Annotated in this window: 45 protein-coding genes, 2 tRNA genes and 1 pseudogene; 30 read left to right on the forward strand and 18 right to left on the reverse strand. The window is 66.4% G+C overall.

What is annotated here, in order from left to right; genetic code table 11:
• From AX672_RS15310 to trxA, 7 genes are all read left to right on the forward strand, one after another.
• A partial coding sequence (locus tag AX672_RS15310) for a sensor histidine kinase (RefSeq protein ID WP_066652800.1) occupies positions 1-1,602 on the forward strand: 1,602 nt, incomplete at its 5' end.
• Entirely contained in the window at positions 1,599-2,042 is a 444-nt protein-coding gene (tsaE, locus tag AX672_RS15315) for a tRNA (adenosine(37)-N6)-threonylcarbamoyltransferase complex ATPase subunit type 1 TsaE (RefSeq protein WP_066652803.1), read from the forward strand. The genes AX672_RS15310 and tsaE, both read left to right, overlap by 4 nt.
• The gene (locus AX672_RS15320; protein ID WP_231731392.1) at positions 2,027-3,001 is read left to right on the forward strand and encodes an aminoglycoside phosphotransferase family protein; all 975 of its coding nucleotides are present in this window, start codon (positions 2,027-2,029) and stop codon (positions 2,999-3,001) included. The genes tsaE and AX672_RS15320 overlap by 16 nt, the downstream gene beginning before the upstream one ends.
• Complete coding sequence (locus AX672_RS15325; protein ID WP_066652805.1) at positions 2,998-3,759, forward strand: nucleotidyltransferase family protein; 762 nt, start codon at positions 2,998-3,000, stop codon at positions 3,757-3,759. The genes AX672_RS15320 and AX672_RS15325 overlap by 4 nt, the downstream gene beginning before the upstream one ends.
• Positions 3,760-3,780: 21 nt before the next feature.
• On the forward strand, positions 3,781-6,741 hold the full coding sequence (addB, locus tag AX672_RS15330) for a double-strand break repair protein AddB (RefSeq protein WP_066652807.1): 2,961 nt from the start codon (positions 3,781-3,783) through the stop codon (positions 6,739-6,741).
• Positions 6,728-10,141: a double-strand break repair helicase AddA gene (gene addA, locus AX672_RS15335; protein ID WP_066652809.1), complete on the forward strand. Its 3,414-nt coding sequence runs from the start codon at positions 6,728-6,730 to the stop codon at positions 10,139-10,141. Before addB ends, addA begins: the two co-directional genes overlap by 14 nt.
• Positions 10,142-10,227: 86 nt before the next feature.
• The gene (gene trxA / locus AX672_RS15340; RefSeq protein WP_066652811.1) at positions 10,228-10,548 is read left to right on the forward strand and encodes a thioredoxin; all 321 of its coding nucleotides are present in this window, start codon (positions 10,228-10,230) and stop codon (positions 10,546-10,548) included.
• Positions 10,549-10,557: 9 nt separating this feature from the next.
• On the opposite strand, the gene argJ is transcribed toward trxA, so the two are convergent.
• Positions 10,558-11,778: a bifunctional glutamate N-acetyltransferase/amino-acid acetyltransferase ArgJ gene (gene argJ, locus AX672_RS15345; protein ID WP_066652814.1), complete on the reverse strand. Its 1,221-nt coding sequence runs from the start codon at positions 11,776-11,778 to the stop codon at positions 10,558-10,560.
• A 56-nt stretch (positions 11,779-11,834) separates the two neighbouring features.
• On the opposite strand from argJ, the gene AX672_RS15350 reads away from it, so the two are divergent.
• The 3 genes from AX672_RS15350 to secA all read left to right on the forward strand — a co-directional run bounded on the left by AX672_RS15350 (position 11,835) and on the right by secA (position 15,540).
• Positions 11,835-12,353, forward strand: coding sequence for an energy transducer TonB (locus AX672_RS15350; protein WP_066652816.1), 519 nt, complete (start codon positions 11,835-11,837; stop codon positions 12,351-12,353).
• 97 nt (positions 12,354-12,450) lie between these two features.
• A complete protein-coding gene (locus AX672_RS15355; RefSeq protein WP_066652818.1) occupies positions 12,451-12,705 on the forward strand; it encodes a hypothetical protein in 255 nt (84 codons plus the stop codon).
• A gap of 96 nt (positions 12,706-12,801) precedes the next feature.
• The gene (secA, locus tag AX672_RS15360) at positions 12,802-15,540 is read left to right on the forward strand and encodes a preprotein translocase subunit SecA (RefSeq protein ID WP_066652820.1); all 2,739 of its coding nucleotides are present in this window, start codon (positions 12,802-12,804) and stop codon (positions 15,538-15,540) included.
• Between the two features lie 51 nt (positions 15,541-15,591).
• Here secA and AX672_RS15365 read toward each other — a convergent pair whose 3' ends face one another.
• Together AX672_RS15365 and AX672_RS15370 are read right to left on the reverse strand one after the other, a co-directional pair.
• A complete protein-coding gene (locus AX672_RS15365) occupies positions 15,592-16,494 on the reverse strand; it encodes a hypothetical protein (RefSeq protein WP_202189353.1) in 903 nt (300 codons plus the stop codon).
• Positions 16,400-17,038 (reverse strand): hypothetical protein, encoded by a 639-nt coding sequence (locus AX672_RS15370; RefSeq protein WP_066652825.1) that lies wholly within the window; start codon positions 17,036-17,038, stop codon positions 16,400-16,402. The genes AX672_RS15365 and AX672_RS15370 overlap by 95 nt, the downstream gene beginning before the upstream one ends.
• Before the next feature lie 180 nt (positions 17,039-17,218).
• On the opposite strand from AX672_RS15370, the gene AX672_RS15375 reads away from it, so the two are divergent.
• The 7 genes from AX672_RS15375 to AX672_RS15405 all read left to right on the forward strand — a co-directional run bounded on the left by AX672_RS15375 (position 17,219) and on the right by AX672_RS15405 (position 23,296).
• Positions 17,219-17,303 (forward strand) — tRNA-Leu (locus tag AX672_RS15375).
• Between the two features lie 286 nt (positions 17,304-17,589).
• Entirely contained in the window at positions 17,590-19,194 is a 1,605-nt protein-coding gene (gene tig / locus AX672_RS15380) for a trigger factor (protein ID WP_066652828.1), read from the forward strand.
• Between the two features lie 31 nt (positions 19,195-19,225).
• Positions 19,226-20,164, forward strand: coding sequence for a glycosyltransferase family 2 protein (locus AX672_RS15385; protein ID WP_066652831.1), 939 nt, complete (start codon positions 19,226-19,228; stop codon positions 20,162-20,164).
• A gap of 50 nt (positions 20,165-20,214) precedes the next feature.
• Positions 20,215-20,877, forward strand: coding sequence for an ATP-dependent Clp endopeptidase proteolytic subunit ClpP (clpP, locus tag AX672_RS15390; protein WP_066652902.1), 663 nt, complete (start codon positions 20,215-20,217; stop codon positions 20,875-20,877).
• Positions 20,878-20,984: 107 nt separating this feature from the next.
• Positions 20,985-22,250 (forward strand): ATP-dependent Clp protease ATP-binding subunit ClpX, encoded by a 1,266-nt coding sequence (gene clpX, locus AX672_RS15395; protein ID WP_066652833.1) that lies wholly within the window; start codon positions 20,985-20,987, stop codon positions 22,248-22,250.
• An 18-nt stretch (positions 22,251-22,268) separates the two neighbouring features.
• Complete coding sequence (locus AX672_RS15400; protein ID WP_066652835.1) at positions 22,269-22,718, forward strand: GNAT family N-acetyltransferase; 450 nt, start codon at positions 22,269-22,271, stop codon at positions 22,716-22,718.
• Positions 22,715-23,296 carry a GNAT family N-acetyltransferase gene (locus AX672_RS15405; protein WP_066652837.1) on the forward strand — a complete coding sequence of 194 codons (582 nt, stop codon included), beginning with the start codon at positions 22,715-22,717 and terminating at the stop codon, positions 23,294-23,296. Before AX672_RS15400 ends, AX672_RS15405 begins: the two co-directional genes overlap by 4 nt.
• 8 nt (positions 23,297-23,304) lie before the next feature.
• Here AX672_RS15405 and AX672_RS15410 read toward each other — a convergent pair whose 3' ends face one another.
• The 9 genes from AX672_RS15410 to AX672_RS15450 form a co-directional block, all read right to left on the reverse strand.
• Entirely contained in the window at positions 23,305-23,937 is a 633-nt protein-coding gene (locus AX672_RS15410) for a class I SAM-dependent methyltransferase (RefSeq protein WP_066652839.1), read from the reverse strand.
• A gap of 191 nt (positions 23,938-24,128) precedes the next feature.
• Positions 24,129-24,803: an orotidine-5'-phosphate decarboxylase gene (pyrF, locus tag AX672_RS15415; protein ID WP_066652841.1), complete on the reverse strand. Its 675-nt coding sequence runs from the start codon at positions 24,801-24,803 to the stop codon at positions 24,129-24,131.
• On the reverse strand, positions 24,800-25,144 hold the full coding sequence (locus AX672_RS15420; RefSeq protein WP_066652844.1) for a lipopolysaccharide assembly protein LapA domain-containing protein: 345 nt from the start codon (positions 25,142-25,144) through the stop codon (positions 24,800-24,802). The genes pyrF and AX672_RS15420 overlap by 4 nt, the downstream gene beginning before the upstream one ends.
• 63 nt (positions 25,145-25,207) lie before the next feature.
• The gene (locus AX672_RS15425; protein ID WP_066652847.1) at positions 25,208-27,496 is read right to left on the reverse strand and encodes a patatin-like protein; all 2,289 of its coding nucleotides are present in this window, start codon (positions 27,494-27,496) and stop codon (positions 25,208-25,210) included.
• Between the two features lie 85 nt (positions 27,497-27,581).
• A tRNA-Thr gene (locus tag AX672_RS15430) sits at positions 27,582-27,657 on the reverse strand.
• A gap of 18 nt (positions 27,658-27,675) precedes the next feature.
• On the reverse strand, positions 27,676-28,551 hold the full coding sequence (locus AX672_RS15435) for a hypothetical protein (RefSeq protein ID WP_066652850.1): 876 nt from the start codon (positions 28,549-28,551) through the stop codon (positions 27,676-27,678).
• Complete coding sequence (locus AX672_RS15440) at positions 28,548-28,892, reverse strand: hypothetical protein (protein ID WP_066652852.1); 345 nt, start codon at positions 28,890-28,892, stop codon at positions 28,548-28,550. Before AX672_RS15440 ends, AX672_RS15435 begins: the two co-directional genes overlap by 4 nt.
• Positions 28,889-30,232, reverse strand: a complete 1,344-nt coding sequence (locus AX672_RS15445) for a serine hydrolase domain-containing protein (RefSeq protein ID WP_231731393.1) — start codon at positions 30,230-30,232, stop codon at positions 28,889-28,891. Before AX672_RS15445 ends, AX672_RS15440 begins: the two co-directional genes overlap by 4 nt.
• Positions 30,233-30,236: 4 nt before the next feature.
• Positions 30,237-31,547, reverse strand: a complete 1,311-nt coding sequence (locus AX672_RS15450; RefSeq protein WP_066652856.1) for a replication-associated recombination protein A — start codon at positions 31,545-31,547, stop codon at positions 30,237-30,239.
• 101 nt (positions 31,548-31,648) lie between these two features.
• Here AX672_RS15450 and AX672_RS15455 point away from each other — a divergent pair, with 101 nt between their 5' ends.
• Positions 31,649-32,227 (forward strand): PadR family transcriptional regulator, encoded by a 579-nt coding sequence (locus AX672_RS15455; RefSeq protein ID WP_082730580.1) that lies wholly within the window; start codon positions 31,649-31,651, stop codon positions 32,225-32,227.
• Positions 32,228-32,314: 87 nt separating this feature from the next.
• Positions 32,315-32,647: a DUF2218 domain-containing protein gene (locus AX672_RS15460; RefSeq protein WP_066652859.1), complete on the forward strand. Its 333-nt coding sequence runs from the start codon at positions 32,315-32,317 to the stop codon at positions 32,645-32,647.
• A gap of 24 nt (positions 32,648-32,671) precedes the next feature.
• On the opposite strand, the gene AX672_RS15465 is transcribed toward AX672_RS15460, so the two are convergent.
• Positions 32,672-33,820, reverse strand: a complete 1,149-nt coding sequence (locus tag AX672_RS15465) for a glycosyltransferase family 4 protein (protein WP_066652907.1) — start codon at positions 33,818-33,820, stop codon at positions 32,672-32,674.
• Positions 33,821-33,968: 148 nt separating this feature from the next.
• Here AX672_RS15465 and AX672_RS15470 point away from each other — a divergent pair, with 148 nt between their 5' ends.
• The 6 genes from AX672_RS15470 (at position 33,969) to AX672_RS15495 (ending at position 39,270) form a co-directional block, all read left to right on the forward strand.
• Positions 33,969-34,670 (forward strand): glutathione S-transferase family protein, encoded by a 702-nt coding sequence (locus AX672_RS15470; RefSeq protein ID WP_066652909.1) that lies wholly within the window; start codon positions 33,969-33,971, stop codon positions 34,668-34,670.
• 98 nt (positions 34,671-34,768) lie between these two features.
• Positions 34,769-36,142, forward strand: a complete 1,374-nt coding sequence (gene radA / locus AX672_RS15475) for a DNA repair protein RadA (RefSeq protein ID WP_066652863.1) — start codon at positions 34,769-34,771, stop codon at positions 36,140-36,142.
• A gap of 38 nt (positions 36,143-36,180) precedes the next feature.
• On the forward strand, positions 36,181-36,741 hold the full coding sequence (locus AX672_RS15480; RefSeq protein ID WP_066652865.1) for a CvpA family protein: 561 nt from the start codon (positions 36,181-36,183) through the stop codon (positions 36,739-36,741).
• Positions 36,738-37,175 (forward strand): iron-sulfur cluster assembly scaffold protein, encoded by a 438-nt coding sequence (locus AX672_RS15485; protein WP_066652874.1) that lies wholly within the window; start codon positions 36,738-36,740, stop codon positions 37,173-37,175. The genes AX672_RS15480 and AX672_RS15485 overlap by 4 nt, the downstream gene beginning before the upstream one ends.
• Positions 37,172-38,941 (forward strand): cation:proton antiporter domain-containing protein, encoded by a 1,770-nt coding sequence (locus tag AX672_RS15490; RefSeq protein WP_066652878.1) that lies wholly within the window; start codon positions 37,172-37,174, stop codon positions 38,939-38,941. The genes AX672_RS15485 and AX672_RS15490 overlap by 4 nt, the downstream gene beginning before the upstream one ends.
• Positions 38,938-39,270: a DUF423 domain-containing protein gene (locus AX672_RS15495; RefSeq protein WP_066652881.1), complete on the forward strand. Its 333-nt coding sequence runs from the start codon at positions 38,938-38,940 to the stop codon at positions 39,268-39,270. The genes AX672_RS15490 and AX672_RS15495 overlap by 4 nt, the downstream gene beginning before the upstream one ends.
• Here the strand turns inward: AX672_RS15495 and AX672_RS18330 are convergent.
• The 3 genes from AX672_RS18330 to AX672_RS15505 are packed head-to-tail and all read right to left on the reverse strand — an operon-like array spanning position 39,267 to position 41,069.
• Positions 39,267-39,410: a DUF2256 domain-containing protein gene (locus tag AX672_RS18330; protein WP_082730581.1), complete on the reverse strand. Its 144-nt coding sequence runs from the start codon at positions 39,408-39,410 to the stop codon at positions 39,267-39,269. The genes AX672_RS15495 and AX672_RS18330 overlap by 4 nt on opposite strands.
• Positions 39,410-40,516: a 3-dehydroquinate synthase gene (gene aroB / locus AX672_RS15500; RefSeq protein WP_066652884.1), complete on the reverse strand. Its 1,107-nt coding sequence runs from the start codon at positions 40,514-40,516 to the stop codon at positions 39,410-39,412. The genes AX672_RS18330 and aroB overlap by 1 nt, the downstream gene beginning before the upstream one ends.
• Positions 40,517-40,526: 10 nt before the next feature.
• Positions 40,527-41,069: a shikimate kinase gene (locus AX672_RS15505; protein WP_066652886.1), complete on the reverse strand. Its 543-nt coding sequence runs from the start codon at positions 41,067-41,069 to the stop codon at positions 40,527-40,529.
• A gap of 70 nt (positions 41,070-41,139) precedes the next feature.
• Between AX672_RS15505 and AX672_RS18705 the strand changes: the two genes are divergently transcribed.
• Genes AX672_RS18705 through AX672_RS15520 form a run of 4 tightly spaced genes read left to right on the forward strand, consistent with a single transcriptional unit; the run spans position 41,140 to position 44,957 of the window.
• Positions 41,140-41,277 carry a hypothetical protein gene (locus tag AX672_RS18705; RefSeq protein ID WP_168727511.1) on the forward strand — a complete coding sequence of 46 codons (138 nt, stop codon included), beginning with the start codon at positions 41,140-41,142 and terminating at the stop codon, positions 41,275-41,277.
• Positions 41,258-43,054 carry a hypothetical protein gene (locus AX672_RS15510; RefSeq protein WP_066652891.1) on the forward strand — a complete coding sequence of 599 codons (1,797 nt, stop codon included), beginning with the start codon at positions 41,258-41,260 and terminating at the stop codon, positions 43,052-43,054. Before AX672_RS18705 ends, AX672_RS15510 begins: the two co-directional genes overlap by 20 nt.
• A 59-nt stretch (positions 43,055-43,113) precedes the next feature.
• Entirely contained in the window at positions 43,114-43,968 is an 855-nt protein-coding gene (locus tag AX672_RS15515) for a tyrosine-type recombinase/integrase (protein ID WP_082730585.1), read from the forward strand.
• Positions 43,969-44,003: 35 nt separating this feature from the next.
• Positions 44,004-44,957 carry an acetyl-CoA carboxylase carboxyltransferase subunit alpha gene (locus tag AX672_RS15520; RefSeq protein ID WP_066652897.1) on the forward strand — a complete coding sequence of 318 codons (954 nt, stop codon included), beginning with the start codon at positions 44,004-44,006 and terminating at the stop codon, positions 44,955-44,957.
• A gap of 83 nt (positions 44,958-45,040) precedes the next feature.
• Here the strand turns inward: AX672_RS15520 and AX672_RS15525 are convergent, their stop codons facing one another.
• Together AX672_RS15525 and AX672_RS15530 are read right to left on the reverse strand one after the other, a co-directional pair.
• Complete coding sequence (locus AX672_RS15525) at positions 45,041-45,208, reverse strand: Flp family type IVb pilin (protein WP_066652900.1); 168 nt, start codon at positions 45,206-45,208, stop codon at positions 45,041-45,043.
• A 126-nt stretch (positions 45,209-45,334) separates the two neighbouring features.
• Entirely contained in the window at positions 45,335-45,526 is a 192-nt protein-coding gene (locus AX672_RS15530) for a Flp family type IVb pilin (RefSeq protein WP_331711208.1), read from the reverse strand.
• A 51-nt stretch (positions 45,527-45,577) separates the two neighbouring features.
• Here AX672_RS15530 and AX672_RS15535 point away from each other — a divergent pair.
• Positions 45,578-45,808 (forward strand): annotated as a pseudogene (locus AX672_RS15535) (NUDIX domain-containing protein); the annotation flags it as partial.
• Positions 45,809-45,862 lie beyond the last annotated feature (54 nt).

The following is a 45,862-nucleotide window of genomic DNA, read 5'->3' on the forward strand; positions in this document are numbered from 1 at the left end:
CCCGCCACGATCGGCGGCGCGCGTCGTATGCTCAACGTGTTCGACGTGCCGTTGCCGGGCGGCGGCGTCGCGGGTTTTGCGATCGACATCGAGGATCTGGAGCAGGCACGCGCCGCGACCAAACGCTTCGCCGATGCGCAGCGCGAAATGCTCGACCGGCTCTCGGCGGGGGTCGCGCAATTCGGCAGTGATCGCGCGCTCGTCTTCTGCAACCAGCCGTTCCAGCGCCTGTTCGCGATGAAGCCCGAATGGATCGCCGATCGCCCCGAGTTCGACCGCGTGCTCGAACGGATGCGCGAGGCGGGGCGCCTTCCTGAAGTGCGCGACTTCCCCGGGTGGAAGGCGGAGCGCCGCGAATGGTTCCTCGCCGCCGATCACCGGATCGAGGAGCCATGGCATTTGCCCGGCGGCGATCATCTGCGGGTCGTCGCACAGCCGCTGCCCGACGGTGGGCTGCTGTTGATCTTCGAGGATCGTACCGAACAGGTCCAGCTTGCGACTGCGCGCGACACGCTGCTGCGGGTGCGGACGGCGACCTTCGACACATTGTTCGAAGCGCTCGGCGTCTTTGCGGCGGATGGCCGGCTTCAGCTATGGAACAACCGTTTCCGCCAGACACTTGGGCTCGACGAGACATTTCTGGCGGGGCATCCGCGAGTCGATGTGCTCGCCCAGGCTGCAGCGGCACGGCTGGCCGCGCCCGGCAAAGCCGTGCTGATCAGCGAGATGGTGCGATCGGCAACGCTCGACCGGCAGCAGCGCGGCGGCAGCCTGGCGTTCGCCGACGGGCGCCATTTCGATTTCGCCGCCGTGCCGCTGCCCGACGGCAATGCGCTGTTCACGATGCTCGACGTGTCCGACAGCCGCCGGATGGAGCAGGCGTTGCGCGACCGCAACGAGGCGCTTGAAGCGGCCGACCGCGTCAAGAACGCGTTTGTCGCCAATATGAGCTATGAACTGCGGACTCCGCTGACCTCGATCAGCGGCTTCGCCGAGATGTTGCAGGGTGGCTATGGTGGCGAGTTGCCGCCCACCGCGATCGATTATGTGAAAGCCATTCTCGAGTCGGTCGAACGGCTGGGCACGCTGGTCGACGATGTGCTCGACCTGACGCAGCACGGCGAGCGCGGGGCCGTGGTGGAGCTGAGCGCGGTGGCGCAAGCCGCTGCCGACAAGGTCATGCCGCTTGCCAAGGCGCAGAAGCTCGACTTTGCGGTCGAGATCGATCCGTCGCTTGGCCAGATCGGCGGCGATGCGGCGCGGCTGACGCAGGTCGTCGAAAATCTGCTGCGCCACGCGATCGCGGGAACACAAGAACGCGGTCGCGTGCTGTTGCACGGCGACGGCACGGCGGAGGCCGCGCGCATCGTTGTTTCCGACAATGGTCGCGGCATGACCGCCAAGGCGATCGCGCGAGCGTTTGATGGGTTCGCCACGCCCGCAGCGACACGCGGCAGCGACCGGGCGCTCGGGCTCGGCCTGCCGCTCGCCAAGCAGTTCGTCGAAGCGCATGGCGGTACCGTGACGCTGATGTCCGAACGCGGGCAGGGGACCGTGATCACGGTCACGCTGCCGCGCACCGGGGCGCCGCCATCAGCATGATCCAACTCGCCGATCCCGCAGCCTCGGCAGCATTTGGCGCGTGGCTCGCCGAACATGTCGCGCCGGGCGACGTGATTGCGCTGTCGGGGCCGCTGGGCGCCGGCAAGACGAGCATCGCACGCGGGCTTCTGGCCGCGCTGGGGCTTAAAGGCGAAGCGCCGAGCCCCAGCTTCGCGATCGTCCAGCCCTATGACCCGCCCGAGGTACGGTTGCCGGTGCTGCACGTCGATCTCTACCGGATCGACTCGCCCGATGAACTGGCCGAACTCGGCCTCGACGAAGCGGCGCAGGACGCGCTGTTGGTCGTCGAATGGCCGGAACGTGCGGGAGAGAACTATTGGCCCGACGCGCTCTGGCTGACGATTGCCGGCGATGGCGCCGGACGGCGCTTGACAGCGCAGGTGCCCGAGGGTTGGAGAGCGCGATGGGCGCAACGCTGACCGAGCCTGCCGGCGCGCGGGCATTTCTCGATTCGCATGGCTGGGGTGGCGCAAGCCTGATACCGGTCACGGGGGACGCCTCGTTCCGGCGCTATTTCCGAGTGGTCGATGATGAACGCCGGGCGATCCTGATGGACGCCCCGCCGCCCGAGGATACCGGGCCGTTCCTGCACATCGCGCGCTGGCTACACGCGCAGGGCTTTGCTGCGCCCGAAGTCTTTGCGGTCGATACGGCGCAGGGCCTCGCGCTGATCGAGGACTTCGGCGACGATCGTTTCCGCGAGGCGGTCGATGCAGATCCGGCGCGCGCGCCCGATCTTTACCGCGCTGCGGTCGATGTGCTGGTTGCGCTCCACCGGGTCGCGCCGCCCGAGGTTGAGGCTTATGATCACGCAGCGCTCGCCGAACGGACGCTGCTGCTGCCCGACTGGTATTGTCCGGCGGTTGGCATCGCTCCCGATCTCGCCAGCTATGCGCAGGCATGGGACGCGGTGCTGCCGCTTGCCGATGCGGCTAACCCGGTGCTCGCGCTGCGTGATTTCCACGCCGAGAACCTGATGCTGCTCGGCGATGGGCGGATCGGGCTGCTCGATTTTCAGGATGCGATGACCGGCCATCCGGCCTATGATCTCGTGTCGTTGCTGCAGGATGCGCGGCGCGATGTCGAGCCGGCTATCGAAGCGGCAATGCTCGATCATTATCGTGCCGTGACCGGGGCAAGCGAGGATTTTCTGACCGCCTATCATGTCCTCGGCGCCCAGCGGAACACGCGCATCGTCGGCGTTTTCACCCGGCTGTGGCGGCGCGACGGCAAGGATCGCTATCCGGCGCTGTGCCCGCGCGTTTGGGGCTATCTCGAACGCGATCTGGCGCATCCCGCGCTTGCCCCGGTAAAGGCCTGGTTCGATGCGACGATCCCCCCTGCCAAGCGCGGCGACCCGATGTTGATCGGCGCATGACGGCGCTCAAGACGCTCGCGCTGCGGCCCAATCCGGCCGCGTCGGTGCCCGAAACCGCGATGGTGATGGCGGCCGGGCTCGGCAAGCGCATGCGTCCGCTCACCGCTACGCGCCCCAAGCCGCTGGTCGAAGTTGCGGGCAAGCCGCTGATCGACCATGTCTTCGATCGGCTCGCGGCGGCTGGCGTCAAGCGCGCGGTGGTCAACGTCCATTACCTCGCCGATGCGCTCGAGGCGCATCTGCGGCGCCGTGACGACGGGATCGAGCTGCTAATCTCCGACGAGCGCGCGCAGTTGATGGAAACCGGTGGCGGGCTGGTGCAGGCGCGCGACCTGATCGGCGACAAGCCGTTTCTGACCGTCAACAGCGACAATCTGTGGATCGACGGCCCGATCGACGCGATTCGTGCGCTGGGTGCCGCATGGGACGACGACCGGATGGACGCGCTGCTGCTGATGGTGCCGCTTGCGTGGGCGCATTGCCACGGCGGGCGCGGCGATTTCCATCTCGACCCCGCAGGCCGCATCACTGGGCGGCGCAAGCCCGGTCGGCCGGCACCCTTCGTGTGGACCGGCGTCCAGATCCTGTCGCCGCGCCTGATCGCGGATTGGCCCGAGGGGCCGTTCTCGACCAATTTGTTCTGGGACCGGGCGATTGCGGCCGGGCGAGCTTATGGCATCGTCCATAGCGGGCTGTGGTTCGACGTCGGCACGCCTGCCGCGATTGGCCGTACCGAAGCGATTCTCGCCGATGGCTGAGCCTGGGGCGAGCCAGCGATAGTGGCGCGGGGCCGGCCCCAGCTTTACACCATCCCTGCGCATCGGGCCTTTGCCGATGCGCTTGCGGCCGGGCTGATCCGGCGTTTCGGCGGCGAGCCGATGGGGCTCGCGCGCGGCCTGCTGCTGCTGCCCAACCGCCGCGCGGTGCGCACGCTGGCCGATGCCTTTGTCCGCGCCAGCGGCGGCGCGTTGCTGCTGCCCCGGCTCGTCGCGATCGGCGATGCCGAACTGGGCGAAGCGATCGGCGCGGCGCTCGATCCGGCTGATGACGAGAATCCGCCACCGCGCGCGATCGATCCGCTGGCGCGGCGGATGATCCTGGCACGGCTGGTGAGCGACGCCCGCGCGCGCAGCGGCCAGCCGATCGATGCCGCCGAAGCCGTGCGGCTTGCAGGCGAGCTGGCGCGCACGCTCGATCAGTTGCTGGTTGAGGAAATTGCGCCCAAGCGCCTCGCCGAGATCGACGTCGGGGCAGATCTGCAGGACCATTGGCAGCGCGCGCTCGACCTGTTCGGGATCGTGCTCGACGATTGGCCCAAGGCACTCGCGCGGCGTGGTGCGATCGATCTCGCGACCCGGCGCGGCCTGCTGCTCGACCGGTTGGCCGCGCGCTGGCGGGCGGCGCCACCGCCGGGGTTTGTCTGTGCCGCCGGAATCGGCTCGGCCGCGCCTGCACTCGCCCGATTGCTCCGCGTGGTAAGCGAATTCCCGCAGGGGTTGGTTGTTTTCGCCGATCTCGCAACCACCATGGCGGGTGAGGAATGGGATGCGCTCGGCCCGCTGCCGCCGGACGCGAGCGGACGGCGCCCGCGTCCGATCGAGACGCACCCGCAATATCAGCTCAAGCTGCTGCTTGCCCGCATGGGCGTCGCGCGCGGCGAGGTTACGCTGTGGCGCGACGGCGGTGGCCCTGATGCCGGCTCGATCCGGGGCCGCGCGGTCGCCAATGCGCTGGCACCGGCCGAGTTCACGGACAAATGGACCGAATTGTCGGCGGTCGAGCGGCGCCTGACGGGGGTCCGCGCCGTCGAACTGGCGACACCCGCTGAGGAAGCGCAGGCAATTGCGCTGGCGCTGCGCGAAGCGCTCGAGACGCCGGGGCGGACCGCCGCGCTGGTAACGCCCGATCGCGCGCTCGCGCGGCGCGTCGCGGCATTGCTTGCACGCTGGGGCATCGCGATCGACGACAGCGCCGGACGACCGCTCTCGATCCTGCCACCGGGGACCTTGCTGACGGTACTGGCCGAAGCGGCAGCACAGCGCTTTGCGCCGCTGGCGCTGCTCGCGCTGCTCAAGCACCCGCTGGTCATGAGCGGCGACGGGCGACTCGCGTGGCTTGAGGGGGTACGTGCGCTCGATCTCGCGCTGCGCGGGCCGCGACCGGCGGCGGGGCTCGACGGGATCGATCGCCATCTGGCCGAGGGCGACGATCGGACGGCGGCGATCCGCCGTGAAGCGGCAGCATGGTGGCCCGCCGCACGTGCGCTGCTCGAATCTGTCGCCGCGCTGTTCGACGGCGGCGACCAGCCGCTCGATGTGTTGCTCACGGGCTTGCGCGACGCGGCGCAGGCGCTGTGCGGCGATGCACTATGGGCGGGACCGGCGGGCCGCGCTGCTGCGGACCTGCTCGCCGATCTCGAAGCCGAAGCGGGTGAGGGACCCGGCGTCGTCGCGCCCGATGCGCTCGCGCCGCTGCTGCGCACGCTGATGGACGACGTGTCGGTGCGTCCCCCGCAGGGCGGCCACCCGCGCCTTGCCATCTATGGCCTGATTGAGGCGCGGCTGCAGACCGCCGACCTGATGATCCTTGGCGGGCTCAACGAAAATGTCTGGCCGGGCCAGCCCGCGCCCGATCCCTGGCTCGCTCCGCGCATCCGCGCCGAACTCGGCTTGCCGGGGCTCGACCGCCGGGTTGGTATGGCCGCGCATGATCTGGCGAGCGCGCTCGGCGCGCCCGAAGTGCTGCTGACGCGCGCGCGCCGCGATGCGAAAAGCCCGGCGATCGCCTCGCGCTTCTGGCTGCGGCTGGAGGCGATGACCGGCGGGATGGAGCGCGACCACCGCCTCGCCGCCTGGGCGCGGCTGCTCGATGATCCCGGCGCGCACGAACCGGCGAAGCGGCCCGCGCCGTCGCCGCCGCGGGCGCTGCGCCCGACGCGGATTTCGGTGACCGAAGTCGACCGGCTCAAGGCCGATCCTTATGCCTTTTACGCGCGTCAGTTGCTGAAGCTCGCCGCGCTCGATCCGGTTGATGCCGATCCCAGCGCGGCGTGGCGCGGCACGGCAGTGCATGCGATTCTGGAGGCGTGGGGCAAGGCCGATGGCTTCGCGCCTGACCAGCTATTGCCGCGCGCCCGTGCGCTGCTGGCGGATCAACGCACCCACCCGATGATGCGTGCGCTGTGGCAACCGCGGCTGCTGGAAGCGATCGCCTTCATCGCGAAGGAAATCGAGGCAATGGCCGATCAGGGCCGCAGCGTGATGGCGCTCGAGCACAGCGGCGAAATCACGCTCGCGGGAGTGACGCTGAAGGGCAAGGCCGACCGCATCGATCGGCTTGCCAACGGTGCCGTCGGGATCGTCGATTACAAGACCGGCAAAGCGCCGTCGCCCTCGGCCGTGCGCGCGGGCTATAGCCTGCAACTCGGGCTGCTCGGGCTGATTGCCGAACACGGCGGATTCGGGGGCATTACCGGCACGGCAGGCGCCTTCGATTACTGGTCGCTCGCCAAGCACGGCGACGAGTTCGGCAAGATCACCAGCCCGGTCGATCCCGAGGGCAAGCGCGGCAAAATCGTCACTGCCGAGTTCACGGCGCTCGCGGCGGCGACCTTTGCCGACGCCGCCGGGCAATGGCTGACCGGCGACGAACCCTTCACCGCGAAGCTCCATCCCGAATATGCGCCTTACGCCGATTATGATCAGCTGATGCGGCTCGACGAATGGTATGGCCGTGGCTGAGGACAAGAAGCTCCCCAAGCTGCTCGGCAATCAGGCGCGGGCGAGCCTGCCCGATGAACATGTCTGGCTGTCGGCTTCGGCGGGGACGGGCAAGACGCAGGTTCTGGCCGCGCGGGTGTTTCGCCTGCTGCTGCGGGGCACCGACCCATCGGCGATCCTGTGCCTGACGTTCACCAAGGCGGGCGCTGCCGAAATGGCGGGGCGGATCACCGCGCGGCTGGCAGCGTGGGTGCGGATGCGCGACGAGGCGCTCGGCCACGATCTCGCCGCGCTCGGCGAAGCGCCGACGCCCGAGCTGCGGGCACGCGCGCGCACGCTGTTCGCCAAGCTGCTCGATGCGCCGGGCGGTGGCATCCGCATCGCGACAATCCATAGCTTCTGCCAGGGGCTGCTCGCCGGTTTCCCGATCGAAGCCGGACTCGTCCCGGGTTTTCGCCCGATCGAGGGCCGCGAGGAAGCCGTGCTGATGCGCGAAACGCTCGCCGAACTGCTGGTCGATGCCGAACGCGACGGGCGGCTCGGCATCGTCGAGGCGATCGGGGCGCTCAGCGTGCGGCTCGGCGAAGGCGGGGCGGAAGAGTTCCTTCACGCCTGCGCGCGCGCGCCGGCCGCGCTCGCGGAATTGCCGACCGGGCTACAGCCGTTCGTGCGTGCCAAGCTCGACCTGCCGATTGGCGACATCAACGACGTCCTAATCCACGCCTGCACCGACGATGAATTCGACGTCGATGCTGTCCACCGCCTGGCAGCCGCCAATCGTGCTTGGGGGACAGCCAGTGGCGGCAACCACGCCGATATCGCCGAATGCTGGATCGAAGCGACGCCCGCCATGCGCGCGACGATGCTCGAAGATTTGAAAGCGATCGGCTTCACGCAGGCGGGCGAACCCCGCAAATTTTCTGCCAAGCTGCTCGCCGCCGACCCCGATTACGCCGAACTGGCGATTGACGTCGCGACGCGTTGCATTGGTCTGCTCTCGCTGCGCCAGCGTGCGGCTTATGCCGATCTGCTTGCGCGCGGGCTGGAGGCGGGGCGGGCCTATGCCGATGCCTATGCGCAGGCCAAACGGCGCCTTGGCGTCGCCGATTTCGACGACCTGATCCGCGCGACCGTCGCGCTGCTCGAACAACCGGGCATGGGCGACTGGGTGCGTTACAAGCTCGATTTGGCCACCGATCATGTACTGGTCGACGAAGCGCAGGACACCAACCCGCGCCAGTGGCGGATTGTGCGGGCATTGGTCGATGAGTTTTTCGCCGGCGAAGGCACCAAGGGCGAGACCGCGCGCACCTTGTTCGTGGTCGGCGACCACAAACAGGCGATTTTTGGGTTTCAGGGAACCGATCCGATCGCCTTCCTGGCGGCGGAGCTGCATTTCGGCGCCAAGGCACGCGCTGCCCGCGACGAGGCCAAGGGCATCGGTACGCCATTCAGCCGCCTGTCGCTGACGCACAGCTTCCGTTCGACTCGCCCGATCCTCGAATTTGTCGATGCCGCCATCGCCCGCATCGACGCGCCGGGGCTCGGCGTCGACGAGCTTGCAGCGCATGCCAGCGAAGTTCCCGGACCCGGTACGGTCACGCTCTGGCCCCCGGAGACGGGCGCGACCGGCGATGCCGATGAAGAGGAGTGGATCGGCGACGCGACGCGCGCGCTCGCGACCAGGATCGCACGCCAGATCAAGGCTTGGCTCGATCCCGCCAATCCGCTGATGCTCGAATCGCAAGGGCGCGCCTTGCGGCCCGAGGATGTGATGATACTCGTCAAGCGGCGCGGCGAGCTGGCGGCGCTGATCGTCGCGCGGCTCTATGCCGAAGGCGTGCCGGTCGCCGGGGTCGACCGGCTGCGCCTCAATGCGCCGCTGGCAGTGCGCGATCTGCTCGTGGCGATCCGCTTCGCACTTCAACCCGATGATGATCTGTCGCTCGCCAGCCTGCTCGTCTCGCCGCTGATCGGCTGGAGCCAGGATGACTTGCTCGCGGCCGCCGTGCCGCGCCGCACCAGCCTGTGGCGCCACTTGCGCGCGCAGGTCGATGCCGAACGACTGGCGCCGCTTTACGACCTGCTGGCGCGGGCCGATTTCTCGACACCCTATCAGCTGCTCGAGCATTTGCTGTCAGGGCCGCTTGATGGGCGGCGCAAATTGCTCCGCCGGCTCGGGGCAGAGGCGCGCGACCCGATCGAGGAACTGCTGAGCGCCGCGCTCGACTTCGAAGCGCGCGCGACGCCTTCGCTTCAGGCGTTTCTCGATTGGTTCGATCGTGGCGAGGTTGAGATCGTTCGCGACCCCTCGACGCCGCTCGATGCTGTCCGCGTGATGACCGCGCATGGCGCCAAGGGGCTGCAGGCGCCGCTGGTGCTGCTTGCCGATGCCTGCGTCGATCCGGGCAGTGCACCACGATCGCTGCTGCGCTGGTCGGTTGATGCTGAAAGCGACCCGTTGCCGATCTTCCGGCCCAAGGCCACCGAACGCGGCGGGCCGCTCGACGCGGTGGTTGAACAGGCCGCTACCCGCGATCTGGAGGAACATTGGCGGCTGTTCTACGTCGCCGCCACCCGCGCCGAGGAACGGCTGGTGATCGCCGGTGCGCTGGGCCCGCGCGCGCAGGGCGTGGCGCCGCCGTCGAGCTGGTACGCAGCCGCCGACCGCGCCTTCGCGGCGCTAGGCGTGGAAGGGGATGGCGAGCGCATTTTTCGCGGCACTGGGCCGACCGGCCCTGCTGCAGCGCCGAAGCCCGCTGGCAAGCCCTCAGCGTCTGCCGAACCAGTCCCGGACTGGGCGCGCACGCCTGCGCCGATCGAAGCCCGGCCGCCGCGTCCGCTTGCGCCATCGTCGCTCGGTGGTGATGAAGTGAGCGATCCGCCGCCGACGCCGACACTGCGCGCGGCGGCGGAGCGGGGGCGGCTTATCCACGCGCTGCTGGAACGGTTACCCTCGGTGGCGCCCGAAACGCGCGCAGCCGCGGCCGAGCGCTGGCTTGCGACAACGGGCGGCGTCGCCGACATCGCGAATCGTACGGCTATCGCAACCGATGTGTTGCGCGTGCTGGAAGATCCTCGTTTCGCCGAGCTGTTCGGCGCCGAAGCGCTTGCCGAAGCGCCGATCGCCGCAGTGATCGACGACGGCATCGTCGTGTCAGGGACAGTCGACCGGTTGCTGGTCCTGCCCGATTGCGTGCGCGTCGTCGATTTCAAGACCGGCCGGCGCGCCCCGACGACGTTGGATGAAATTCCGCCCTATCATCTGCGTCAGATGGCGGCTTATGTCGCCGCGCTTGGCGTGATTTTCCCCAAGCGGCGTGTCGAGGCGGCGCTGCTCTACACAGCCGCGCCGATAATGTTCACCCTTCCCAATACCTTGCTCGCTGCGCCCAAGCCGCGCTTCGAGGCGGCCCAATAATGCTTTCGGCAAGACGCTTGAGCGCGCGTAACCACGGTCCTAAATCGTGCGTAACGGGTGTCATTACCCGAACAGGAGTTACCTTAATGCCAACCATCGCAATCACCGACACCAGCTTCGAAACCGACGTGCTGAAGGCTGAAAAGCCCGTGCTCGTCGATTTCTGGGCCGAATGGTGCGGCCCGTGCAAGGTCATCGGCCCGAGCCTCGAGGAAATTTCGGACGAGCTCGCCGACAAGCTGACGATCACCAAGGCCAATCTCGACGACGCGCCCGATGCGGCGACAAAATATGGCATCCGCACGATCCCCAACCTCGTGCTGTTCCGCGGCGGCGAGGAAATCGCCCGCTTCAGCCGCGCGGCTCCGAAGAGCCAGATAAAGGCCTGGATCGAAGGCAACCTCTGAAAGCTGTCTTCAGCTCCGGTAATCGGCGTTGATGCTGATATAGCCATGCGTCAGGTCGCACGTCCAAATGGTCGCGCGGCCTGACCCGAGGCCGAGATCGACGCCGATGTCGATCTCCTGACCCTTCAAATGCGCGGCGACGGGCGCCTCGTCATAGCCGACTACCGCGAGGCCGTTCGCCGTCACCTGCGTATCGCCGAAGCGGATCGATAACTTGTCGCGATCGGCGGGTTCGCCGGCTTTGCCGACCGCCATCACGACGCGGCCCCAATTGGCATCCTCGCCCGCGATCGCGGTCTTGACCAGCGGTGAATTGGCGATCGACAGGCCTATGCGGTGTGCCGACCGGTCCGATTCGGCGCCGGTCACCTCGATGCGGATGAACTTGGTCGCGCCTTCGCCGTCGCGCACGACGAGATGCGCCAGCTTCAGGCAAAGCTCCTCAAGCGCCGCGCGGAAGGCGTCGGCGCCTGCCTCATCGTCACTTGCTAGCACCGCGTTACCCGCCTTGCCGGTCGCGAACGCCAGCACGGTGTCGCTCGTCGAGGTGTCGCTGTCGACCGTGATGCATGAAAAGCTGCTGCGGTTCGCCGCCAACAGCGCCGATTGCAGATAGGCCGGGGCAACAGCGGCATCCGTGAAGATGAAGCCGAGCATCGTCGCCATGTCGGGGGCGATCATCCCTGATCCCTTGATGATACCGACCAAAGTGACGATGCGGCCATCAACCACGGCCTGCGTCATCGCGCCCTTGGAGAACGTGTCGGTCGTGCCGATCGCGGCAGTTGCCTCAGCCCAGTCGCAGGCGGGCGCCGCAAACGCCGCATCAAGTCCTGCTTCGGCCTTGTCGATCGGCAGCGGCACCCCGATCACGCCGGTCGAGGCGATGAACACGTCCGAGGGCTGGCAGCCGAGATGCTGCGCGACGCGCCCGGCAATGGCCTCGACGGCGGCAATACCTCGGTGGCCGGTGAAGGCATTGGCATTGCCGGCATTCACCACCAGCGCGCGCGCCGACCCCAGCACCAGCGCCTTGCGACACCAGTCGACCTCGGGCGAGGGGCAGCGGCTTTGGGTCAGCACGCCCGCGACGCTCGTGCCCTCGTCGAGCGCCACAAAGGTCAGGTCGCATCGGTCCCACGTCTTGTACCGCGCGCGGGCGACGCGCGGCGCGACACCCGCGACGGGCGGCAGATCGGGAAAGGGCAGGGCAAGCGGGGAGGATGACATGCGGGTCGGCTCTGGTTTAGAGAGAGGGCGGGGCGTTGGTCGAACAGGGTGTTAGAGTGGCAGCAGTCGAACGCAAGACGATGTTGGCGGCGATCGCGCTCGGCATGGCAGCGCTCGCGCTTGCCGCCACTGCCGATGCCGCGCCATCGGGCAAAACGCGCGCCAAGGCGACCGTCAAGCCACGCCCTGCCGCCGCCGCCAAGCCGGCTGCGCCGACGCCTACACCCGCACCGACGCCGACGCCGACACCAGTCGCATCGGGCACCGATCCCGAGCCGGTCGGCGTGCTCGCCGATTGGTTTCCGGCGGATTCCTACCCGCAGCAGGCGCGGGCGAAGGGTGTCGAGGGGCGCGTGACCTTCGCGCTCGACATCGACGCGCTCGGGCGGATCACCCAGTGCCATGTCATCGAAGGCAGCGGATCGGACTTGCTTGATTCGGCGACCTGCACGCAGGCGATCATCAACGGTCGCTTCCGTCCCGGGCGTGATGCTGCCGGCAAGCCGGTCGCCAAACCGTGGCGCTCGACGATGCGCTGGAAGCTGGCTGAAGGATTGGCTTCAGGCGACGAGTGATGCGCGCGGCTTCTGGGCCTGTGGCGCACAATGGATTTAAGTTGGACGTTCGGTTCGGCAATGCTTATGTCGCTCGCGTGCTAGTCATCGTCCTGTCATGAACCTGCTGCTGATCCTCTCGGCCTTGCTTTCGGCGCTTTCGGGCGTCGGATCGGCTGCGCGCCCGGTCGTCCCGCAGGCGCTGACCGCGCAAGTCATCGGCGCATCCGTCGCCGCGCATGCGGCGTCGGTCCGGCAACAGCGACCGGCGCAACCGCATCCCCGCCGCGTGCAACTGGCCGCCTCGCCGCGCCTGTCGGTGCTGGATCTGGCCGTCGCAGAGCCCATTTTCGCACGTCGTCGGCGCGAATAGCGCGGCCTGTCGGGCCGGTTGCGGCCCGATCCTACCGTCCGTCTTTCTGGCGCCGCCCATGCGGTGGACCGCATCATCATATTTCAGGATATCTCTATGCTCGGCAGTATCGCCCGCACGCTGTTCGGTTCGTCGAACGACCGTTACGTCAAATCGCTTCGCCCGATCGTCAACAAGATCAATGCTCTCGAACCGCAGATTCAGGCGCTGAGCGACGACGATCTCGCGCGCCAGACCGTCGTTTTCCGCGAACGGCTCGCGAATGGCGAAACGCTTGACGCACTGCTTCCCGAGGCCTTTGCAACCGTGCGCGAAGCCGCACGCCGCGTGCTCGGGCAGCGCCATTACGACGTGCAGATGGTTGGTGGCATCGTGCTCCACCGCGGTGAAATCGCCGAAATGCGCACCGGCGAGGGCAAGACGCTCGTCGCCACGCTCGCGACCTATCTCAACGCGCTGCCCGGCACCGGCGTCCATGTCGTGACGGTCAACGACTATCTCGCGGCGCGCGACGCCGATTGGATGGGGCAGGTCTATCGCTTCCTTGGCATGACGGTCGGGACGATCATCCCGAACCTGAGCGAGCAGGAACGGCGGATCGCCTATCACGCCGACATCACTTACGGCACCAACAACGAATTCGGCTTCGATTATCTGCGCGATAACATGAAGTACGACCGCGAGAGCATGGTCCAGCGCAAGTTCAATTTCGCGATCGTCGACGAAGTCGATTCGATCCTGATCGACGAAGCGCGTACGCCATTGATCATCTCGGGTCCGACCGACGACAAGACCGACCTCTACATGCGCGTCGATGCGATCGTGAAGCAGCTTGTCCCCAAGGATTATGATTTCGACGAAAAGCAGCGCTCGATCATCCTGACCGAGGATGGCACCGAAAAGGCCGAGCGGATGCTCGAGGAGGCCGGGCTGCTCGAAGGCGCGAACCTCTACGACTTCGAAAACACCCAGGTCGTGCATCACCTCAACCAGGCGCTGCGTGCGAACGTCATGTTCAAGCGCGACACCGACTACATCGTCAAGGACGGCAAGGTCGTCATCATCGACGAATTCACCGGTCGCATGATGGACGGGCGGCGCTGGTCGGAAGGGCTGCACCAGGCGGTCGAAGCCAAGGAAGGCGTCGACATCGAGCCCGAGAACCAGACGATGGCCTCGATCACGTTCCAGAATTATTTCCGCATGTACCCGAAACTGTCGGGCATGACCGGGACGGCGGCGACCGAAGCCGCCGAATTTTACGACATCTACAAGATGAATGTCGTCACGATCCCGACCAACGTGCCGGTGCAGCGGATCGACGAGGAGGACGAATTCTACAAGAACACGCAGGACAAGTTCGCCGCCATCGCCAAGAAGATCAAGCACCACGCCGATCGCGGTCAGCCGGTGCTGGTCGGCACGGTCTCGATCGAGAAGTCTGAACTGCTCAGCGAATTCCTCGTCAAGGAAGGCGTCGCGCACGAAGTGCTCAATGCCCGCCAGCACGAGCGCGAAGCCCATATCGTCGCGCAGGCCGGTCGCAAGTCGGCAGTGACGATCGCGACCAACATGGCCGGGCGCGGCACCGACATCCAGCTTGGCGGCAACGTCGAGTTCCGCGTCAACGACGAACTCGGCGAGATGCCCGAAGGCCCCGAGCGCGACGCCGCGATTGCGCGCATCAAGACCGAAGTCGCTGCCGAGAAGGAAGAAGTGCTCGCCGCCGGCGGGCTGTTCGTGCTTGGCACCGAGCGCCACGAAAGCCGCCGCATCGACAACCAGCTGCGCGGCCGCTCGGGGCGTCAGGGCGACCCCGGCCTCAGCCGCTTTTACCTCTGCCTCGACGACGATCTGCTGCGCATCTTCGGCCCCGACACAATGTTCGCGCGCATGATGCGATCGAACATCGCCGATGGCGAGGCGATCGGCTCGAAATGGCTGTCGAAGGCGATCGAGACCGCGCAGAAAAAGGTCGAAGCGCGCAACTACGACATCCGCAAGCAGGTCGTCGAGTATGACGACGTGATGAACGACCAGCGCAAGGTGATCTACGAACAACGTAACGACATCATGGATGCCGATGCGGTGAGCGACATCGTCAGCGACATGCGCGCCGAAACGGTCAACACGATTGTCGGCGAGGCCTGCCCGGTCGGCAGCTATCCCGAGCAATGGAATGTCGACCTGCTGATCGAACGGACCGAAGCGCTGCTCGGTGTTTCACCGCCTGTGCGCGACTGGATGGGCGAGGATGCGATCGACCCCGAAATCGTCGAAACGCGCGTGCGCGAGCTGGCGGACGCGCATGTCGCCGAGAAGGCGGCAGGCCTCGAACCCGACACCTGGACGCAAGTCGAAAAGTCGATCCTGCTGCAGAACCTCGACCATCACTGGAAGGAGCATCTGGCGACGCTCGATGCGCTGCGCCAGGTCGTCCACCTTCGCGCCTATGCGCAAAAGACGCCGCTCAACGAATATAAGCAGGAAGCCTTCCAGCTGTTCGAGCGCATGCTCGGGCTGATCCGCGAGGATGTGACACGCACGATCGCCCATGCGCAGTTCCAGTTCCAGCAGCCGACCGACCTGCCCGAACTCCCCGATTTTCTGACCACGCATTTCGACCCGTTCAGCGGCGAGGACGACACGCGCGACATTGACGCGGGCTCGCTCGGCCTCGTCACCACGCGGCTCGCACCCGCGCCGCTGGCGCTGGCGGCTTCGGCGGAGGGGCTGGGCGCCGATCCTGCGGCATGGGAAGGGCAGGTCAGCCGCAACGCGCCGTGCCCGTGCGGATCGGGCAAGAAGTACAAGCACTGCCACGGGGCGCTTTGACCGGGCGCATAACAACGGGCAGGCGCCACAGAGCGCCTGCCCGCCTTCGGCTCATGAGCCGGACTTGGGTCGCGATGCGTTGCGCGCAAATTCCTCGAAATCGGCCTTGAAGACGTTCACAAGTTCGTTGTTTGCGGCTTGTACATCCTCGCCTTCCTTGGGCGGGAAGAGCTTGAGGCCGTTGCCGCCCCAGCCCTTGTAGATGGCAGGCTTGTCAGTCGCCGCGCCGAAATCCCGGAAGATGAACAGCGTCTTGAGCGAACGCCCGTAAATCGCCGCCTTCTGGTAAAAGACGTCGGCGACAATCAGTTCCGAATAGCAGCGCGATGTGGAATCGGCGCGCCGGGTCGAAATCTTGTTTACGGTTTTGCGATCGAGCGGTTGATCGTGCAGGACGATGCGGCTTGGCCGGATCTTGAGCAGCGCGCTAAGATCGAGCGAGCCGAGCGCTTTGGCCTGGCCCTCGCTGTCGAGGGCACTTGCAATTGCGGCTTTGCGGGCTTGGTCGCCCTTGGCATGTCCGGCGCTGTCGGCAACCGAGCCTGCAATTCCAAAGCCGGACAGCCAGCCGGTGGTCATCGCCGAGAAGCGCTCGGCGGGCCAGACGTGAATTTCGCACGGATTGTCGGGCACGGGGACCTGCTCTGGCGCGACCGCGGCGGTCGGCGCCGCCGGGGCGGGGGGCGGCAAAGCCGCCGGTGCGGCCGCCGGTGCTGCGGGGGCCCGGGAAGTCGGCGTCTGTTGAGCGAGGCTGACCGAGCCGAGCGTTGCGGTGAACAGCGCAGCCACTGCCACGCCCCGATAACGATGCTTCATTTCCAAACGTCTCCGTGCTGAGGAATCATCAAATGGCGACACGTCATTTCTTGCGGGGTTCAGCAAATACGTAGCCGCTGAATTGGGTGATGTTGGCTTTAAATGCTGCTGCGAGCTCGGCAGCGGCTGCCGCCTCACTCTCGGGCTGCTTGGCCGGGAATATCTTGAGCGGCGTTGCTGCCCAACCGATGAAGGTGCGCATCGACAGGGGCTGTGCCCCGAAGTCGTCGTAGATTGCGAGCGTCCTCAAATTTCGACTACCCAGCCCCGAACGACTGAAAAAAATCTTGGCGATCGTCAATTCCCGGTAACACGCTGCGGTCGAAGCGGTCTGGCGCCCGGTGGGCGGGCCGGTGACACGACGCTGCGAAACTTCACTATGAACCGTCACCACGGCGCCGGGCGCCCGCAGTAGCGCCGCGAAGTCGATCGCTCTCAAATGCGCGCGCTGTTCCTCGGGATCGAGTGCTGTCCGCGGTACTGCACGTTCGGTCACCCGTCCGCCATGCGGCGTGATGGCCGAGTCGAGCACATTGTTCCAGATAGCGCCCTCGGTCAGGGAATTGAGCCGCGCCGATGGCCAGACATGAATTTCGCAAGGCGCAGTGGGTGCGTCTTGCGCACAAGCAATCGAGGGGATCAGTATCGCGAGCCACAGCAGGGCATGCCGTCTGCGGTTCATGTTGATGCCCCCTGGCGATCAGCCTATAGTTAACCGATGTTTATCGGTGCTGCCAGCGGGGTCAATCCCATGGCGATCTGCATGTCTTCAGGGAAAATGGCGCGATTGCGGGTGGTTTGGCTTGCGCTCCGCTTGCCCCGCGCACGTTCGCTGCTATACGGGCGGGCCGACCGGCTGATCGCGGGCGTGGCGGAACTGGTAGACGCGCTGGGTTTAGGTTCCAGTATCGCAAGATGTGGGGGTTCGAGTCCCTTCGCCCGCACCAGTCGCCAAGACTCGCGGGCGTCCGGGGGACGGTCGCGGCTTGACGGCTCCCGAGCGCAAGCGAAGGGGTCGCCCTCGCGGGCGTCCCGGGGAAGTCCGCGGCTTGGCGGCTCCCCAGCGTAAGCGAAGGGGGCGTGCCTGCGGGCGTCCGGGCACGGGCCGCCGCTTTTGGCTCCCGAGCGACTGTTGCGCTGGCGGTGATAAGCTGCTGAGCGCGTTCATCGCTTGACGGCAACCCCTGCGGCGCGCAGGAACGCGCGAATTTTAGCGAGATTGAAGAAGAGAAGATGCAGACTGTCGAGACGTTGAACGAAGGCCTCAAGCGCGCCTACACCCTGAAGATCACCGCCAAAGATATCGAGGCGCGGGTCGATGCTGAACTGAAGCGCGTCGCGCCGCAAATTCGCATGCCCGGCTTCCGTCCCGGCAAGGTGCCCGCCAATCTGGTGCGCAAAATGCACGGCCCGGCGATGATGCAGGAAGCGCTCAACAGCTCGGTGCAGGACGGCATCCAGTCGCTGATCGCCGAACATGGCCTGCGCCCGGCGATGCAGCCGTCGATCGCGCTCGCGCCTGATTATGAGCTTGGCCAGGACGCCGAGCTGACCGTCGAGCTCGAAGTGCTGCCCGATGTGCCGACGCCGCAGATCGACGGGCTAAAGCTCGAACGCCTGACCGTGCCGGTCAGCGACGAGGCAGTCGACGCCCAGCTGATGCGCTTTGCCGAACAGCAGAAGCGCTATGACGACGCGCCTGAGGGGCATGCCGCGGCGACCGGCGATCTCGTCGTGATGGATTTCGCCGGCAAGGTCGCGGGTGTCGCTTTCGACGGCGGCACCGGCACCGACATGTCGGTCGAGCTCGGCTCGGGCCGCCTGATTCCCGGTTTTGAGGATCAGGTGATTGGCGCCGTCAAGGGCGAGGAGCGGCAGATTGCCGTGACTTTCCCCGCCGATTATCCCGAAAAGACGCTCGCAGGCAAGGACGCCACCTTTGATCTGACGATCAAGGACGTCCGGATCGCCAAGGAAGCGACGGTCGATGAGGAACTCGCAACCTCGCTCGGGCTCGAAAGCCTCGAGCAGCTGCGCGGGCTGCTGAAGGGGCAGATCGAGCAAGAGCATAACGGCCTCACTCGCACGCACATGAAGCGCAAGCTGCTCGACCAGCTTGCCGCGGGCCATGATTTCCCGGTGCCGCCGTCGATGGTCGATGCCGAGTTCCAGCAGATCTGGCAGCAGCTCGAGCATGAAGCGACGCATGAGGCCGATCCGGCAGCGGCGCTCGCCGAAATGGAAACCGAGCGCGACGATTACCGCAAGATCGCCGAACGTCGCGTGCGCCTGGGCCTGCTGCTGTCCGAAATCGGCCAGGCGAACGGCGTCGAAGTGACGGCTCAGGAAATGAACCGGCTGATCGCGCAGGCGGCGCAACAGTATAGCCCCGAAGAGCGCCAGCGCTTCATCCAATATGTTCAGCAGGAGCCGATGGCGGCTGCCCAGCTGCGCGCGCCGCTCTATGAGGACAAGGTCGTCGACTGGCTGTTCGGGCGCGCCGAAATCACCGATCGCGAAGTGTCGCGCGAGGAACTGGAAGCCGCGATCGAGAGCGAGGATGGCTTCGCGACCGGCACGCATGTGCATGATCACGACCATGATCATGACCACAAGCCCAAGAAGAAGGCGGCGAAGAAGTCGGCTGAACCCGCCGCTGATGACGCTGCTGACGCCGTGAGCGAGACGCCCGAGGACGCGCCGAAGCCCAAAAAGGCTGCGCCCAAAAAGGCGAAGGCTGCCGAACCGGCGGTCGAAACGGCCGACGCGGCACCTGCGGAGGAAACGCCTGCCAAGAAGCCGGCAGCGCGCAAGAAGAAGGCAGCCGACGAAGCTTGAACAGGCACGGGCGAGGATTAAGGGCTAGGCGATGACTCCCCGCATTGCCGTCATCCTGCCTTGCTACAATGAGGAAGCCGCGATCGCACAGACGATCGCGGGCTTTCGTGCGGCGCTGCCGGCGGCCGTCATCCATGTCTATGACAATAACTCGCGCGACGGGACGATCGAGGTTGCGCGCGCCGCGGGGGCGGTCGTCCGGACCGAGCGGATGCAGGGCAAGGGCAATGTCGTGCGCCGGATGTTCGCCGATGTCGATGCCGACATCTATGTGATGGCCGACGGCGACGCGACCTATGATGCGTCGGCGGCGCCCACGATGGTCGCGCGGCTGGTCGACGAACAGCTCGACATGGTGGTTGGCACCCGTGTCCATGAAGCGGCGGAAGCCTATCGGCCTGGCCATGTGCTCGGCAACCGGTTGATGACGGGGTTCCTGGCGCGACTGTTCGGGCGCAGCTTCACCGATATCTTTTCGGGCTACCGGGTGTTTTCGCGGCGGTTCGTGAAAAGCTTTCCGGTGCTGTCTGCCGGATTCGAGATCGAGACCGAAATCAGCGTCCACGCGCTCGAACTCAAGATGCCGGTGGGCGAGATCGAAACGCGCTATTTCGCGCGGCCCGAGGGATCGGCGTCGAAACTCAATACGTGGCGCGACGGCTGGCGCATCCTGCGCACGATCATTCGCCTCTACCGGATCGAGCGGCCATTGCTGTTCTTCGGCGTGGCCGGTGCCTTGCTGGCGGGGACCGGGCTGCTGCTGTCGATCGATCTGGCGATGACGTTCGTGCAGACCGGGCTGGTCCCGCGTCTGCCGACCGCCGTGCTGGTAACGGGGTTGATGATCCTCGCGGCGCTCAGCGTCTTTACCGGCCTGATCCTCGATACCGTCGTGCGCGGGCGGCAGGAAGTGCGCCGACTTGCCTATCTTGCGCTGCCCGCCCCCGGGGACTCGTCGCACGGGGCTTGAACTCGCGGCGGGCAAGCGCGATGTACGGCATTCAGAGCGAGGAACATCAGATGCACAATCCGTTTGAAACCGGTGATTTTGCGGCGCCGATCCGCAGCGGGCTGATCCCCATGGTGGTCGAGCAGTCGAACCGTGGCGAGCGCAGCTTCGACATTTATTCGCGCCTGCTGCGTGAACGGATCATCTTCGTGACCGGGCAGGTCGAGGATCATATGGCCTCGGTGATCGTCGCGCAGCTGCTGTTCCTTGAATCGGAGAATCCGAAAAAGGACATCTTCATGTACATCAACTCGCCGGGCGGCGTCGTCACGGCGGGCATGGCGATCCATGACACCATGGCCTATATCCGGCCCAAGGTCGGCACCGTGTGCATTGGCCAGGCGGCGTCGATGGGAAGCTTTCTGCTCGCAGCTGGCGAGCCGGGCATGCGAGTCGCGCTCACCAATGCGCGGATCATGGTCCATCAGCCATCGGGTGGCGCACAGGGCCAGGCGACCGATATCGAGATTCAGGCCAAGGAAATTCTGCGCATCCGGCACCGGATGAACGAGCTTTACGCCAAATACACTGGCCAGCCGCTCGATGTCATTGAAAACGCTATGGAACGTGACAAGTTCCTGTCGGCCGACGAAGCCAAGGTGTTCGGCCTGATCGATGAAGTGTTCGACAAGCGGCCAATGCCGGCCGAAGATTCGGGGTCGGCCGCTGCCTGAACGGGCGGCGCCTTCACTTGATTTTGGTGATTGTCGGATGGAAGCAGGGCGGGCTACACTAGCTCGCTCCACGAGCGCGCTCGTTTCAGCGCGAAGGACGGTTGTGAATGACGAAGCTAAGCGGCGGCGATTCGAAGAGCACGCTCTATTGCTCTTTCTGCGGCAAGTCGCAGCACGAGGTGAGGAAGCTCATCGCCGGGCCGACGGTTTTCATCTGCGATGAATGCGTCGAACTCTGCAACGATATCATCCGCGAGGAAACCAAGTCCGCGCTCGTCAGCAAGAAGGATGGCGGTGTTCCGACGCCGCAGGAAATCTGCGATGTGCTCGATGATTATGTGATCGGCCAGAAGCGCGCCAAGCGCGTGCTGTCGGTGGCGGTGCACAACCACTACAAGCGGCTCAACCACGGCGCCAAGGGTGCCGATGTCGAGCTGGCGAAGTCGAACATCCTGCTCGTCGGCCCCACCGGTTGCGGCAAGACGCTGCTCGCGCAGACGCTCGCGCGCATCCTCGACGTGCCCTTCACCATGGCGGACGCCACGACGCTGACCGAAGCCGGTTACGTGGGCGAGGATGTCGAGAATATCATCCTGAAGCTGCTCCAGGCGTCCGACTATAATGTCGAGCGCGCGCAGCGCGGCATCGTGTACATCGACGAAATCGACAAGATCAGCCGCAAGGCTGAGAATCCGTCGATCACGCGCGACGTGTCGGGCGAGGGCGTGCAGCAGGCGCTGCTGAAGCTGATGGAAGGCACAACTGCTTCGGTGCCGCCGCAGGGTGGGCGCAAGCATCCGCAGCAGGAGTTCCTGCAGGTCGACACCACCAACATCCTGTTCATCTGCGGTGGTGCTTTCAGCGGCCTCGAAAAGATCATTGGCGACCGGTTGCAGGGCAAGTCGATCGGGTTCGGCGCGCATGTCGCGTCGCCCGAAGAACGCCGCACCGGCGAGACGCTCAAGTCGGTCGAGCCCGAGGATCTGCTCAAGTTCGGCCTGATCCCCGAATTCGTCGGTCGCCTGCCGGTAATCGCGACGCTCGAGGACCTCGACGTGCCGGCGCTGGTCAAGATCCTGACCGAGCCGAAGAATGCGCTGGTGAAACAGTATCAGAAGCTGTTCGACATGGAGAGCGTTGGCCTCGGCTTCACCGACGATGCGCTGGTGACGGTCGCCAAAAAGGCAATCGACCGCAAGACCGGCGCGCGCGGCCTGCGTTCGATCCTCGAAGGCATTTTGCTCGACACGATGTTCGACCTGCCCAGCATGGACGGCGTCGATGAGGTCGTCATCGACAAGGATGTTGCCGATGGCCGCAAGGATCCGGTGCGCGTTTATGCCAATAAGGAAAAGGCGGGCGGCGCGGCCTGAGCAGGAGCGGGCACGCCGGTGATCCTGCGACCCGCTGCCTCGGACGATCTCGACGACGTGGCGCGAATCTGGCTCGAAGCTTGGCTTTCGACCGGGATCGTGCTGGCGAGCGCGCCGACTTATGAAGTTCTCCGTTCCAGAATCGCGGTCGAAATCGCGGGAGGATGGGTGGTGACCGTTGCGGACATTGGCGGAGCAGTGGTCGGGTTTGTCGCGATTGATCCGGATGTGCGGCAGCTAGAGCAGATTTTCGTTGATCCACGGCATCAGGGTGCCGGCGTCGGTGCTGCCTTGCTGGCGCATGCCCATGCGGCGATGCCCGACGGCTTCGGGCTGTGGACGCATGGCGACAATCACCGTGCGGCCGATTTTTATGCGCGACGGGGCATGGCGCTGGTCGGCTCCGGCTTTCACCCACGCCAAGGCCATGCGATCCTGACATTCGCTATGCCTCCGGTCACCGCATGACCGTCCGGCTCGCCACCAATCGCGAGCGGCGGGTCGTTACCACAGCGCTTGCCCGCGCCTTTGCCGATGATCCGGCGCTGGCGTGGATTTTTCCCGATCCGACGTTGCGTGCGCGTCGGCTGCCGGGGCTGTTTGCCATGCTGTTCGATGAGGACGAGGCTCATGGCGTGCGGCTGATGACCCTCGGCGGCGAGGCAGTGACGCTGTGGCGCGCCCCCGGCCATGCCGAAACACCGCCGTCTACAATGCTACGATCGGTGCTGCCGATGCTGCTGACGTTCGGCTTGGCGCTTGGACGCGGGCTGGCGGTCTCCAAGGCAATCGAGGCGCATTTCCCCTCGCATCCCTTCTGGTATCTCCACATTGCCGGCTGCGATCCGGCGTACCAAGGCCAAGGGCTGGGCAAGGCCGCCGTCCAGGCCGGGATCGACAGGATGGGGGGCAGCGGCCTGCCGCTTTATCTGGAGACCGCGACCGAGCGGAACATCGGCTTCTATCAGGCGCTGGGATTCCGCGTAACCAACGAATGGCGGGTGGGCAGCGACGGCCCGGTGTTCTGGTCGATGCTTAACGGCTGACGGCGTTCCTATTCGACCACCACGCATTCGAAGCTGCGCATGTCGTCGCCACTGTTGCCTTCTCGCCAGGCCGCCCGACTTGCAACGACTTCGCCATGCTGCGGATTGACATAGACCAGCACGATACGCCGCGACGGCTGTGCGCGCTTCGCAGCTTCCATTCGATCGAGACACGCTTCGAGAATATCGGCGCCGAAGCTGTTGTAGAGATAGACGAACAGGTTGCCGTCGGGCGGCGGATAATCGGCGGCATTGCCCTGCCAGAACTGCGGCGCGAGCGTTGCGCCTCCGCGGGCGAGAAACTCGATTGCATTGCGCTCGGCTATTTCGGTCAACAGCGGCGAGTATTCGACGCCGACCGCCGTCACGAAGCCGCGCTGCGCGGCAAGCAGGACGACCCGGCCCTTGCCACAGCCCAGATCGACGAAGTGGAAGTCGACCGGGTCGATCCCGGCACAGGCGATGGTCAGGTCGAGCAGGTGTGCGCCGCTGGCTTGATAATGATGGCTCGACCGGCGGAGCGCCGCCGGATAGTCGAGCGCGCTCATCGTCACTTCGCGGCTGGTATCGGTGCCCCATTGCCGATCGAATGCTGCATCAGCGCGGGCTGCAGCGCGCGCGGCGGGCGTTAACTGCCGCATCTTTTGCGCTGTGGTTTTCCAGATTGCGAAGACGATCTGCGCGGGTGAACGCCCCGCAAATGCACGACGCGCTCGCGCCGACAGCGATGGGGAAACAGCTGAGGACATCGACGAGGTCACACCTTCACGCTTGGGATTTCCCAACCGTAACGAGTGCGCGTTGAACTAAGCTTAACGGGTTCGACAACGGTTCAAAGCGTCGCTTCGATCGCCCGTGCTGCAAGATCGGGGTCAGCCGCTTGCGTGATCGGCCGTCCGACAACGATGATCGAGGCGCCCGCATCGATTGCGGCGCGCGGCGTCACGACGCGCTTCTGGTCACCGGCGGCGGCATCGGGAGGGCGCACCCCGGGGACAACGAAAAATCCCTTCGGCCACGCCGAGCGGACAGCAGCGACTTCCTTGCCCGAACAGACCACGCCGTCGATACCGGCTGCCATGGCGAGTTCGGCGAGCCGCATCACTTGCGCGCGCGGATCGCCGGGGACGCCGACCGAGCGGAGATCGTCACCGTCGAGGCTGGTGAGCGTGGTCACCGCGACCACCTTGGTCCCCGACGCCGCGGCGGCTTTGGCGTCCTCGAGCATGGCGCGCCCGCCCGACGCATGGACGGTCAGGATGGCGGGCTCGATCGGGCGCAAGGCTTGTACGGCCTTGGCGACGGTGTTGGGAATGTCGTGTAGCTTGAGATCGAGAAAGATCGGCAGGCCCAATTCGGCCATTTCGCGCACGCCCGCCTGACCATTGGCGGCGAAGAATTCGAGCCCCAGCTTGAGCCCGCCGACGTGGTGACGAACCTTGGTCGCCAGCGCATAGGCTTGCGGCAGCGACGGCGTATCGAGGGCAACGAAGATGCGCGTGCTCATGCCTCGCTCGGCGGTGTGGGGCTGGGGATCACGGCGACGGCCGCACTGTCCTCGATCACGATCGGCGGGGGGACTGCCGTCGCGCTCGCCATGCCGCGCAGATCGGCAACGGCGCGTTCGGCAGCGGCGAGACGGTGGCGCAACCGCCATTTGACCGCATGATGATAAAGCAGGGTGGGGAACAGCCCGGCAAGGAAAGTGACGATCAATAGCAACGGCAGGTTGATCTCGGCAATCAGCCCCGCCCACAAGTGGATCGGCACGCTTGTCCAGTTGCCGAGCGCGAACACCACGACCACCACCGCCAGCAACGCCCAGAACAAGGTTTTCAAGAACTGCATGCGCACAGGCTCCAGCGGTCACTCAGGCGATGGTTTAAGTCGCGTCGGCGCAATTTGCCAGCCTCAGCCGATCTCACGTCGTAACGATTCGATCAGCGAGCCGATGGTGCTCAGCCGGGGCTCTTCTTCGTCGAGGATGGCAATAAAGGCCGCGCGCTTGATCTGCGCGATGCGACCGGGCTTCATCCGCATGCCGGCCGGGAGCGTCGACACGACGATGTCAATCAGCCGGTCGGCACCGTGCAGCCGACCCCAGAGATAGTCGTTCTCGCGGTAGGTGCGGCTGAAAAACGCGCCAAAGCTCGCGAACTGAATGCCTTTCAGCGTTGCTTCGGCGCCCCCGCTGCGAATCGCGGTCGCATCGTCGGGGGCAATGCGATCGACCTTGATCGCATCGAATTCGTCGAGGCCTTCACCCTGCAGCAAGGGCAGCGTCGCAACATCGAAATAGGGGAAGCCGAGATAGGCAAGCAGCATCGGCCGCCGTACCTCACGGTTGGCCGCGCACAGCGCGCTCGCCAGCCGGACCTCAGTTTCATCGTCAAGGGTCTTCAGGTCCAGTGACGCACCCAGCGCCTCGAGCAGCGCGCTCGCATCCCCGCGCAACGCACGCACCTCGCGCCGCAGCGCCAGATGGCTGTCGGTTCGGCCAGCATCGAGATAGCGCGCGAGCGAGGCATAAATCGCTTCCCGCAAGGCGCTGATATCGGCTTCGTCATATTGGATTTCGATATCGGTGAGCCGCCGTGCCATCAGCCGCAACCGCCGAATGCGGAAGCCAATGTCATAGGATCGCAGGAAAGCGATTGTCTCCGGGCTGGTGCCGCCTGCGAAGGTCGGGCCCATCCCGCTGCCCTTCGCCTTGACGGCGGCGCTGACGAGGCCGTGGATATGGGTCCAGCGGCGCGGGCCCTGTTCGCCGCCGACATTGTAGAGGATCTGGGTGATCGTCTCGATCACGCCCGCCATTTTCAGGTGACCATAGGCGGCATAGCCATAGCCCGCCTTGCTGGCCGCGGCGGCCTGTGCGCGCTTGCGCCAGTTGGCCAGGCGAGCGACGGTGGGATGGTCGAGGAACAGCGTATAGCCGAACAGTGACTCGACTTGGGCTTCGACTTCAGGGCGGATGCCGGCGATGATTTCCGCCATGCGCTCGATCCGTTCGGACCGCTCGGCGATCGCTTCCAGATTGTCGCGGATCGGCTGCTGGCGCGGCAGCTCGGAAATCGCGCCGATGATAGTCTGGAAAAAGCCGGGCACGCCCGCGCGTGCCATGTCCATTTTGCCGCTTGGCGACGGATCGATGTAGATGAAGCGCCGGTCGACCTGGCGCCGGGCAGGGCGCTCGCGCAGGGCGGCGATGGCGGGGCGGAACGGCGCATTGACCAGCACCGATCCGTCGATCAGCACCGCGCGGTCGGCAGCCCCCACGGCGTGATGACGCGGCAGCATCTTCTTCAGGAACGCCTCGCGCTCGGGCCACGCCATCGCGCGATCGGCCAGCACTGCGTCGAGCTCGCCGACGGTGACCGGCGGAAAGGCGCCGGGAAAGCTCGACGTCGCGCGCGCGGCAAAGGCCAGCTCGCCGACATGCGCGAGTGTATCGCATTCAGCGCCGTGATCGCTGAACGGAAAGATCAGCCGATGTTCGGTCTCGATCACTTCGCGCGGTGAGTGCAGCGCCAGCCGCTCGGGATGACCGGTGAAGTCGGTCACGGTCACGAACAGATCGAGCGGCTGTCCCTGGGGCAGCAGGCGTGGGCCGCGGGGCGCAACCGCCATCGCTTCAAAGGCATCAAGCACGAGGTTGAGGAAACGCTTGCCGCCAAAGGGCGGCTCAAACCAGCGCGAGCGGACGAACTTGGACAATTTGGCGCGGACTTCGTCGCGCGCGGCGGGCTCGACAAGCCGGTCGACCGGATCGCCGCTGCGCCGCTGCGCCGCCCAGGCAAGCGGCAGTGCCCAGATTTTCGAAAAGCTGGTTGCAGGGGCCTGATCGGGATCGAGCAGTTCCTCGATATCGGCCGAATCGAACCATAATTCGGTAAGTGGTTCGAGCGATTGGCCAGTCGCTATCGCCTGCGCCAGAAACACCCCATTGATGCCGCCCGCCGACGCTCCGGCAATGATGTCGACCAGCACGCGCAGCTTGATCTGGTGCTCATCCTCGATTTCCTGCAGCAGCGCGCGGTACACGCCTTGCGACCCGCCGGCCGGGGTACGGCCTTCGTGAAAGGCACAGCTCGCCCGCGCCAGCCGCCAGATTTCCTTGGTGATGCCGTGCATGTAGACGGCAAGGCTGATGCCGCCATAACAGACGAGCGCGAGCCGCAGTTCCTTTTCGCGGTTCATCCCGCTCCCTCTCGCCGCCGGTTCAGTTGCCGGTCGGCCGAAATGCTAGCGCGTCGCGCGGCGACGTGGAAGTGGCGGGGAAGCGTGGTGCCGGTTGCAGGAATCGAACCCGCGACCTTCGGTTTACAAAACCGCTGCTCTACCAGCTGAGCTAAACCGGCGTCCGCGCCCCAAATGCGTCAGACGACGCCGAAGGTCCAGCCCTCTGTGCGGGCAATATCGGCCGACAGCGCCGGTGGCGCCCAGAGTGCGGGTGCATCGGCATGGCGACGCAGCCAGGCAGCGGTGAGCAGCGCGTCGCTCGCATGGTCGTCGATCGCACCAGATGCGGCGATGGGGGCACTCGCGATGGCGGGCGCTGCGAGCGCGGCGTTGAGATCGGCAAGCGCACGCATCTTGCTGCGCCCGCGCGCGCGCCCGGCGGCGCTCGCGGCGAGGCTGGTATAGATTTCGACCACCACCGATCCGCTCGCGGGGAGGGGATCGAAGGGCCAGACCGGCAACCGGTCGCCGAGCCGGTGGAGCAGCCGCATGCCGGTCAGGCTCGACTTGCCGACTTGTGCTGCACCGACGAGATTGAAATTCGAATAGGGGTTGAGGCCTTGGCGCTGCTGGGCGAGTTCGGTGACGCGCAGCCGCCCGCGTCCACCGCCGAACGCCGCGCCCTCGCGCCCGCCGTGCCGCCTGAAATGGGGGGCGGCGTCCGCATGGTCGACGAAGCTCGACGCGGCGAGGTGCGGATCGTCGGCACACAGCCGCTCGACCAGCGCCCAGAGCGACCGCGCGTCGGCGGGGCTCGCCTCCCAGCCCGGGAAATAGGCGCCGACATCGACGAAGGGCAGCGCCGGGCCGAGATCGAAGCCCACCAGCGCATCGTCGGGCAACGCCGTCGTCAGCCAGTCTAGCACAGCCAGCCGCGACCAATGGCGACCGGGTGGCGGCACCAGTTCGGGCGCGGCCGCGCCGGTCGCGCAGATCGCCACCGCAATCCCCCGCTGGGTGGGGCCGACCGCGCCCGACCAGTCGATCGCGACGAAATGCCCGAAGCGGCTCACGCCCTTTTGCGCGCTTTCGCCTTGGGCTTGGCGGTCGCCTGCGCATGCGCCAGTTCGATCATCGCCAGGACGCGCTCCGGATCGTCGCTGCCATAGCGGACCAGCACCGCGCCCCAGCCTTCGTAATGCGGCGTCTGGTGATAGGTCGCCGGGTCGGTTTCCTTGAGCATCTCGATCGTGTCGAGGTCGAGGTGGAGGCAAAACGAGTCCGCTTCACGCCCCGGTGCGAGGAAGGGGCGCCCGTTGCTCGCCACCTTGGCGGTCGGGCGGCCGTAATAGGGCTCGACGATCGTATCCGGCAGCCGCAGCGCCGCGGCGAGCGCTTCGTCCCAGGTCTTCATTTCACCTCGGCGAGCACGTCGGCGGTGAATTTGCTGACGTCGAAGCCGTTCGCGGCCGGGTCCTCGCCGCGCCGCACGATGACGATGCCGCGGCTCGGCACGATCACGACATATTGCCCGCGATTGCCATTGGCGGAGAAGGTGTCGGCGGGCACGCCCGGCACCTTGTTCATCAGCCAGAAGGTCGCGCCATAGCCAAAGCCGCTCGCGGGCTGCGGGCCGCTCGGCGTGGTGACGTAGGTGCGCCAGCCCTCGGGCAGGATGCGCTCGCCGTTCCAGACGCCGTCATCGAGATAGAGCAGCCCGAACCGCGCCAGATCGCGCGCGGTCGTCCACATCTGGCTCGACGAGATGTAATTGCCCTGCCAGTCGGTCTCGGCGACGGTGTGCTTCATGCCGATCCGATCGAACAGCGCGCGCGTCGGAAAGTCACGGTAGCGCTCCTCGCCGAGCGCCGCCCGCAGCGCGCGCATCGCCAGCAATATGTCGTTGTTGGCATAGCGAAAGCGGGTGCCGGGCTTGACCTCGATCGGCCAGTGCACCGTTTCCTCGGTGACGGCGGTGCCGCCGAAATAGACGGCGTCGGTGCGGTTGCCCGCCGTGGCGCTATGCAGCCCCGATGCCATGCGCAACAGATTGTCCAGCGTGATCTTGCGCCGCGTGTTTGCCAACGGCTCCGCATCCCATTCGGGGATGCGGACTTCGGCTTCGGGACGGACCCGGCCGTCCTTGGCGGCGATGCCGACCAGCGTGCCGGTGATGCTCTTGGCGACCGACCAGGTCCGCTGCGCCGTGTACGGCCCAAAGCCGTCGGCATAGGCCTCGGCAACCAGCCGCTTGCCGCGCAGCACCACGACGCCCGTCGTCTTGCCGCCATAGCCGCCGGCCATGGCCTTGCCGACAGCCGGGATCGGGGGATAGGCGATGCGCGGCAAGGAGTCTCCAAGCGGCCACGGTGCCGGATCGGCAGGCGCAGGGCCGAGCTTCGTGTACGTGGTCACGACCGGCGGCGACACTGCGCCGATCGGTTCGTTGGTGCAGCCGGTGCCGGGATGGAAAACGGCGCGGCGCGGCGGCAACGCGGGATCGAACGCGACGGTCACGGTCCCGGTGCGCGCGTCCACTTTCGCCTCGAGTGTCGGGACTATCGCATCATATTCGGGATAGATGCCGTTCAGCTCGTCCTTGGCCATCTGCGCTTCGGTGCGCCCGCCGATGAACATCGCGCTGCAGGTGATCGCGGCCTTGTACCCGGCGGCAATCGCCAATGTGTAAGGCGCGGGCGCCTTGGCCTGTTGCGCGGCAAGCGGCGACGCGATCAGCGCCGCCCCGAGGATCAAAAGTTCAGCCCTTGGCACCCCGCAATTCCTCCCAATAGGCCAGCCGCTCGGCAATGCGCTTCTCATGGCCGCGCCCGGTCGGCTGGTAAAAGTCCTCCCGCGCCATCCCTTCGGGCCAGTAATCGCTGCCCGAAAAGCCGGTGTCGGTATCATGATCATAGGCATAGCCTTTGCCATAGCCGATGTCCTTCATCAGCTTGGTCGGCGCGTTCAGGATATGCGCGGGCGGCATCAGCGATCCGGTCTCGCGCGCCGATTTCCACGCCGCTTTCTGCGCCTTGTAGGCAGCATTCGATTTGGGCGCGGTCGCGAGATAGAGGCACGCCTGCACGATCGCCAGTTCGCCCTCGGGCGAGCCGAGAAAGTCATAGGCATCCTTGGCGGCGAGGCATTGCACCAGCGCCTGCGGGTCGGCGAGGCCGATGTCCTCGCTCGCAAAGCGCGTCAGGCGGCGCAGCACGTAGAGCGGCTCCTCGCCCGCCGTCAGCATCCGCGCGAGATAATAGAGCGCCGCCTGCGGATCGCTGCCGCGCAGCGATTTGTGGAGCGCCGAGATGAGGTTGTAATGCCCCTCGCGGTCCTTGTCGTACACTGCGACGCGGCGCTGGAGGAAAGCGCCGAGCGCGGCCGGATCGAGCGGCTCGGGTAGATCGACCGACCAGAGCGTCTCGGCCTGGTTCAGCAGGAAGCGGCCGTCGCCATCGGCACTGGCGACAAGCGCGGCGCGGGCGTCGGGGGTGACGGGCAGGGGGCGGCCCTCGATCGCCTCCGCGCGGTCGAGCAGCTCGGCCAGCGCGGTCGCGTCGAGCCGGTGGAGGATCAGCACCTGCGCGCGGCTGAGCAGCGCGGCGTTGAGTTCGAACGACGGATTTTCGGTGGTCGCGCCGACCAGGGTCACCGTGCCGTCCTCGACATAGGGCAGGAAGCCGTCCTGCTGCGCGCGATTGAAGCGGTGGATCTCGTCGACGAACAACAGGGTGCGCTTCCCCGCCCGGGCATGGTCACGCGCCTCGGCAAAGGCTTTCTTCAGATCGGCGACGCCAGAGAACACCGCCGAGATGGCAGTGAAGCGCAAGCCCACCGCATCGGCGAGCAGCCGCGCGATCGTCGTCTTGCCCGTACCCGGCGGCCCCCACAGAATCATCGACGACAGCCGCCCCGCCGCGACCATTCGCCCAATCGCGCCGTCAGGGCCGGTGATATGCGTCTGGCCGACGACCTCGCCCAGCGAACGCGGCCGCAACCGCTCGGCAAGCGGCGCGTCGGTGGGTGGAGGCGGGGCGGGGGAGTCGGTCGGGCCGAAAAGATCGTCCATCTTGGGCAAGATAGACCGCCGCAAAAAATTTGCAGCACCAGTCTTGCGTCAAAGCTAATAAGATATATCTTAGTGCCATCATGACCCAACAAGGAAGCACCATGTTCTATATGTATCGCGGCCACGGCTGCGGCAGCCACATGAGCGGACGCCGCGGCGGTCCGCGCCGCTGGGCAGGCGTCGAAATCAGCTTCGACAGCGATGGCGGGCGCGGGCGCGGGCGGCGCGTCTTCGACGGCGGCGAGTTGCGGCTCGTGCTGCTCAAGCTCATCGCCGATCAGCCGCGCCACGGCTATGACCTGATCCGCGAGATCGAAACGCTCACCGGCGGCGCCTATGCGCCCAGCCCGGGCATCGTCTATCCGACGCTCACTCTGCTCGACGAGATGGATCTGATTGCCGAACAGCGCAGCGACGGCGCCAAGAAGCAATTCGCCGCGACCGATGCCGGTCATCAGCACCTCGCCGAGCGTGCCGAGGAAGTCGACGCGCTTATCGCCCGGCTGACCGAGATGGGCGAAGCGCGCACCCGGTCCGACAGTGCCTCGGTCCGGCGCGCGATGGGCAATCTGCGCTCGGTGCTCGTCCACACGCTCGGGCGCGGCGACGTGCCGACCGACAAGCTGCACGCGATCGTCGCGCTGATCGACGAAGCCTCGCAGAAGATCGAGCGGCTCTAACCCCGATGCGCGCCACATCGCGCCTCGCCCTTCTCCGCCGGCGGTTGGGCATCATGCCCGCCGCCGCTTCGCCTCGGACACAAACCCATGATTTCCCTTGCGATCCAATCGACGGCGCTGGTGCCAACAGCCAGCGCGAGCAAATATCTCCAGCAACTCTGCAAGCACTGGCAGCACAATCTCGCAGTTGATTTTACGCCCGAGCGCGGGACGATCACGTTCCCGAAGGACGCCCGCGGCGCCGCCTATCCCGGCGATGCGCAGGTGACGTTGACCGCGCGTGAGGATGGACTTGACGTGCACATCGACGCGACATCGCCCGATCAGCTCGATGCGCTAAAGGGCGCGGTCGCTCGCCACCTCGACCGCTTTGCTTTCCGCGAAGCGCCGCTGGCCTTTGCGTGGCAGGATGTCGGATAGTTTCCGCAAGCTTGCGCGGCGGGCCTAGCGCCCCCGCCGCGCCAGCACGGCCAAATATTTGTCGATCACCTTCTGATTGATCGCATCCCAGCCATAGGCGCCCGCCTTGGCTTCGCCCGCCAGCCCGTCGGTGTCGGCAAGGTCGCGATCCTCGGCATAGGCCTGCAGCGCATTGGCATAGCCCGCGATGTCGGCCGGATCGACCAGCCGACCGTTGACGCCGTGCTCGATCAGGCTGGTCGCTCCGGTGGCGATCGCCGCCACCACCGGCACCGCACACGCCATTGCCTCCAGTGTGACATTGCCGAACGTCTCGGTGACGCTGGGGTTGAACAGCACGTCCATCGACGCGACCGCGCGGCCCAGATCCTTGCCTTCCTGAAATCCCGCGAACACGGCTGTGGGCACTTGGGCTGCGAACCAGTCGCGCGCCGGGCCTTCCCCGACCACCATTACCCGGTGCGGGACGCCGCGCTGCATCAGCTCGCCGATCACTGCGGCGAAAACGTCGAGCCCCTTTTCGAGCACCAGCCGGCCAAGAAAGCCGATCACGAATTCCTGGTCGCCAATCCCGAGTTCGCGCCGCCACGCCAGGCTGCGCGCCGACGGTGTGAAGATCGTGCGATCGACTCCGCGCGACCAGATGCCGATGTCGTCGTTCATCCGCTGCTCGCGCAGCAGATCGACCATCGATTGCGACGGCGGCAGGATCGCGTCGCAGCGGCGATAGAAGCGCCGCAGCAGCGCAACGGCAGCGGGCTCGAGAAAGCCGCCGCCATAATAGCGCAGATAGGTTTCGAACCGCGTATGCACCGATGCGACCACCGGAATGCCGCGTCGCCGCGCCCAGCTGACCGCGCGGTGGCCGAGGATGTCGGGCGCCGACACATGCACCAGATTGGGCTTGAACGCGTCAAGGTCGAGCCGGAGCCGCCGCGGCAGGCCGATCGCCACGCGATACTCGCTCCGTCCGGGAATCGCGAACGACGGCGCACTCACGAGATCGCCGGTCGGCTCGAACGCCGGCTTGTCGACCGTCGGGGCATAGACGCGGACGGCGGCGCCCTGCGCCAGCAGATAGCCGACCAGCCGATTGAGAGCCTGGGTCGGTCCGTCGCGCACATAATTGTAATTGCCGCTGAACAGCGCGACGCGGAGTTCGGAAGTCATCATCGCCCCGCGCCATAGCCGCGCCACCGGCAAAAGGGAATTGCGCCGCGTCAAACGATCGAATGCGCCGGTTTTTGTGTCGCAGCCGGGCGTGGCGAGGCGTCCGGGCAATCCCTATCTAGCGACGACCCCCGTTCAGGAGTTCGCCCCGATGATCGATCCCGTCGCTTTCCCGGTCACCACCCGCTGGCCCGCCCATCATCCCGATCGGCTGCAATATTACGGGCTGCCGACGCCCAATGGCGTCAAGGTGTCGATCATGCTCGAGGAAACCGGGCTCCCCTATGAAGTCCACCTCGTCGATTTCGCCAAGAACGACCAGAAATCGCCCGAATTCCTGTCGCTCAACCCCAATGGCAAAATCCCCGCGATCCTCGATCCGGCGGGGCCGGGTGGGGCGCCGCTCGCGCTTTTCGAAAGCGGCGCGATCCTGCTCTATCTGGCCGAAAAGACCGGGCTGTTCATGCCCGTCGGCACGCGCGAGCGCTGGCAGACCATCCAATGGGTGATGTTCCAGATGGGTGGCGTGGGGCCAATGTTCGGCCAGCTTGGCTTTTTCACCAAGTTCGCGGGCAAGGACTATGAGGACAAGCGCCCGCGCGACCGTTACCTCGACGAAACCAAGCGGCTGCTCGGGGTGATGGAGGTCGCGCTCGACGGGCGCGAGTGGTTCATGGGCGATTATTCGATTGCCGACATTTCGATGCTCGGCTGGGTGAATGGCCTGGTCAATTTCTACGGCAATGGCCCGCTGGTCGGGTTCGACGATTTCGCCAATGTGAAGGCCTGGCTCGCGCGCGGGCTGGCGCGACCGGCGGTGCAGCGCGGGCTGACGATCCCGGCGCGGGGGTAGCGGTCAATCGTAACGCGGTTTCTCTGTCTCCCCTCCCTTGCAGGGAGGGGAAATGATTCTGTGTTCCCTTATCGTTCCAATTTCGTTAGGCCTATCTCATGGCCAAACCTCAGAAACGCTATGTATGCCAGTCGTGCGGCAGTGTGTCGCATCGCTGGGCAGGGCAATGCGTGGATTGCAGCGCCTGGAACACGCTGGTCGAGGAAGCCTCCGGCCCGGTCACGCCGTTCCAGGCCAAGCACAACCTGCAAGGCGGCGGGCGCACCCTCCAGCTCGTCGGGCTCGACAGCGAGATTGCGCTGCCTGAACGGTTGCCGACCGGCATCGCCGAGCTCGACCGGGCGCTGGGCGGCGGCTTCGTCGAGGGGTCGGCGACGCTGATCGGCGGCGATCCGGGGATCGGCAAGTCGACTTTGCTGCTCCAAGCCGCTGCAAGGCTGGCGCTGGCGGGCCATAGCGTCGCCTATGTCTCGGGCGAAGAGGCCGCCGATCAGGTGAGGTTGCGCGCCCGGCGGCTGGGGCTGGGGAACGCGCCGGTGATGCTTGCCGCCGCCACATCGACCCGCGATATCCTGACGACGCTCGGCATGGGGACGCCGCCGCGGCTGCTGGTGATCGATTCGATCCAGACGATGCATTCGGACCTGATCGAAGGCGCCCCTGGCACCGTCAGCCAGGTTCGCGCTTCGGCGCAGGAGCTGATTCGCTTTGCCAAGGAGCGCGGCACCGCCGTCGTCCTCGTCGGCCATGTCACCAAGGACGGCAGCATCGCGGGGCCGCGCGTGCTCGAACATATGGTCGACACCGTGCTCAGCTTCGAAGGCGAGCGCAGCCACCAGTATCGCATCCTGCGGGCGATTAAGAACCGCTTCGGCGGCACCGACGAGATCGGCGTGTTCGCGATGGTCGAGGCGGGCCTGAGCGAAGTTGCCAATCCTTCCGCGCTGTTCCTGACGCAACGCGATGAAGGCGTGAGTGGGACAACGGTCTTCCCCGCGCTCGAAGGCACGCGGCCGGTGCTGGTCGAGATTCAGGCGCTGGTGGTGCGGCTGGCGAGCGGCGCCACGCCGCGCCGCGCCGTCGTCGGGTGGGATTCGGGGCGGCTGGCGATGATCCTCGCGGTGCTCGAGGCGCGCTGTGGGCTCAGCTTTTCGTCATCCGAAGTCTATCTCAACATCGCTGGCGGCTACCGCGTGCAGGACCCGGCCGCCGATCTCGCGGTTGCCGCGGCGTTGATTTCGGCGCTCAGCGAGCGGCCGGTGCCGGTGGGCGCCGTCGCGTTCGGCGAAGTCGCACTGTCGGGCGAGATTCGCCCCGTCGCCCACGCCGCGCTGCGGCTGAAGGAAGCCGGCAAGCTCGGGTTCGAGCGGGCATTGCTGCCCGCCGCATCGGCCGCCGAAAAGTCGCCGCTCAAGCTCGCCGGGTTCAAGTCGCTCGCCAGCTTCGTTGACCATATGCTCGGGCGTGGCTAGCGGTCGGCGGACGCTGGCGCGCAGGGACGACGGATTTCATGGGACTGACCGCACTCGACATCATCGTGCTCGTGCTCGTCCTCGGCGGGGCGGTGCAGGGGGCGATCAAGGGCTTTGTTACGGAAGTGCTGTCGCTGGTCGCCTGGGTGTTCATCGTCTTCGCGCTGCGCGTGCTGCAGGTACCGCTCACCAACCTGCTGTCGGCCAAGATCGCAACCTATGGCGGCGCGACAGTGCTGGCATTCGTGCTGATCGCGGGCGTCACCTATCTCGGCGGGCGCTGGGTCGCCAATGCGATCGGCAAGCGCACACGGACCTCGATTCTCGGGCCGGTCGACCGCGCGCTCGGCTTCGGCTTCGGCGGGTTGAAGGGCCTGGTGTTTGCAAGCCTTGTCTTCCTGTTGATCGTGCTCGTGATCGACACCACTTATGGCGGGGCATCGCAGCGGCCCGAGTGGATTACCAAATCGCGCACTTATCCGCTGCTCAAGGTGACGAGCGCGGGGATCGCCGATTTCGTCGACCGCCGGCGGCAAGGCAAAGCGATGTTCGGCAACGATCCGGCTTCGGCCGACAATGAAAGCGATTCGGCCGAGTGAACGCGCCGCTGTATAACCAGCAGATTCTCCGCCTCGCCGCGAACACGCCGGCGACCCGGCTCGCCGCGCCGATGGCAAGCGTCGAGAAGCGCTCGCCGGTGTGCGGCAGCCGGGTGACGGTCGATGTCGATGTCGACAGCGAAGGCCGCGTGGCGGCGATCGGCATGCTGGTGCGCGCATGTGCGCTGGGCCAGGCGAGCGCCACGCTGATGGCGGCGGACGCGGTCGGCAAGTCGCCCGCCGAGCTTGCCGCGACCCGCGACGCGCTCGCTGCCTGGCTGGCGGGCCGCGGCCCCGAGCCCGACTGGCCCGGGATCGACATTTTTGCGCCCGCCCTGCCGCATAGCGCGCGCCATGCCTCGATCCGGCTGGCGTTCGAGGCCGTCGCCGAAGCCGCTGCCATCGCTGCCGAAGCCCGACAGGCCGCTGCGTGAGCGAAAGCGCGCTTCGCGACGGCGTCGTGCTGCTCGGCTTCGCGCTGGTTTTCGTGCTGCTGTTCCGGCGGCTCGGTTTGGGGGCCACGCTTGCGTTTCTGGTCGCGGGCGCGGTCGTCGGGCCGCAAGCGCTCGGCCTTGTCGGCAATGTCGAGGAAAAGCGCGGAGTTGCAGAACTCGGCATCACGCTGCTGCTGTTTCTGGTCGGGCTTGAGCTGAGCCCGTCGCGGCTATGGCGGATGCGGCAGGATATTTTCGGGCTCGGCCTGTTGCAGGTCGGGCTGTGCGCGGTGGCGTTGACCGGCGTGATCTGGGCCTTTGCCAATTTCTCGCCCTCGGCTGCGCTGGCAGTGGCGCTGCCCCTGGCGCTGTCGTCGACCGCGCAGGTGCTGCCGATGCTGCAGTCGGCCGGGCGGTTGCGCACCCCGTTCGGCGAGCGGGCCTTTTCGATCCTGTTGTTTCAGGACCTGTCGATCGTGCCGCTGATCACGATCATTGCCGCGCTGTCGCGGGCGCCGGTGCCGCCCGGGGCAACGCCGGGATGGCTGCTGGCAATTTATACCGTGCTTGCGGTCGCCGGGCTGGTTGCCGCCGGGCGTTTCGTGCTGCGGCCGATGTTCCGGCTGATCGGCAATCTGGGCGAGCGCGAAATGTTCGTCTTTGCGGCCTTGTTCACCGTGATCGCCGCCGCGGCGATCATGGAGTGGCTCGGCCTGTCGACCGCGCTGGGGGCATTCATTGCCGGCGTGATGCTCGCCGACAGCCCCTATCGGCACGAGCTTGAGGCCGATGTCGATCCGTTCCGGTCGATCCTGCTCGGCCTGTTCTTCCTGAGCGTCGGGATGCTGCTCGATTTGCAAGCGATTGCCGCGCGGCCGGCATTCGTGATCGGCATGGCGGTGCTCTTGATTGCGACCAAGACGATCATCATCACGGTGATCGGCATGGCGTTTCGCATGGGCTGGCGGCAGGCGCTCAGCCTGGGTTTGTTGCTCAGCCAGGGCGGCGAGTTCGGCTTCGTGTTGTTCGCGCAGGCGCAGGGTGCGCTGCTGATCGCCCCCGAAGCGGCGAGCCTGTTCGGCGCCATCGTCACATTGTCGATGGCGACGACGCCGTTCCTGATGGCGTTCACCAAGGGTCTGCGCACGGCGCCCGAACGCAAGGCCGACGGGATGGAGGCACCCAAGGCGGATGGCGCAAGCGCGCTCGTGATCGGCTATGGCCGCTTCGGCCAGACGGTCGCGCAGATGTTGAGTGCGCAGCAGATCAAGGTGACGCTGATTGATCGCGACATCGAAATGATCGAGGTTGCCAACAGTTTCGGCATGAAAGTCTATTATGGCGACGGGACGCGGATGGATCTGTTGCGTCAGGCAGGCGCCGCCGATGCGCAGCTGATCGCTTTTTGCACTGACGGCGACCAGATCGACCGCGAGTTGCTCGAAGCTGTCCACACTGCTTTCCCCGACGCGGCGATTTTCGCGCGCGCGTTCGATCGGCGCAGCTTGATCAAGATGGACGGCGCGCCGGTGGCTGGCACGGTCCGCGAAGTGTTCGAATCGGCGGTGGTGATGGCGCGGGATGCCATGGCGAACCTGGGCGTCGATAGCGAGATGATCGCGCGGACCGAGGACGAATATCGCCGCCGCGACGCGGCGCGGTTGCGCGCGCAAGCTGATGAGGGCGATCTGCATGCGCAGGCCGACCAGATGTTCACGCACCGATCGATGGCGCAGGTGATTGCGCAGGAAAGCGAGCCCGGATGAATGCGTTCGTTCTTGCCGCGGCCTTGTCCGGCGCGCTGGCGGTCGGCGCTGGTGCATTCGGTGCGCATGGCGCGAATGGTCAGGCCGCCGAATGGCTCAAGACCGGCGGACAATATCAGCTCGTCCATGCAGTGGCCGCGATCGTCGCCGCACAGATTGGCGCGCGCGGGGCGGGGTGGTGCTTTGTCGCGGGCGGCGCGCTATTTGCAGGCACGCTCTATCTGATGGCGCTGGGGCTGCCGAAATGGCTGGGCGCGATCACGCCGATTGGCGGCGTGATACTGATTGTGGGCTGGCTATGGCTCGCCTGGGCCGGCGCTCGCGGTTAGCGGCCAACCGCGCGGCACTTGTCCGAGCAGAAGATCACATTCTCCCAATCGCGCGCCCATTTCTTGCGCCACGCGAAAGGCCGCCCGCATACCGGGCAGGTCTTGGTCGGCAAGTCGCGCTTGGCGGTCCCGTTGGGCATCAGCCGCGCGGCTGATCGTCGAGGAAGGCGGCGACATCGGCGAGATCGACCGACCGGTCGAGAAAGGTCTCGCCGATGCCGCGCGCAAGCAGGAAGGGCAGGGTGCCGCCGTCCATTTTCTTGTCGTGGCGCATATGCGCGACGAGCGATGCCCCCGACGCCGTGATTCCCGCGCCTGCCAACCCATCGGGCAAGCCCAGACTGCGCAGATGTTCCGCCACCCGTGCTGCGTCATTGGGACTGCACAGCCCGCGCCGCGCCGAATAGGCAAAGGCGAGCACCATTCCCGCCGCCACGCCTTCGCCGTGCAGCAGCCGGTCGGAGAAACCCGTCTCCGCCTCCAGCGCATGGCCGAAGGTATGGCCGAGGTTGAGCAGCGCGCGCTTGCCGGTTTTCTCATGCTCATCGGCGGCAACGATCCGCGCCTTGGCGGCGACGGCGTGTTCAATCGCATGCGTTCGCGCGGCAGGATCACCCGCAAGCAACGCCGAGCCATGCGCCTCGCACCAGCCGAAGAACGCCGCATCGTCGATCAGGCCATATTTGACGACTTCGGCATAGCCTGCGCGCAGTTCGCGTGCGGAGAGCGTGTCGAGCGTCAGCGGATCGATCAGCACGAGCGCAGGCTGGTGAAAGGCGCCGATCAGATTCTTGCCGGCGCGCGCGTTGATTGCGGTCTTGCCGCCGACCGATGAATCGACCTGCGCCAGCAGCGTGGTCGGCACCTGCACGAAACCGCAGCCGCGCTTCAGGATCGCGCAGGCGAAACCGACCAGGTCGCCGGTCACCCCGCCACCGAGTGCCACCACATGATCGCCGCGCTCCACTCCGAGCTCAAGCAGCCCCTCACATAATTCCTCGAGCATGGCCCAGCTCTTGGTGCTTTCGCCCGACGGCAGCACGATCGGTTCGCTGGCAATGCCCGCAGCCGTCAGGCCGTCGCGCAACGTTTCCAGATGCGGCGCCACCTGCGCATCGGCAACGATCACCAGCGCGCGTCCACGCGGTGCCAGCGGGGCAAGCCGCGCCGCCGCACGCCCCAGCAGCCCGGCTTCGATCACTACGGGATAGCGGCGTGCATCGAGTTCGACCCAGATTTCGCTCATTTATTCTCGCTCATGGGCCAATCGCGGCCAGAATGGCCCTCACTGTGGCGTCATGCGGTGCGCGATGACTTGAAACGCGGACCGGCGCCATCGCATAAATGGGATTTCGTACGGCGGCGAGCTCCTGCAACACCTTGGCGGGGTCGCGCCCGCGCAGCAGCGGCCGGGTGTCACGCCGCTTGACGCGTTCGGCCAGCACGTCGGGATCGGCATCGAGCCAGACCGCAATCGCTTCCGACAAAATCAGCGCGCGCGTCTCTTCGTTGATGAACGCGCCGCCACCGGTGGCAATCACCTTGGGCGTGCCGTCGATGAGCCGCGCGATCACGCGGCGCTCGCCGTCGCGGAAGTAGCCCTCGCCGAATCGGTCGAAGATTTCGGTGATCGTCATGCCGGCGGCGGCTTCGATCTCGACATCGGCATCGACGAAGGGCAGCCGCAGGCGCTGTGCGAGCCGACGACCGACCGTCGACTTGCCCGCACCCATCAGCCCGATCAGCACGATCGGCTTGCCTTGCCAGCGATTTTGCGCGTCACCCTCGTCCGACACCATGGCAGGGGCTATACAGCGTCGCTGTCGCTCGGCAAAAGGCCAGCGCACATCGTCTTTCAGGTATTGTTTCATGTCCCGGCTGCTTATCGCCCTCGTCATTGTTCTTCTCGTCATCGGCGGGGGGCTGGCTGCGCTCGCCAGCCTCAACAGCGAACGGCCGCAGACGCGCGTCGAAAAGGTCGTGCCGCTTGCGTCGCTCCAGCAATAAGGCAGCGATCGGCGGCGTCGTTCTCGCGCTGGTCGCGGGCGCGGCCATTGCGCAGGAGCGGCCGGAATCGATCCTGCCGCCGGGCTTCAACGAAACAACGCCGCCGCCCGTCGATCGCCCGCCGCCGCGCGCGCAGCCCAATCCGACCACACCCGCCCCGGCGCCATTGCTCCCGCCGCCGGACCCGATCGCCAGCGACGAGCTCACTGCCAACAGCCTGGCCGACGAAGACGCGGGCACGCCGCCGCCGGTCGATCCCGCAGCGCTCGCCAGTTATGAATTGCCGAGCTATGCGCGCCGATCGCTGGCCCGCGTCGGCATCATTGGCTCCGATCAGGGGGGATTGCCCGCGAACGGTTTCGGGACGGCGCCGGGGCGTTATCTTGAGACCCTGATGGGTCGGCTCGACGCGCCGCTGCCGTCGCGCTGGCTGTCGATCGCGTTGCGCCGCATGCTCGCCTCGCAGCTCGACACGCCCGCGGGCGTCAATGGCGCCGATTTCGCCGCCGAAAGGGCATGGCTGCTCGTCCGCATGGGTGAGTCGCAGGTTGCGCGCGCCGTCGTTCAGGCAGTCGACACCGACAATTTCACGCCGAAGCTGCGCGAAGCGGCGATGCAGGCAGCACTGGCGACGGGTGATCCCGGGCTGGTCTGCCCGGTCGTCGACCGCGCGCTCTCAGGGCCGCATGATCGCGCCTGGGTGCTGATGGAATCGATTTGCGGCGCGCTCTCGGGTGTCGCCGGACAGGGCGGGCGTCAGATCGATGCGGCGCGGCGTCAGGGGGTTGCGCGCGGGGTCGACCTGTTGCTCGCCGACAAGGTCGTTGGTGCGGGCACCAAGCGACGCGCGGTAACGATCGAATGGGAGCCGGTCTCGCAGCTGACGGCCTGGCGCTATGGCCTGGCCACCGCGAGCGGCACCGAGATTCCTGAGCCGCTGTTCGCGACCGTCAACACGCGCGTGCAATTTTGGCGAGCGCAGGCGCCGATGCTGGCCGCGCGCACCCGCGCGCCGGCCGGTGAGCTGGCGGCCGCGCAAGGCGTATTGTCGAGCACGGCGCTGATCGATCTGTTTGGCGAACTCGACGAAGCCGATGACGGCAGCTCGGCCGAAGTCGCGGTCGCGCGCGATCTGCGCAGTGCCTATGCCGAAGCCGATCGCGCCCAGCGAATCGCCGCGATGGTCCGGCTGTGGGACGAGCCGCAGGGCGCGCGCGGGCGCTACGCCCGACTGGTGCTGACCTCGCAGGCGGCGGCGCTGTTGCCGCCCGCTGCTGATGCCGAAGCCGACCGGCTGATTGCGTCGATGCTGTCGGCAGGGATTGATGCCCGCGCGGTGCGCTGGCGCGACATCGTCAGTGCGGGCAGCGACGGCTGGGCAATGCTGAAGCTTGCTGAACGGTTTGGGGGCCCGCTCTCGCGCGGCGACGTGCGGCGCTATGGCGGCGGCACACGCGGCGACACCGAGCGCAAGCGGCAAATGTTCTTTGCCGCGCTGGCCGGGCTTGGTCGCGTCGATTCGTCGGCGATGGCGTCGCTTGCGGGCGATCTTGGCATCGATCTGGTGCGCGACAATAGCTGGACACGAGCGATCGACCGCGCGGCGGCGCGCGGCGAGCCTGCGACTGTCGTGCTGCTGGCGGCGGTCGGCATGCAGACCGCCAACTGGCACGGCGTGTCGCCCGACGCCTTTTACCGGATGATCGCGGCCATGCACCGGGTCGGGCTCGATGCTGAAGCTCGCATGATCGCGGTCGAGGCCTTGACGCGGCTTTGACTGGCCTAGCCCTGAGTGGCGCGGGCGATGACCGCGCGCTGATCGGCCGCTTCCTCGAAATGATGGCCGCGCAGGCGGGCGCCGCGCACAATACGCTGGCGGCTTACGAGAGCGACCTGCGGCTGGCGTCCGAGGCGCTGGACGGCGCGCTTGCGAGCGCCGACGCTGCCGCGCTGGCCCGGCTCGGCGACGGCTGGGCTACCCTGTCGCGCGCAAGCGTCGCGCGCAAATCGGCGGCGCTGCGGCGCTTTTTTGCTTTCCTCGTCGAGGAAGGATTCCGAAGCGACGATCCCGGCGCGGCGCTGCCCCGGCCGGGCACCGCGCGCGCACTCCCCAAGTCGCTCGATCACAGCGCGGTCGATCGGCTGTTCACGACGGTCGCGGCCCGGCTGGAGCGCGTGCCGCCCGATCCGCGCGATCTGCGGCTCGCCGCGCTGGTCGAGCTGCTCTACGGATCGGGCCTGCGCGCGAGCGAGTTGGTGACGCTGCCCTTCGCCGCGGTCGCCCCCGACCGCCCCTATCTGATCCTGAAGGGCAAGGGCGGACGCGAGCGACTGGTGCCGATCTCGGACCGTGCGCGGGCGGCAGTTGCGGCCTGGCGGGCGACGCTGCCACCGCGCTCGGTCTGGCTGTTCCCCGGCGGCGCGCGGCATCTCAGCCGCATCCGGCTGTACCAGTTGTTGAAGGAGCTTGCCGCTGAAGCGGGTATCCCGCCCGACCGGGTCAGTCCGCACGTCCTGCGCCACGCCTTTGCTACCCATCTGCTCGAAGGTGGCGCCGATTTGCGCGCGCTCCAGCTGATGCTCGGTCATGCCGATATCGCGACGACCGAAATCTATACGCATGTCGACAGCCGGCGCCTCGTTGACCTCGTCAACAGCCGCCATCCGCTCGGTGATCGCGCAATGCGTTGACGCGAGGGCGCGCGACGCCTAACCGAGCGCGCCTGATGGCCAGTTTCCTCGACTTCGAAAAACCGATTGCCGAGCTTGAAGCCCGGATCGCCGAATTGCGCGCTACCGCCTCCGCCACTGCCGGGGCGATCGACATCGGCCCCGAAGTCGCGCGGCTCCAACAGAAAAGCGAGCGCCTGCTGCGCGACACCTATGCGCATCTGACGCCCTGGCAAAAGACGCAGGTCGCGCGGCATGGCGATCGGCCGCATTTCAAGCATTATGTCGCGGGCCTGTTCGACGATTTCATGCCGCTCGCGGGTGATCGCGCATTTGGCGACGATCTGGCGATCATGGGCGGGCTTGCGCGCTTCCGCGGACGGCGGGTGGTCGTGATCGGCCATGAAAAGGGCAATGATACTGCCAGCCGCATCCGCCACAATTTCGGCATGGGCAAGCCCGAGGGCTATCGCAAGGCGATCCGGCTGATGCAGCTTGCCGAGCGGTTCGGCCTGCCGGTGCTGACGCTGGTCGATACCTCGGGCGCGTTTCCCGGCATTCAGGCCGAAGAACGCGGTCAGGCCGAAGCGATCGCGCGCTCGACCGAGCAATGTCTTGCGCTCGGCGTGCCGATCGTCGCGGCGATCGTGGGTGAGGGCGGCTCCGGCGGTGCGGTTGCACTGGCCGCCGCCGACCGGGTGCTGATGTTCGAGCATGCGGTATTTTCGGTGATCTCACCCGAAGGCTGCGCGTCGATCCTGTGGCGCACCGCCGACAAGGCGGCCGAGGCGGCGGAAGCGATGAAGATGACCGCGCAGGATCTTGCCGCGCTCAAGGTGATCGACACGATCGTGCCCGAACCCGTGGGCGGTGCCCAACGCGACCCCGCGTTGGCGATCAAGACATTGGGCGATGCAATCGCGGCGGCCCTCGATCCGCTGACGCGGCAGGATCCACAGGCGTTGATCCGTGCGCGCCGCGCGAAATTCTTGGCAATCGGCCGACTCTAGCCGCTGCAAACACTGCAAATGCGAAAAGGGCAGCAGACCGAAGCCTGCTGCCCTCCTTCGCTACGCATAAGCTTGGGAGAAGCTTACGAAGCCTTCATGTTCGACGTCACGTTGGTGAACGTGGTCTTCAGCTGGTTGCCCAGGCCCGACATTGCGGCGATGGCGGCAACGGCGATCAGAGCAGCGATCAGGCCGTATTCGATGGCGGTCGCGCCCTTGTTGTTCTTGATGAACTTGCGAATGGTCTGCATTTTCCGGTCTCCAGATTTGGTGGCTTCAGTTACCCGGCTGACCGGTCAACCGGTTCAGCTTGGAGACATGTACGGTAGGTAGCCTAACAAAGGTTTAAGCGACTTGGTCGATTCGCGGGAAAATCGTCAGCCGCCGTTCGCCGCCGTAACCTTGTTGTTCACGTTACCCCACATGCCGACGGTTTGATTGGCGAGCGAGCTGAGGCTCGCGATCATCGCGATGACGACGAGCGCCGCGATCAAACCATATTCGATCGCGGTTCCGCCCTTGCGGTCGGCAAATAGCTGGCGAATTTGCTTGCCCATCAGCCACCCCATGTCGTTACGCTCGTCGCGCCAGCCTATGCTTAGCCCAAGGAGCGTTAACGAATGGCGAAGTCGGCGCCGGAAATGTTGCCATTTCCCATCCTGCCCGTCGTCGCTGTGGCGCTCGTCGACCCCGATGGACGTGTGCTGCTGGCCCAGCGCCCTGAGGGCAAACAGCACGCCGGGCTCTGGGAGTTTCCCGGTGGCAAGATCGACGCGGGCGAACTGCCTGAAGCCGCACTGATCCGCGAACTGGCTGAAGAGCTTGCGATCGACGTCAATGCTGCGTGTTTGGGGTCGGTACACAGAACGGACCCAGATATACGCTAAGGTTTTGCCGTGCCTTCG

Source organism: Sphingomonas sp. CCH10-B3, from assembly GCF_001556185.1.
GTDB classification, from domain to species: Bacteria; Pseudomonadota; Alphaproteobacteria; order Sphingomonadales; family Sphingomonadaceae; genus Sphingomonas; species Sphingomonas aquatica.

What these genes read in the sequence shown, in the direction of transcription:
- addA (WP_066652809.1), top strand. Translation starts at nt 6,728, where the DNA reads ATGGCCGTGGCTGAGGACAAGAAGCTCCCCAAGCTGCTCGGCAATCAG.
- aroB (WP_066652884.1), bottom strand. Translation starts at nt 40,516, where the DNA reads ATGAGCGAAATCTGGGTCGAACTCGATGCACGCCGCTATCCCGTAGTG.
- AX672_RS15355 (WP_066652818.1), top strand. Translation starts at nt 12,451, where the DNA reads ATGAACCTGCTGCTGATCCTCTCGGCCTTGCTTTCGGCGCTTTCGGGC.
- AX672_RS15465 (WP_066652907.1), bottom strand. Translation starts at nt 33,820, where the DNA reads ATGATGACTTCCGAACTCCGCGTCGCGCTGTTCAGCGGCAATTACAAT.
- tsaE (WP_066652803.1), top strand. Translation starts at nt 1,599, where the DNA reads ATGATCCAACTCGCCGATCCCGCAGCCTCGGCAGCATTTGGCGCGTGG.
- clpP (WP_066652902.1), top strand. Translation starts at nt 20,215, where the DNA reads ATGCACAATCCGTTTGAAACCGGTGATTTTGCGGCGCCGATCCGCAGC.
- AX672_RS15325 (WP_066652805.1), top strand. Translation starts at nt 2,998, where the DNA reads ATGACGGCGCTCAAGACGCTCGCGCTGCGGCCCAATCCGGCCGCGTCG.
- AX672_RS15385 (WP_066652831.1), top strand. Translation starts at nt 19,226, where the DNA reads ATGACTCCCCGCATTGCCGTCATCCTGCCTTGCTACAATGAGGAAGCC.
- AX672_RS15410 (WP_066652839.1), bottom strand. Translation starts at nt 23,937, where the DNA reads ATGCGGCAGTTAACGCCCGCCGCGCGCGCTGCAGCCCGCGCTGATGCA.
- AX672_RS15460 (WP_066652859.1), top strand. Translation starts at nt 32,315, where the DNA reads ATGATTTCCCTTGCGATCCAATCGACGGCGCTGGTGCCAACAGCCAGC.
- AX672_RS15450 (WP_066652856.1), bottom strand. Translation starts at nt 31,547, where the DNA reads ATGGACGATCTTTTCGGCCCGACCGACTCCCCCGCCCCGCCTCCACCC.
- AX672_RS15405 (WP_066652837.1), top strand. Translation starts at nt 22,715, where the DNA reads ATGACCGTCCGGCTCGCCACCAATCGCGAGCGGCGGGTCGTTACCACA.
- trxA (WP_066652811.1), top strand. Translation starts at nt 10,228, where the DNA reads ATGCCAACCATCGCAATCACCGACACCAGCTTCGAAACCGACGTGCTG.
- AX672_RS15530 (WP_331711208.1), bottom strand. Translation starts at nt 45,526, where the DNA reads ATGGGGTGGCTGATGGGCAAGCAAATTCGCCAGCTATTTGCCGACCGC.
- argJ (WP_066652814.1), bottom strand. Translation starts at nt 11,778, where the DNA reads ATGTCATCCTCCCCGCTTGCCCTGCCCTTTCCCGATCTGCCGCCCGTC.
- AX672_RS15370 (WP_066652825.1), bottom strand. Translation starts at nt 17,038, where the DNA reads ATGAACCGCAGACGGCATGCCCTGCTGTGGCTCGCGATACTGATCCCC.
- AX672_RS15495 (WP_066652881.1), top strand. Translation starts at nt 38,938, where the DNA reads ATGAATGCGTTCGTTCTTGCCGCGGCCTTGTCCGGCGCGCTGGCGGTC.
- pyrF (WP_066652841.1), bottom strand. Translation starts at nt 24,803, where the DNA reads ATGAGCACGCGCATCTTCGTTGCCCTCGATACGCCGTCGCTGCCGCAA.
- AX672_RS15525 (WP_066652900.1), bottom strand. Translation starts at nt 45,208, where the DNA reads ATGCAGACCATTCGCAAGTTCATCAAGAACAACAAGGGCGCGACCGCC.
- AX672_RS15520 (WP_066652897.1), top strand. Translation starts at nt 44,004, where the DNA reads ATGGCCAGTTTCCTCGACTTCGAAAAACCGATTGCCGAGCTTGAAGCC.
- AX672_RS15420 (WP_066652844.1), bottom strand. Translation starts at nt 25,144, where the DNA reads ATGCAGTTCTTGAAAACCTTGTTCTGGGCGTTGCTGGCGGTGGTGGTC.
- AX672_RS18330 (WP_082730581.1), bottom strand. Translation starts at nt 39,410, where the DNA reads ATGCCCAACGGGACCGCCAAGCGCGACTTGCCGACCAAGACCTGCCCG.
- secA (WP_066652820.1), top strand. Translation starts at nt 12,802, where the DNA reads ATGCTCGGCAGTATCGCCCGCACGCTGTTCGGTTCGTCGAACGACCGT.
- AX672_RS15425 (WP_066652847.1), bottom strand. Translation starts at nt 27,496, where the DNA reads ATGAACCGCGAAAAGGAACTGCGGCTCGCGCTCGTCTGTTATGGCGGC.
- AX672_RS15440 (WP_066652852.1), bottom strand. Translation starts at nt 28,892, where the DNA reads ATGAAGACCTGGGACGAAGCGCTCGCCGCGGCGCTGCGGCTGCCGGAT.
- AX672_RS18705 (WP_168727511.1), top strand. Translation starts at nt 41,140, where the DNA reads ATGTCCCGGCTGCTTATCGCCCTCGTCATTGTTCTTCTCGTCATCGGC.
- radA (WP_066652863.1), top strand. Translation starts at nt 34,769, where the DNA reads ATGGCCAAACCTCAGAAACGCTATGTATGCCAGTCGTGCGGCAGTGTG.
- AX672_RS15320 (WP_231731392.1), top strand. Translation starts at nt 2,027, where the DNA reads ATGGGCGCAACGCTGACCGAGCCTGCCGGCGCGCGGGCATTTCTCGAT.
- AX672_RS15470 (WP_066652909.1), top strand. Translation starts at nt 33,969, where the DNA reads ATGATCGATCCCGTCGCTTTCCCGGTCACCACCCGCTGGCCCGCCCAT.
- tig (WP_066652828.1), top strand. Translation starts at nt 17,590, where the DNA reads ATGCAGACTGTCGAGACGTTGAACGAAGGCCTCAAGCGCGCCTACACC.
- clpX (WP_066652833.1), top strand. Translation starts at nt 20,985, where the DNA reads ATGACGAAGCTAAGCGGCGGCGATTCGAAGAGCACGCTCTATTGCTCT.
- AX672_RS15455 (WP_082730580.1), top strand. Translation starts at nt 31,649, where the DNA reads ATGTTCTATATGTATCGCGGCCACGGCTGCGGCAGCCACATGAGCGGA.
- AX672_RS15505 (WP_066652886.1), bottom strand. Translation starts at nt 41,069, where the DNA reads ATGGTGTCGGACGAGGGTGACGCGCAAAATCGCTGGCAAGGCAAGCCG.
- AX672_RS15480 (WP_066652865.1), top strand. Translation starts at nt 36,181, where the DNA reads ATGGGACTGACCGCACTCGACATCATCGTGCTCGTGCTCGTCCTCGGC.
- AX672_RS15515 (WP_082730585.1), top strand. Translation starts at nt 43,114, where the DNA reads ATGATGGCCGCGCAGGCGGGCGCCGCGCACAATACGCTGGCGGCTTAC.